Genomic DNA, 50,141 nt, shown 5'->3' with positions numbered 1-50,141 from the left:
GTGCCTCCTCCCCCGACCATCTGCGCCGACTCGCGGATCATGGGCGGGTGGCGGGCTCTGCGGACTCGGGCTCGAGGGCCTCGAGCTCGGCGATCTCGGCCTCGGACTCGGGAGTGCCGGGGATCTCGGTGCCGCGGATCGGCTTCCCGGCGGTCTCGATGACGAAGAAGAGCGCGACGAGGCCGACGAGCGAGCCGGCGATCATGTAGAACGCCGGCATCAGGTTGTTGCCGGTCGCGCCGATGAGCGCGTCGTTGACGTAGAGCGCGGTCCCGCCGAAGAGCGCGGTCGAGATGTTGTAGCCGATCGCCATGCCGCCGTACCTCACCGGCGCGGGGAACATCGCCGGGAACGTCGCACTGATGGTGGCCAGCTGCGCGACGTACACGATCCCCATGACGGCGAAGCCGATGACGGCCGGCCAGAAGCCCTGCGCGATGAGCAGGAACATCGGGACCGCGAGCACCGCCAGCCCGATGAACGACGCGCCCCACATCGGCTTGCGGCCGATGCGGTCGGAGAGCCCGCCGGCGAACGGGATGAAGAGCAGCATGCAGAGCTGGCCGAGGATCACCAGCAGGTCGGCATGGCCCGCGGAGAAGCCGGCCTCGTCGGTGAGGTAGGTCGGCATGTAGGTGAGCAGCGTGTAGTTCGCGATGTTGAGCGCGGCGACGAGGCCCATGAGGAGCAGGATCGGCCTCCAGAAGCTGCCGACCAGGTCCTTGAGCGCGCTGCCCGCACCCTCCTCGACGCTGTCGGCCTCCTCCAGCTCGGTGAAGACCGGGCTCTCCTCGAGCCGGGTGCGGACATACATCCCCACCAGCCCGATCGGACCGCCGATGAGGAACGGCACCCGCCAGCCCCACGACGTCATGCCGTCGTCGCCGATGATCAGCCGGGTCAGCGTGACGACCGCGATCGCTGCCGTGAAGCCGCTGATCGTGCCGAACTCGAGGAAGCTGCCGAAGAACCCGCGCCGCTTGTCGGGGGCGTACTCCGCCATGTAGGTCGCGGCGCCGCCGTACTCCCCGCCGGTCGAGAAGCCCTGGACGACACGCAGGAGGACCAGCAGCACCACCGCCCAGACCCCGATGGTGTCGTACGTCGGCAGGCAGCCGACCAGGAAGGTCGACCCCGCCATCAGCACGATCGTCGTCGCGAGGACGCGCTGGCGACCGACCCGGTCACCCAGCGGGCCCCAGAACATCCCGCCGAGCGGACGGAGCACGAACGAGACGGCGAACACGAGCGCCGTACCGACGAACCCGGCGTGCGGGAAGAAGTTGTCGGTGATCTCGTTGGCCACATAGCCGTAGGCTCCGTAGTCGAACCACTCGGTGGCATTCCCGATCGCGGCGCCCGCGGTCGCGCGCTTGAGCAGCGGCCTCCGCTTCGCCGCTCCCGGGTCCGCTCCGCCACTCGTCGACGTCGGAACAGCAGGGGGCACGTTCTGCATCAGGTCACCTGCTCGAGATCGGTCGTCGGTACGACGACCGGCTCGAGCACCCGATCGACGTCGATCATCCGTCCCGCACCTGGGCGGGAAAACGCGAGCCGGTACCCGATCCGGCGGACCTCATGCGCCTCGCCGTCACTTTCCTCCCACGCCGACCGCGAGGACACTCGTGTCGGGGAGTGCCCTCCGTCACACCCCCTGTCGGCGATGGTTACCGATCAGTAATCTCCCTCACAAGCAACCGCCCGCCCCCTCAGTGACGCAGGAGCAGACGTGCAGCACATCCTCGACGCGATCCTCGCCGGTGACACCAGCACCGAGGACTTCGCGAACCTCGAGATCCCCGACCACTACCGCGCAGCGACCGTCCACAAGGACGAGGTCGACATGTTCGAGGGCATCGCCTCCAAGGAGAAGGACCCGCGCAAGTCCCTCCACGTCGAGGACGTCGCGCTCCCCGAGCTCGGCCCCGGCGAGGCGTACGTCGCCGTGATGGCCTCGGCGATCAACTACAACACGGTGTGGACCTCGATCTTCGAGCCCGTGCCGACCTTCGGCTTCCTGGAGCGATACGGCCGGCTCTCCGAGCTCACCAAGCGCCACGACCTGCCCTACCACGTGGTGGGCTCGGACCTGTCCGGTGTCGTCCTGGCGACCGGGGCGGGCGTGACGAAGTGGAAGGCCGGCGACCGGGTCGTGGCCCACTGCCTCTCGGTGGAGCTGGAGAGCCCCGACGGCCACAACGACACCATGCTCGACCCCGAGCAGCGGATCTGGGGCTTCGAGACCAACTTCGGCGGCCTGGCCGAGATCGCGCTGGTCAAGTCCAACCAGCTCATGCCCAAGCCGGAGCACCTCACCTGGGAGGAGGCGGCCTCGCCCGGACTGGTCAACTGCACCGCCTACCGCCAGCTGGTCTCCAAGAACGGCGGCGCGATGAAGCAGGGCGACAACGTGCTGATCTGGGGCGCCTCGGGCGGTCTGGGCGGCTTCGCGACGCAGTACGCCCTCAACGGTGGGGCCACCCCGGTCTGCGTGGTCTCCAACGAGGAGAAGGCCAACATCGTCCGCTCGATGGGCGCCGAGCTGGTCATCAACCGCTCCGAGGAGGACTACCGGTTCTGGAACGAGGACGGCACCGAGCAGAACCCCAAGGAGTGGCTGCGGTTCGGCAAGAGGATCCGCGAGCTGACCGGCGGCGAGGACATCGACATCGTCTTCGAGCACCCCGGCCGAGAGACCTTCGGCGCCTCGGTCTTCGTCACCCGCAAGGGCGGCACCATCACCACCTGCGCCTCCACCTCGGGCTACATGCATGAGTACGACAACCGCTACCTGTGGATGAACCTCAAGCGGATCATCTCCAGCCACTTCGCCAACTACCGCGAGTCCTGGGAGGCCAACCGCCTCATCGCCAAGGGCAAGATCCACCCCACCCTGTCCAAGACCTACCCCCTCGACGAGGTCGGCCAGGCCGCGCTCGACGTCCACAAGAACCTCCACCAGGGCAAGGTCGGCGTCCTCGCCCTCGCCCCCGAGGAGGGCCTCGGCGTCCTCGACGAGGAGCTGCGGGCCCAGCACCTCGACAAGATCAACCGCTTCCGCGGGGTCTAAGACGGGCGGGGCTGACCGGCACAGCCGGCAGGAGCACCACGACGGGGGTCGGCGCACGGGATACCGTGCACCGGCTCCCGTCGCCGTTGACCCGTCGTCGTTCACCCGTCGCTTCGACCCGGCCGAGTGCCACGCCGTCGCACCGCGGCGCGGGCGGGGAGGCGCCACAGGTCGCGCCCCGACTCCTGCGAGTCCACCCCAGCGGGGGCCTGGGTTGTGACACGCTTGGCCGCAAGGATGGGTGGAGCACGCGCAGCCGGCACGGCTGCCGGCACAGCACGGACCACGAACACGGAAGAGGGAACCGCCGACATGAGCAACCAGGGCCTGTCGATCTTCGACGACGATCCGAAGAAGCCGGCGTCGTCGGCCGACAACGAGCGCACACAGGTCCTCCCCCGCGTCCCGGCGCCGGGCGCGACGCAGTCGCCGCTCCCGATCGTGCGGCGCGGCGGCTACGACACGGCCGCCGTCGACGCACGCATCCAGGAGCTGACCGCGCAGGGCGCGTCGGCCGCGGCCGCGGCGAAGAGCGCCCAGCAACGGGCCAGCGAGCTCGAGAAGCAGGTCGCTGCGCTGCGCTCCGAGCTCGCCGAGAACAAGAACCCGACCTACGCCAGCCTCGGCGGCCGGGCCAGCGCGATGCTCCGCCTGGCTGAGGAGGAGGCGGCGGACGTCAAGGAGGCCGCCGAGAAGGAGGCCGCCGTCATCCGCGAGCAGGCCCAGCGCGAGGCCGCTGCCGCCAAGGCCGCGGCCCAGCGTGAGATCGAGGCGCTGCGCGAGTCCCACTACCGCGAGATGGACGACCACCGCACCACGGTGACCGCCGAGGCCGAGCAGACCCGCTCCCTCGCGCGCAGCGAGGCCGACGACCACGTCGCCTCCGCCAAGCGCGAGGCCGACCAGCTCCGCCTGGCCGCCACCCAGGAGGTCACCGAGCTGCGTACGGCGGCGCAGCGTGACGTCGAGAAGGCGCGCGCCGGCGCCGACCGCGAGGTCCAGGAGGCGCGCCGCATGCTCGCGGTCGAGAAGGAGCGTCTCGCCCGCGAGGCGGCCGACCACCACGAGGCCGCCATGACGGAGACCCGCCGGCTCGTGCAGGAGTCCGAGAGCCGTGCCGCGGCCGCGGAGGAGCGGGCCCGCGTCGCCGCCCAGCAGATCGCCGAGCAGCGTGCGACGGCCGAGCGCGAGGCCGACGGCCTGCTCGCCCGCGCGAAGCGGGACGCCGAGTCGCTGCTCGCCAAGGCCCGCGCGGAGGCCGACCACATCGCGTCCACCGCGACCGTCGAGGCCGAGCGTGCGCGCGCGGTCATCAACGCCGAGGTCCAGCGGCTGACCAAGCGCCGTGACGCCATCGCCGTCCAGCTCTCCTCGCTCACCGACCTGGTGGCAGGGTTCGGCAAGGACGACGACGAGCCGGAGGCCGACGCCGAGGCGCCGGGCGACGACGCGCCGTCGGCGCAGCAGACCGGCCAGCCGACGAAGCCCGAGAAGACGGCGAAGCCGGACAACGCGGAGAACGACGAGTGAGCGACGCGGCCCCGGCCGAGCCGAGCGCCGACGCCGCGACCGGCGAGGAGGGCAACGAGGCCCTCGGCGCCGAGACCGACGAGGAGATGCTCGGCACCCCGGGGCCGCCGATCTCGCGGCGAGCGCCGTACATGATCGGCCTCCTCGGTGGCCTCGGGCTGCTGACCGCCTGGGCGCTGGGCAACATCGTCATGGCGATCAGCGGCGTGATCGTGCAGGTCGTCGTCGCGCTCTTCATCGCCGCGGGCATCAACCCGATGGTGGTGTTCCTCGAACGGCGCGGCATGAAGCGCCCGTACGCCGTCCTCACCGTCATCGTGATCGTCCTGGCCGCGCTCGCGCTCTTCGTGGTCGCCTTGGTGCCGGTGATCAGCGACCAGGTCGGCAAGATCAGCGACAACGTGCCGGAGTGGCTGGACAAGCTCGAGCACAACCGGAGGATCCAGGACCTCGACAACGAGTACCACGTGCTCGACAAGATCAAGGACTTCGTCACGGGCGGCGACTTCGTCAGCTCGCTCTTCGGCGGCGTGCTCGGCGTCGGCCTGGCCGTGCTCGGGCTGCTCGCGAACGCCTTCGTCATCACCGTGCTGACGCTCTACTTCATCGCCTCCTACGAGAAGACCAAGAAGGCGCTCTACAGCCTCGCCCCCGCCTCGCGCCGCGACCGGGTCACCAAGCTCGGCGAGCGCATCTTCGACGGCATCGGCGGCTATGTCTCGGGCGCGTTCATCGTGGCCTGCTGCGCCGGGCTCTCCTCGCTGGTCTTCCTCTTCGTCGTCGGCATGGGGCAGTACGCCGTCGCGCTCGCCTTCGTCGTGATGCTCACCGACGTCATCCCGATGATCGGCGCGACCATCGGGGCCGTCATCGTCTGCGCGATCTGCTTCGCCACCGATGTCAAGACCGGGATCATCGCGATCATCTTCTACATCGCCTACCAGCAGATCGAGAACTACGTGATCTACCCGCGCGTGATGTCGAAGTCGGTCGACGTGCCTGGTGTGGTCACGGTCATCGCGGCCCTCGTCGGGGCGTCGCTGCTCGGCGTCGTCGGCGCGCTGCTCGCGATCCCGACGGCCGCGGCGATCCTCATGCTGATCAGAGAGGTGCTCGTCCGCGCCCAGGACGAACGCTAGCGGCGCCCGAGCGTCGGTCAGGCGTCCCGCTCCCCGAGCTTCACCGTGACCACCCCGGCGAGGACGAGCAGGCCGCCGACGAGCTGGACCGCGTGCGGCAGCTGGTCGAGCAGGAGCCAGGCGAAGAGCACCCCTGCGACGACCTCGACGAGGGCGACGAAGGACGCCAGCCGCGCGCCGAGCAGCCGGCCCGCGACGACGCCGGTCGTGTAGGCGAGCGCCGCCGTGACCACGCCGAGCAGCACCACCGGCACCCACCACGGCGTACGCCCGCCGGCGAGTGCCACCGCTCCCCCACTGGCGTGCAGCGGCATGAGCCCGGCGACCCCGAGGAGGGCGAGGACGACCGCCCCGACGACCAGCCCGAGCCAGGCCAGCGCCAAGGGCGGCAGACCGATGGAGGCGTCGGCGTTGATCAGGAAGTACGACGCCCCGCCGACCATCGCGGCGAGCGCCCACAGGACGCCGACCGCGTCCGGCGACACCCCGCCGACGAGATCGAGCACCAGCAACAGGCCGGCGACCGACAGTGCGGCACCGACCAGCGTCAGGCGTCCCGGGCGGTGGCCGTGGCGCAGCCAGAGCCAGGCGAGGATGAGGAGCGGCGAGGTGTACTCGATGAGCAGGGCCAGCCCCACGTCGAGGCGCTGCACCGCCGAGAAGTAGCAGAACTGGCAGACGGCGACTGCGAGCACGCCGTAGAGCACCACCAGCCGCAGGCTGCGGCGTACGACGCCGGCCCGGCCACGCAGCGAGCGCAGCCCGAGCGGAGTGAGGACCAGCGCGGCGAGACCGACCCGGACCAGCACCAGCGCTCCGGGGCTCCACCCGGTGGCGAGCAGGCCGCTCGCCAGCGGACCGGAGAGCCCGAAGCTGGCGGCGGAGACCAGCGCGACCAGCAGGCCGGAGCCGGCCCGCGTCGCCGGGGTGGCCACGACCAGGCGGTCGTCATTGGTCATTGCGCTCATGGCAAGTGACGCTAGGAAGCCGGACTGTAATGTGTCAACGTGATTTTCGCTCATGACACCGTGCTGTCGCTGCAAGCGGCGGTCGCGCTCGTCAACTCCGCCTCGGCGCCGGAGACGCTGACCACGGTGGCCGAGCTCGACGCGTTCTTCGACCGGTTCGACTACACCGGCCGACACGACCGCACCCGCACGGAGCTCGAGGAGGTGCGCGCGCTCCGCCCGGGGTTGAGGGACCTGATGACGAGCGACCGCGACACGGCGGCGGAGCTGGTCAACGACGTCCTGGCGAAGGCACAGGCGGTCCCGCGGCTGATCCGCCATGCGGCGTACGACTGGCACGTCCACGCCGTCGGCCCCGACGAGCCGCTCGCCACCCGGATCGCCGTCGAGACCGCGATGGCGATGATCGACGTCATCCGCGAGGACGAGATGTCCCGGCTCGGGCTCTGCGCCGACGACGAGTGCGACGGCGTGGTGCTCGACCTGTCCCGCAACCGGTCGAAGCGCTACTGCTCCACCGCCTGCACCAACCGCAACGCGGTGGCGGCCTACCGCGCGCGGCAGTCGCAGGCCTAGGCTCCGTCCGGCCGCGGCCCGCTCAGCGGGTCAGCGCGATCAGCCGACCCGGCAGCGCGACCTGCGGCGGAGCATGCAGCACGGCGTTGACCCCGTCGACCGCCCATGGCAGCACGTCGGCTGTGGTCAGCTCGTGCTGGGTGCCGTCCGGCGCCGCGATGCTCGGACAGCTCAGGTCCACGACGTAGTCACGGAAGGCGGCGTCGGGGGCCCAGCCCTGGGTGAGGTGGAGCAACGCCCACTCCCCTCCGCGTGCGCCGTAGCAGCTGAACTCACCCAGCGGCTTCGCCGCCACGACGGCGTCGGCGAGCTCCTTGGCCGCACCCGCGGGCAGCGACTCCGCGTAGAGGAGGTCGTAGTGCGCCGCGCTCTCGTCCGCGGCGTACGCGCAGACGAGCATGGAGCCGGGGGCGAACGTGCCGTCCTCGGCGCTCCCGCCCGGCGTCGGCGGCGCTGCGAGACGTGTGTCGCACCCCGTGCTCGTGGGATGCGCTGAGCGCAGGATCGCCGCACGCAGGTCGGCGTCGTCGCCGGCGACCGTCACCGTGACGCCCGCGACCATCCGGGTCTCCTGCACCCATCCGCCGCCGAGGTCGACCCGCCCGGGCGCGAGGCTCGCGCCGAGCCAGACGTACGGCGTCGTGGGTGTCGGCTGCGTCCCCTGGCTCCGCTGGGAGCAGTGCCGGACCTGGGCGACGGGTCGGCCGACGTACCCGGGCACGGTCTCGCCGGAGACGAGCCGATGACCGTCCGAGCCGAGGCGAGGGCCGACGCCGCACGCCGGCGGCGCACCGCCCCAGCCCCAGCTCACGGGCACGTAGACCTCGACCGAGTGCCAGCTCTCGAGCCGATAGCCGCCGGGGATCTCCGGCGCCGTGGGCACGTCGGTCGCGGTCGTCGCCGGACCGAGGGGCCTCGACCGGTCGGCGCCGTGGGTGACCGCCAGCGCGGCCACGACGAGTGCCACGACCGCCGCGGTCGCGGCACCGGCGGCGAGGAGCGACCGGCGCCGGCGGCGTACGACGGCGGCGCGGGCGCGCTCGGCGACCGGGACGGTCACGTCCACCTCCGTGGACAGCTGCCGCAGGCCGTCGCGGAGGAACTCGGCGAACCGCTGCTCGTCCTGCTGCTCAGTCATCGCCCAGCTCCTTCCGCATCGCCACGAGGGCGCGGTGGACGTGCGAGCGCACGGTCGCCTCCGCGCAGCCGAGCAGCGCAGCGATCTCGGCGTCGTCACGCTCCTCGTAGAACCGCAGCACCACCGCCGCCCGCTGCGCGCGCGAGAGCCCCGCCAGCGAGCGTCGTACGACGTCGGCCCGGTCGCTCGCCTCCATCGGATCGCTCGCCGCGCCGGTCGGGTCGGCCTCGCTGCCGCGCACCTCCGCCACCGGCACCTCGCGGCGCCGGCCACGACGCCACAGCGACACATGCGCGTTGGCGATCATCCGCCGGACGTAGGCATCGGGGTCCTCGGTCCGCGCCACTCGGTCCCAGCGGACGTAGGCCCGCTCGAGCGCCGCCTGGACCGCATCCTCCGCCTCGGCCCGACTGCCGGTCACCAGCACGGCGAACCGCAGCAGCGCCGGCACGCGCGCCGCCGTCCACGCCTCGAAGGTCGGCACCCCCGACACTCGTTCGCCCACCAGCACCTCCATGCCCTACTCACGCTGGTGGACGCGCGCCTGTTGCAGTCACGCGCGGCCCGTGCGGTCGCGGGTCACGCCAGGAACCGGCGCAGCACCTCCACGAAGATCTGCGGCTGCTCGGAGTGCACCCAGTGTCCGGCGCCCTTGATCGTCACGAGCCGCTTCCGCGGAAACCAGCGCGTCATCGCGGCGTCGTACTCCGGCTTGACGTAGCCGGAGTCCTGCCCGGCGATCCACAGGACCGGCCCGTCGTACGCCGCCACCCCGGTCAGCCGGTCCTCCGGCCAGGAGGCCAGGTCGCCGAGGCTGTCGCCGAGGACGTCGAGGTTCATCTGCCAGCGCCATCCGTTCGCGCCCCCGGAGTCCCGGTCGCGACGGAGGTTCTGCAGCAGGAACCCCCGCACGCCCGGGTCCGGCACCGCCTCGGCGAGCCGGTCGTCGGCCTCCTGACGGCCGGAGAGCGTGCTGAGATCGAGCGACCGCATGGCCGCGACGAACCCCTCGAAGACGTCGGTGCGGTGATAGGTCACCGGTGACATGTCGACGACGCAGAGCCGCTCGACGAGATCGGGCCGACGCAGCGCGAGGAGCATCGCGACCTTGCCGCCCATCGAGTGGCCGACGAGCGCGGCCGGTCCCTCCGCGTCCAGCAGCCCCGCCACCTCGTCGGCCATGGCGACGTAGTCGAACCGCTCGTGCCACGGCGAGCGGCCGTGGTTCGGCAGGTCCACCAGCACCGTGCGGTGCGCGTCAGCCAGCGCCTTGGCGATCTGCGTCCAGTTGCGTCCCTGGCCGAACAGGCCGTGGCAGAAGACGACCCGCGAGCCGGCCTCCCCGTAGCGCGCGACGTGCAGGTCGGTCCCCGTGGTGCTCACGGGGCAACCCTAGGGCGCCACCCCTCCTCTCCCGCGAGCGGCCGCGGTGAGCCGGGCGCCGACCGCCGCGACGCGGTCGCGCAGCTGCGGCGGCGCGAGGACCTCGAAGTCGAGGCCGATCAGGCCGAGGTGGAACGCCAGCCCGTCGAGGTCCGAACCGCCTGTCTCGAGCACGCAGCCCGGCGCATCCTCGGGCCCGTCCGGGGTGACCGCCCCCACCCATGCCGGCACCCGCTCGCGCACGACCGCCGCTGGGGCGTGGAAGCGCACCCGCGCGTCGACGGCGTACGGCGACCGGCTGATCGAGCGCTGGACGTAGTCCGCCGGGTCCGGATGGTCACGCGGACGATAGCGGAACGTGGACGTCCTCAGGTCACGGAGCCGGTCCAGCCGGAAGGTGCGCCAGTCGTCCCGGTCGAGGTCGAACGCCATGAGATACCACCTCCGGCCCGTCGCGACGAGGGCGTAGGGCTCGGCACGCCGCACCGAGGCGACGCCGTCGCGAGCGTCGTAGCCGAACTCGACGCGGAGCCGGTCCCGGCTGGCCCGGGCGAGCTGCAGGAGAGCATCGGCGTCGACCTCGATGCGGGTGCCCTCCAGCGTCGCGATCGCGTCGTGGAGCGCCCGCACCTCGGCCCGCAGCCGGGCCGGCAGCACCTGGTCGAGCTTGGCGAGCGTGCGCACCGCCGCCTCGCTGGCGCCGGCGACCGTGCCACCGGCGGCCAGCCGGAGCGAGACCGCGGTGGCGATCGCCTCCTCGTCGTCGAGCAGCAGCGGCGGCAGCGCCTTGCCGGCACCGAGCTGGTAGCCACCTCCGACGCCCTGCGCGGCGTTGACCGGATAGCCCAACGCGCGCAGCCGACCGACGTCGCGCCGGATGCTCCGCGTCGTCACGCCGAGCCGCTCGGCGAGCTCGGGTCCTGTCCACACCGGCCGCTGCTGGAGCAGCGCGAGCAGTCGCAGGACGCGCTCCGTCGTCGACTCCGGTGGTCGGGCCTGTCCCATGGCACCACTGTGACAGAGGTAGCGGACCGGCGCTGTCCGCTTTCGGGGCGACACTGGTCTCAGCCAGACAACCGGGGTCCACCCCTCACCCACCGAGGAGCACGCAGATGCCCGCTCACGCCCCCGTCGTGCCCGACGAGCGCTCCGCACTCGCCGGCTTCCTGCGCCAGCAGCAGGACGCCTTCCGCAACGCCACCTACGGCCTGACCGACGACCAGGCCGGCACCCGCTCGACCGTCAGCGAGCTGCGCATCGGCACGCTGATCAAGCACGTCACCAGCACTCAGGCCAGCTGGCTCGACAGCGCCCTCGCCGCACCCGGCCGCGTCGACCCGGCAGCCAAGGAGGCCCGCCAGGCCGGCTGGCTGACCGACTTCACCTGGCAGGAGTCCGACACGCTGGCAGCCGTGCTGGCGTCGTACGACGAGGTGTGCGACCGCGTCCTCGACGCGGTCCGCGCCCTCGATCTGGACACGCCGGTGCCGGTCCCCGAGGCGCCGTGGTTCCCGAAGGACGTCGAGGCCTGGTCGGTGCGCTGGGTGTGGTTCCACCTGCTCGAGGAGCTCGCCCGCCACGCCGGCCATGCCGACATCGTCCGCGAGGGCCTCGACGGCGCGACGATGTATGAGCTGCTCGCCGGGCGCGAGGGCTGGCCGGAGACGCCGTGGCTCACGCCCTGGCGCCCGCCCGTCGAGGTCTGAGATCCGGAGCGGGGCCGCGTTGGCCGAGCCCTTAGTCTCGGGCGTTCTCCTCGAGCCAGCGCTCGACCCGCGGGTCGGGCACGAGCCACCACAGCGCGACGACGACGAACGGCACGACCGACCAGCGCGGCGCCACGAACGCGATCGCGATGCCGACGAGATAGAACACCATCGAGCCCCAGCCCTTGAGGTTGCTGCCGAGAGCCTGGGCGAGCTTCTCGCCACCGGGCAGGCGCTTGACCGCCACCTGCATGAGGAAGAAGGCCACCGCTGCGCCGAGCAGATTGGCGCCGTAGAGGATCGCGGGGTCGCGGGCGAGGTGCTGCTCGTCGAGCCAGCTCGTCGAGAGCGGGAAGAGCGAGAGCCAGAACAGCAGGTGCAGGTTGGCCCACAGCACCACGCCGTCGACGTGGTCGACCACCTGGAAGAGATGGTGGTGGTTGTTCCAGTAGATGCCGACGTAGATGAAGCTCAGCGCATAGGTCAGCAGGCTCAGCCCGGTCTCGTGGAAGAGGGCGTCGAACGTCTTCTGCTCCGGCAGGCGAAGCTCGAGCACCATGATCGTGATGATGATGGCGAGCACGCCGTCGCTGAACGCCTCCAGGCGCGATGACGACACGTGGAGCCCTCGGACGCGGCCCGCTCAGCCGGCGCTCGGGACGGTGCCACCGCCCCAGAGCCCGAGCTGACGCTTCGTCTGGAAGTACCAGTTGAAGATCCGGCGGAAGACGTCGGCGTCCTCGCGTTCCCAGTTGCGCATCAGCTCACAGCCGAAGGCGATCGCGGTGACCGGCTGCGCGCCTGCCGCGATCATCCGGTCGAAGGCCCGGTCGTGCGTCACCTTGCTCGTGCCGCCCACCGCGTCGGCCACCGGGTAGACCTCGTAGCCCTCGGCCAGCATGTCGAGGGTCGGGAAGGAGAGGCAGACCTCCGTCCACAGCCCCGCCATGACGACCTTCTTGCGGCCCGTCGCCTCGATCGCGGCCTTGAAGTCGGCGTCCTCCCACGCGTTGACGCCGGTCCGGTCGATCTGTGTCACGCCCGGCAGCTCGTTCATGATCTCCGGCACGGTCGGCTCGTTGACGCCCATGTCGACCGCCACGGTCGAGACGACGATCGGCACGTCATAGGCGACAGCGAGCTTCGCGAGCGTCACCACGCCGAGGTCGATCTCGGCACGCGACGAGGAGGTGACGGTGGCGTACTGCCCCGGCTGGAAGTCGATGAGAGCGATCACGCAGTTCTGCGGCGTGAGGAGGTGGTCGCTCTGCGGATCGCGGATCGGTTCGGGCGCGACTTTCGGCATGGCGCGACTCTACGGCACCCCCGCGCTCCGCGCCCCGGACCGACACGTGGCCGCGGACGCGGGGGATGCGGACGTGCGGGTCCGCTACGCGTGCGCCGGCTGCGGAGCGTCCGAGCCGCTGGCGTCTCCCGGATCGTCACGGTCCTCGGCGGTCAGCGGCTGGGCGATGCTCTCGAGCGAGCGCCCTTCAGCCCGGATGCCGAGGAACGCCTCGGTCACCCCGCCCGCGACCATGAGGGCCGCTCCCACGAAATAGCCGACCGCGATGCCGGTGACGTCCTTGGCCTCCGACGCCTGGTCGATGAGCCAGCCGAAGAAGAGCGGACCCGAGATGCCACCCGCCGCGGTCCCGATCGAGTAGAAGAACGCGATGCACAGCGCCCGGGTCTCCATGGGGAACACCTCGCTCGCGGTCAGGTAGGCCGAGCTCGCGCCCGCCGAGGCGATGAAGAAGACGATCGCGCCCATCAGCGTGAGGGTCACCGCGGACAGCCCGCCGAGGATCAGCCCGGTCACGGCGAGCAGCACGCCGGAGACGACGTACGTCCCCGTGATCATGCGGACCCGCCCGACCCGGTCGAAGAGCGGGCTGAGCAGGAGCGCTCCCGCGAAGTTCGAGGCGGCGAAGACGGCCAGGTACCACCCCGTCTGCTTCACCCCGAAGAAGCTCGAGAGCGTGTCGCCGTAGGTGAAGAAGAATGCGTTGTAGAGGAACGCCTGGCCGACGAAGAGCGCGAAGCAGAGCACCGTCCGCCTCGGGTAGAGCGTGAACACCGTCCGCGCGATGGTCGCGAAGCCGATCGAGCGACGCTGCCGGATGGTGATCTCCTCGTCCTCCCCCGGTTCGGGGAGCCGCTCCCCCGCCTCCTCGCCGACCCGGCGCTCGATGTCGTCGACGATCCGCTCCGCGTCGTGCTCGCGGCCGTGGATGAAGAGCCAGCGGGGTGACTCCGGGACGTTGCGGCGGACGAGCAGGATGCCGAGTGCGAGGACCGCGCCGAGCCCGAAGGCGACCCGCCAGCCCCAGGAGGCGGAGACGACCGAGGGGTTCAGCAGCGGGATCGTGAGCAGCGAGCCGATCGCCGCCCCGACCCAGTACGAGCCGTTGATCGCCACGTCCACCCGGCCACGGTGTGCCTTGGGGATCAGCTCGTCGATCGCCGAGTTGACCGCGGCGTACTCCCCGCCGATGCCGGTCCCGGTGAGGAAGCGAGCGGCGAAATACCACCACGGCGCCATGGAGAACGCCGTCAGCACGGTCGCCACCGTGTAGACGCCGAGCGTGAGCAGGAAGAGTCGCTTGCGGCCGAACCGGTCGGTCAGCTGACCGAACACCAGCGCACCGACACAGCTCCCGGCGACGTACGCCGCCCCGGCGAAGCCGACGTCCCAGCTGCTCATCCCCAGCCCGGTGTCGTGCGGCCGCAGCGCGTCGGACATCGAGCCGACGATCGTGACCTCGAGCCCGTCGAGGATCCACACCGTCCCGAGACCGACGACCACGAGCCAATGCCACCGCGACCACGGCAGCCGGTCGAGCCTCGCCGGGATCCTCGTCGTGATGCGGCCCGTCTCGACGCTGCTCATGGACGAGAGGTACCCGACCGGGCCTCCCGCGGAAACGGCTGTCGACCGGCGGTCGACCCGCGGTCAGCGCGCGCTGTAGTCGCGGAAGCCGCGTCCGGTCTTGCGGCCGAGGTAGCCCGCCGTGACGAGGTGCTCGAGCAGCGGCGCCGGCGCGAATCCCGGCTCGCGGAACTCGTTGTAGAGCTCCCGCTCGATCGCCAGCGACACATCGTTGCCGACCACGTCGAGCAGCTCGAACGGCCCCATCGGCAGGGCGCAGCCCAGCTTCATCGCGGTGTCGATGTCGTCGGCCGTGGCGTAGTGGGCCTGCAGCATCTTCACGGCGTCGTTGAGGTAGGGGAAGAGCAGCGCGTTGACGATGAAGCCGGCCCGGTCGCCACAGGAGACGGCGTGCTTCCCGATCCGCGTGCAGAGCGCGCGGACGGTCTCGGCGACGTCCTCCGAGGTCGACACCGTCGACACGACCTCGACGAGCCTCATCACCGGCGCGGGGTTGAAGAAGTGCATGCCGACGACGTCCTGCGGACGCTTCGTGACCTTGGCGAGGCTGATCACCGGCAGCGACGAGGTGGTGGTGGCCAGGATCGCTCCGACCTTGCAGATCTCGTCGAGGTTCTCGAAGAGCGCGGTCTTCGGGCCGATCTCCTCCGCGATCGCCTCCACGACGAGGTCGACGGACGCGAGGTCGTCCAGCCTGGTCGTGCCGGTGAGGCGAGCGAGGATCGCGGGCTTCTCCGACTCCTCCAGCTTGCCGCGCTGGATCGCCTTGTCGAGCGACTTGGTGACGGTCGCCGTGACCGCGTCGACCTTGGCCTGGGAGCGACCGACGAAGGTGACGGCGTACCCCGCCTTCGCGAAGACCTCGACGATGCCGGTCGCCATCGTGCCGGTGCCCACGACGCCGACGGTCGCGATGTCGCGCCGGAGGCCGGGCGCCGCGTCGGCGCTCGGCGTGAGCGCATCGTCGACGACGACCGGGCTGTCCGGGCCTTCGTAGGTGTAGAACCCGCGTCCGGTCTTCCGGCCGAGCATGCCCGCGGTGACCATCTGCTTCAGGATCGGCGCCGGCGCGTGCAGGCGGTCGCGGCCCTGGCGGTACATCGTGTCGAGGATCTCGTACGCCGTGTCCAGCCCGATCAGGTCGAGGAGCGCCAGCGGACCCATGGGATAGCCGCAGCCCAGGCGCATGGCGGCGTCGATGTCCTCGCGGGTCGCGTAGTGACCCTCGAACATCGCGACGGCGTGGTTGAGGTAGCCGAACAGCAGGGTGTTGGCGATGAAGCCGGCCCGGTCCCCGCAGACGACCGGGCTCTTGCCCAGCTTCTCGACGAGCGCACGGGCGTCGTCGAGCACCTCCGGCTCGGTCACCACCGTGCGCACGACCTCGACGAACGCCTGGACCGGCGCCGGGTTGAAGAAGTGGACGCCGACGACGCGACCCGGGTGCTTGCTGGCCGTGGAGATCTCCGTGACCGACAGCGACGACGTGTTGGTCGCGAGGATGGCGTCGGGCGACACGATGTCGTCGAGCGTCGAGACGATCGACTTCTTGACGTCGAGCGACTCGACCACGGCCTCGACCACGAAGTCGGCGTCCTTGAGTGCGGTCGGGTCGGTCGCGAAGGAGATCCGTCCGAGGAGCGCGTCCTGGTCGTCAGTCGAGAGCTTGCCGCGCTTCACTGCCCGGTCGGTCGAGTGCTGCAGGTGAGCGCGCCCGCGCTCCACCGCCTCGTCGTTCTGCTCGACCCCGACGACGTTGAACCCGTTGCGGGCGAAGACCTCGGCGATACCGGCACCCATGGTGCCCAGGCCCACGACCCCGATGGTGGAGAAGGTGCGCTCACTCATGGAGGGCACTATGCCACCGGCGAAGACCGTCGTGCGCCGCGGCTACCCGGAGGTAGCCGCGGCGCACGACCTCGGGACCGTTCCCTCGGCGGTGGTCCTTGAGGTGTCCTCGATCCGGTCCTTGAGGCAGTGCCGTGTCGGCGTGGGTCAGGCGTAGGTGTGGAAGCCTCGACCCGTCTTGCGACCCAGCTCGCCGGCGGCGACCTTCGCCTCGAGCGTGGCGGCGGGCTTGAAGCCGGGCTCGCCGAACTCACGGTGGAGCTCCTGCTGGATCGCCAGCGAGACGTCGTTGCCGACCACGTCGAGCAGCTCGAACGGCCCCATCGGGAAGCCGGCCCGCTCCTTGATCGCGGCGTCGATCGCGGTCAGGTCCACGCCCGACTCCGCGAGCCTGACGGCATCGTTGAGGTAGGGGAAGAGCAGAGCGTTGACGATGAAGCCCGAGCGGTCACCACAGGAGACCGCGACCTTCCCCGTCTTCGCGCACAGCGCCTTGACGGTCTCGTCGACGTGGTCGGCGGTGTGCTCCGTCGTGACGACCTCGACGAGCTTCATCACCGGCGCGGGGTTGAAGAAGTGCATGCCGATGACGTCCTGGGGACGCCCCGTCACCGTGGCGAGCTCGGTGATCGGCATCGAGCTCGTTGTGGTCGCCAGGATCGCGCCGGGCTTGCAGATCCGGTCCAGGTCGGTGAAGAGCTCGGCCTTGATCGCCAGGTCCTCGGCGATCGCCTCGACGACCAGGTCGGCGGCGGCGAGCGCCTCGCGGCCGGTCGCAGTCGTGATGCGGCCCAGCACGGCCTGCTTCGTCGCCTCGTCCGAGCGGCCCTTCGCGATGGCCCGCTCGAGGCTCCGGGCGATCCCCGTCACCACCGCGTCCAGTTTCTCCTGCGCGCGGCCGACCACCACGACGTCGTACCCGCTCTGGGCGAAGACCTGCACGATGCCGCTGGCCATCGTGCCGGTGCCGACGACACCGACGGTCGCGACCGGACGGCGTACCTGAGGCGCCGCGTGGTCGCCGGCCTCCCCGCCGGCGAGGGTCAGCCCCTCGGCGGCAGCCTTCTCCAGCAGGTCCGCGGGCTGGTGCAGGTGGTCGCCGGTCTCGGCGAACCGCGCAGCCAGCGCGTCGCGGACCGTCGCGGCACCGAGCTCGTCGATGACCATCAGCGGGCCCTTCGGGTAGCCACAGCCGAAGCGCATCGCATGGTCGATGTCGGTGGCGGTCGCATAGCCGGCCTCGAGCATCCGGACGGCGTGGTTGAGGTAGGGGTTGACGAGTGTGGCCGAGATCTGCTCCTCGGCGCCCGTCGCAGTCTGATCGTTCGTGAGAGCGGTCATGACCCCGAAGGCTGCCGCAGGTTGCTACTCGCTGGTAACCCCTGGGGTTGTGAGACTGGTCACCATCAGCACGCGGCGGCCGTGACGCGCCAGCCCGAGGTCTTCCTCGACGCGGATGAGCCGTCGGTGGAACGGCGTCGCGGGCTCCACCTGCACGAAGCCGCACGTCGCGTAGAACGGCGCGTTCCAGGGAACGTCGGCGTACGTCATCAGGCTCATCTGCCCGTGGCCACGGGAGGCCGCCTCGGCCTTCGCCGCCTCCACGAGCGCGCGCCCCTGCCGCTGGGCAGCGGAGGCGACCGAGAGCTGCTCCAGATGAGCCGCGCCGTCGATCTCGAGCACGTGAACGAAGCCGAGCACCGGTCCGTCGTCCGGGGCGGCGACCAGCAGGAAGCCGGGCTCGGCCGCACGACGCTCCCCTGCCGGCGGCGACGGCCAACCCGGGTCAGCGCCGAGGTAGGCGGCGAAGAGCCGGTCGGCGTCGGCCTCGATCCCGCCGAGGTGCCGCAGATCCGCGCGCGTCGCCCGGCGTACGACGCTCACGACCGCTCCTCGATGTGGCGCGCCATGACGTCACTGTAGATTCTGGCCGCGTGAGACTCGTCGTTGCGCGCTGCCAGATCGACTACGCCGGACGCCTCACGGCGCACCTGCCGATGGCGACCCGGGTCCTGATGCTGAAGGCCGACGGGTCGGTGCTCGTGCATTCCGACGGCGGCTCCTACAAGCCGCTCAACTGGATGTCTCCTCCGTGCAACCTCACGGAGGGCACCGCGGAGGACGGACGGGTGGAGTGGAAGGTCACGAGCAGGACCGACGACACCCTGCGCATCCTCATCGAGGAGATCCACCACGACTCCTCCCACGAGCTGGGCATCGACCCCGGCCTCCAGAAGGACGGTGTCGAGAGGCACCTGCAGGAGCTCCTCGCCGAGCATCCCGCGACCCTGGCCCCCGGTCTGACGCTCGTCCGGCGCGAGTTCCCGACCGCCATCGGCCCCGTCGACCTGATGTGCCGCGACGCCGGCGGCGCCTCCGTCGCCGTCGAGATCAAGCGGCGCGGTGAGATCGACGGCGTCGAGCAGCTGACGCGCTACCTCGAGCTGCTCAACCGCGACCCGCTGCTCACCACCAACGGCGCGGTGCGCGGCATCTTCGCGGCCCAGGCGATCAAGCCCCAGGCCCGCGTGCTCGCGGAGGATCGCGGCATCACCTGTGCCGTCGTCGACTATGACGCCCTGCGCGGCCTAGACAATGCCGAGGATCGGCTCTTCTAGACGACTTCTCCACAGATCCGCGCGACCCACTGGCCCGAGGTCGCCCGGTCCGCCTACCCTCGACCTGCCGTCCACGACCCCAGGAGCGCTCATGCCGCTGACGCCGCAGCAGATCGAGCACAAGCTCAGGCAGCACGACAGCGAGATCGTCTCGATCTACGATCTGCTCGCCGAGATCAAGGAGATCGTCGCGGGCCACGACGCCCGCTTCGACGGCCACGACGCGCGTTTCGATGCCCACGACGCCCGCTTCGACGCCCACGACGCCCGCTTCGACGCCCACGACAAGCGTTTCGATGCCCACGACGCCCGCTTCGACGCCCACGACGCCCGCTTCGACGCCCACGACGCCCGCTTCGACGCCCATGACGCCCGCTTCGATCGGATCGACGAGACCCTCACCGAGGTGCTCCGGCGCCTGCCCGAGCCCCGTTGACGAGCCTCCGCCCAGCCACGGTTGAGGGGCGAGGCTCTCCGACACCGCCTCGGCGGCGAGGGAGGGGCCGGAACGCCACCGTGAGGCGCACGTCGTCTCCGCAGGCGGCTCGCGGATGACCTTCTCGACGTCGCACCCTCCTCCAGGAGACGCAGGGCGCAGGACTGTCCGATCACCCCCGCGTTCGGGCGACCGCCCCGCTCAGGCGCCGGCGATCGCGGGGGCGGTCGGGTCGGCGCTCTCCGAGCGGGTCTCGCGGGCGACGTAGACCTCGATCTGCTCCACGTCGTCGTGGTTGCGCGTCACGACGTTGAGCAGATCGCTCATCGTGGCGACCTCCTCGACCTGCTCCCGGATGAACCACGCCATGAACTGCTCGGAGGCGAAGTCGACGTCCTCGCGCGCGATCTTGTAGAGCTCGTTGATCTGATCGGTCACGCGCCTCTCCTGCTCGAGTGCGAGCGCGACCGGCGCGACGACGTCGGCGAAGTCGTTGGCGATGCCCTCGACCGGAGGTATCTCGACCTTGGCGTCGGTGTCGAGGAGGTATTGCACCATCATCAGCGCGTGGTCACGCTCCTCGGCGGCCTGCCGGTAGAAGAAGGCCGCCATCTGGGGCATCGTCAGCGCGTCGTAGTAGACGGCGCAGGCGAGGTACTGGTTGTGCGAGGCGAGCTCGTTCCCGATCTGGGCGTTCAGCTGCTTGACGAACCGGTCGGCGGGCAATGCGGGATCTCCTGGTCGGTCAGGGTCGTTCACGGATGTCTAGGCGGCCTTGGAGAGCCGCTTCTTGGTCACCTTGCGGCCGTCGAGGCTGACGAGCTTGCGCTTCTTGACGGTATACCCGGCCGGCAGCGTGCCTTCCTTCAGCATCCGGATCGGACACCGCTCGCAGCGCTTCTTCGAGACGCAGCACTCCGTCTTCGGCAGCTTCGTCTTCGACCGGCTCTTCTTGCCCACACTCGGGACACTAGCAGGATAGGGCAGCCTTACCTACGTGTCCCGGGTCACGGACGCCGCTCACCACCGACAGGGCCAGCACGACGCCGACCGAGAGCAGGTGCGCGGCAGCGAGGCCGACGGAACCACTCACGTCGAGCTTGCGCGCAGGAGGCCAGCCACGTTCCGGGCCCCAGCCGTAGCCGAGAGGTCCTCCGTCCCACCCGGATGTGACGACCTGCCTGCCGGCATGGCCCGGACGGGTCATGCCGACGGGCAGGATCGCGGTCAGTGCCTCTGGCCGTGCCGGCCGAGCGGGTCGCCGGCCGCGGCGACGACCTTCTTGATCCAGGCCATCGCCTCGGGCACGTCGTAGTTGCCGGCGTGCGGCTGGTTCCACGCCAGCCGGTAGTCGACGTCCTTGACCTGCCGGTCGGCCTCCAGGGCCCGGTCGAGGTTGATCGAGACGATGAACGAGGTGTCCCGGTCACGCGTCCCGGCCCGGACGTACCAGTACGGCGAGGTGTCGGCGCTGGTCCCGATGAAGTCCATCGGGTCGATCAGGTGCACCTGGTCGTCGACGATCGTGCTCCCCCGGCGGACGTACTGCGCCCAGGTCAGGCCGGTGTCGTCGAGACCGGTGCCGTCGCCGGCGACGTCGTTGTGGTCCCAGCTGTACTCGGTGAAGTTCAGGTAGACCTGGTTCGCGGGCCCGAACAGGTTGGTCTCCGGGAAGCCACTGGTCACCCCGTTGACGCCGAGCGCGTCGAAGGCCGGCGTCCCCTTCAGCGCCTGCTGCGTGGCGACGAAGTCCAGATACTTCTTCATGTCCACCGAGCGCACCGTGTCGGTGTCGTTGTCGACGTCGATCCAGTCGTTGACGTACGACGTCGTGGTCGGCGTGGTGCCCGGCGCGCCGCCGCTCTGGATCTCGAAGGTGTCGCCCAGCGGCGGGATGGTGTTGGCCGGGTCGGCGGCCAGGTAGGTCTCCGCCGAGCGGATCACCTCCCGCTTCACCGTCTCGATCATGTTCGCGGCGGTGAGCCGGGAGCCGTCGCGGTTGCGCAGTCCGAGGCTCTTCTCGTACGCCGGGAACTGCGCGGCGATCGCGGCCGCCTCGTCGGGCTCGGCGTTCTGGTCGACGTCGTCCCGGGTGTTCAGGGCGTTGTAGAGCCACTCGTACAAGACGTCGGCGTGGCCCAGGTCGGTGATCGGGCAGTAGGCGTTGACCGCGAAGACGTCATCGCGCAGCGTGCTCGTGCGGCCGTTGCGGCCGATGCCGGCGGCGCCGATCGCGGCCAGATAGGGGTAGTACTGCGGGCTGTTGCCGGAGGCCCCGAGGATCGAGCCGAGCGCGCCGCCGCCGCTGGTGCCGTTGACCACGATCCGCTCGGCGCTGCCGGGCATCACCTTGTCGTTGAGCCGCAGGTACCGGACCGCCGCCTTGGCGTCGACCACCGGCGCCGGCGCCTTGCCGGGGTAGGACCCGTCGGCGCTCACCATCCCGCGGCTGCGGCTGGCGATGTCGGCGTACACGTAGCCGGCCTTGAGCGCGGCGCCGACGTTGCTCGTCGAGGAGTCGAACGACTGCCCGTCGGCCACGCTGGCCCGGATGTAGCTGGCCATCCACCCGGAGTTGTTGACAGCGAAGTAGATCGGCGCACGCTGGTCGTGGACGGCGCTCTCGGGCACGAAGAGGTTCATGCTCTGGTAGCCGCAGGCGGTGTTGGTGATGGTCGTCGTGCCCGTCGCGCCGCTCTGCTCTGCCGCCGCCGCGACCGGCTCGGCGACGTAGCAGACCTCCTGGTACCAGCGCACCGTCATCGGCTGACCGTCCACGGTCACCGTGATGGTGGTGTAGTCGCTCGGGTCGAACGCCAGCGCCCGGTCGGCCGCCGTGCCGCCGCTCGCCTTGCCGTGGTGGGCGGCCTTGCCGTGGTGGGCGGCCTTGCCGTGCGTCGCCTTCTGGTGCCCGGGGCTCGCGTGGCCGGCGGCCGCGGGCAAGAGCGCCATCGCGACGGCGGCGGCGGCCAGGGATCCGGCGACGGCCGCAGCCCCGAGGCCGCGGGCGTGGCGACGTCCTGTCGGGACGTTCGTGAGGTGTGAACGCGCGCGCCGTGACGGCGCAGAGAACCACTGCATTGGGGTCTCCCCTCATCGGATGCGGAACCGCTCGACCGGCACATCCGCTCGTGGCGGCGTGACGCACGTTACAGAATTGTGAACAATCTGCCTAGCAATCCGTCGCGCAAGATTGCAGACCGACGCCTTCGGCCGGGCCCGCGGTCTCGCCCCGGCCGGGGCGGCGGCCAACAGCCGCAGCCCCGGCCGGGATCAGCGGCCGGCGCGGCCGTGACCGGTGACGACGTCGACGAGCTCCCCGAGCTGCTCCGGAAGGGCGGCATCGCGCCACGCGATATGCAGATCGGGCCGTACGAGCACCGGCTCGGCGCCGTGGTCCATGCCCGGATGGCCGGCACACCGCGTCTCCTCAGCCCTGCCGAGACGGAGGCGCTGCGCGACAGCTACGGCCGCAACGGCTTCCGCGCGAGGAAGGTAGGGGACCACTACTGTCGCAAGGGGCGGCTTGCGGGTGTGCTCTAGCGTTCAGTCGAGGCCGTTGGCCCTGCGGATGACCTCGACGATGTCACCCATGATCTGGGTGAGCCCGAAGTCCTTCGGCGTGTAGACCGCGGCCACCCCCAGCTCGCGCAGGCGCCTCCCGTCGGAGTCGGGGATGATCCCGCCCACGATCACCGGGACGTCGCCGTCGCCAGCCCCGATCAGGCCGGCCTCACGCATGCCGTCCAGCACGGCCGGCACGAGCTCCATGTGGGAGCCGGAGAGGATGGACAGACCGACGCAGTGGACGTCCTCGGCGACGGCCGCCGCCACGATCTGCTCCGGAGTGAGCCGGATGCCCTGGTAGATCACCTCGAAGCCGGCGTCGCGCGCTCGGACGGCGACCTGCTCGGCGCCGTTGGAGTGGCCGTCGAGCCCGGGCTTGCCGACGAGCAGCCGGAGCCGCCCGCCGTCATGGCCGGCGAGCTCGGCGCCGGTCTGCCGCACCCGCTCCCGCACGGCAGTCAGCTCCGCGCCGGCCTCGGCGACCCCGACCGCGCCGGCGACGCCGGTCGGTGCACGGAACTCGCCGAAGACCTCGCGCAGGGTCTGCGCCCACTCCCCCGTCGTCGCACCCGCGCGGGCCGCAGCGAGGGTGGCCCGCATGAGGTTCTCGTCGGTCTTCGCCGCGGCCGCCAGCGCCGCGAGCGCCTCGGCGACCTCCTTCTCGTCGCGCTGGGCCTTCCAGGCCCGCACCGACTCCAGGGCGGCCTCCTCCGCCCTCGGGTCCGCCGCCATGATCGCCTCGTCGAGGTTGGCGGTGAGCGGGGACTGCTCGGTGGTCTCGAACCTGTTGACGCCGACGATGACCTCCTCGCCCGCCTCGATGGCGGCCCGGCGGCGGGCGTGGGAGGCGACGAGCTCCTGCTTCATATAGCCGGCGTCGACGGCGGCGATCGCGCCTCCCATCGCCTGGACCCGGTCGATCTCGGCCTTGGCGCCTTCGACCAGCTCGCGCACCTTGGCCTCGACGACGGTCGAACCGTCGAAGAGGTCGTCGTACTCGAGCAGGTCGGACTCGAAGGCGAGCACCTGCTGGAGACGCAGCGACCACTGCTGGTCCCACGGGCGCGGCAGGCCCAGGGCCTCGTTCCACGCCGGGAGCTGGACGGCGCGCGCCCGGGCCTTCTTCGAGAGTGTGACCGCCAGCATCTCGAGCACGATGCGCTGGACGTTGTTCTCCGGCTGCGCCTCGGTCAGACCGAGGCTGTTGACCTGCACGCCGTAGCGGAAGCGGCGCATCTTCTCGTCGGTCACGCCGTAGCGCTCGCGGGTGAGCTCGTCCCAGAGCTCGACGAAGGCGCGCATCTTGCACATCTCCTCGACGAACCGCACCCCGGCGTTGACGAAGAAGGAGATCCGGCCGACGACCTTGCCGAAGTCCTCCTCCGTCACCTGGCCCGACGCCTTCACCTGGTCGAGCACGGCGATCGCCGTACACATGGCGTAGGCGATCTCCTGCACCGGCGTCGCGCCGGCCTCCTGGAGGTGATAGCTGCAGATGTTGATCGGGTTCCACTTGGGGATCTGGTGGACGGTGTAGGCGATCATGTCGCCGATCAGCCGCAGCGAGTGCTCGGGCGGGAAGACGTAGGTCCCGCGGGAGAGGTACTCCTTGATGATGTCGTTCTGGGTGGTGCCGGCCAGCTGGGCGGCGACCTCCTCGGGCGACAGGTCCGGGTTCTGCTCCTCGGCGACCACCTGGTACATCGCCAGCAGCCACATCGCGGTGGCGTTGATCGTCATCGAGGTGTTCATCCCGGTGAGCGGGATGTCCTTGAAGAGCGTGCGCATCTCGCCCAGGTGCGGCACCGGGACGCCGACCTTTCCGACCTCGCCCTTGGCGAGCGGGCTGTCGGGGTCGTAGCCGGTCTGCGTGGGCAGGTCGAAGGCCACCGAGAGGCCGGTCTGCCCCTTCGCGAGGTTGGTGCGATAGAGCGCGTTGGACGCCTCGGCCGTCGAGTGCCCGGCGTAGGTCCGCATGACCCAGGGACGGTCCTTCGCCGGTCGGGGCTGCGCCGGGGACCGGTCCGACGACTCAGAGTGCGCTGTGGCTTCCGTCATAGGGCGAGCGTAGGACGTCGGTTACCAATTGGTAACCGGGTCGTGCTGTGGAATATCCCACTCGCGGCGCTCTGCGCCCGTGCCGCTCGCCGCGACGGCGCACGAGGGGTCAGGCGCTGGCGGGATGCTCCACGTCGAGCACGGCGTAGAGGCGGGAGAGGTGCAGCATCCGGCGTACGGCGGGACAGCATCCGCGCAGCGTCAGGCGCTGTCCCTCGGCGAACGCACGGCGGGTCGCCACCGCCAGCACCTTCAGCGCCGTGACGTCCACCGCCGACACGTCGGTGAGGTCGACGACGACATCCTCGTCGTGGTGCTGCTCCAGATGGTCATAGATCGCGGCCCGGACCTCCCACGTGCTGCGCACGTCGAAGTCGCCAGCCAGCACCAGCGCGGGTCCATCGGTCCAGATGTCCATGCCAAGCCCCCGTTCCCCGAGAAGAGGTCGTCGGTCCTGTACCCGTGAAGACGACGGATATCACCCACTATGACGCGCGGGGACCCTCAGAAGGTTGCGCCACACCAGCCTCAGTTTTCACTGCTGTCACATTCCGGGCCGGTGGGGCGCCGCCGAGCCGCCTCCAGGTGCTGAGGGTGAACGCCCGGTCGAGGGCCGCCAGGGCGGCCGACACGTCGACAAGGGCCGTCAGGTCGCCGGCCGGCACGAGGAGCGGCTCGGTCTCCTCGGCGCGCATCCGCCGTCGTACGCCGCCGACCTGGCGCGCCCACGCGACCACGGTGTCTCGGTGGCCGGCGAGCAGGTCCGGCGTGAGCGCGTCGAGGACGGTGCCCACCTGGTGCAGCAGCGCGACGAGGTCGGCCGGGTGGGCCTCGCCGGCGGGGGCAAGCAGCTGGTGGAGCGTGCGCCGGTGGAGGCGGAACGCGGGCGCGAGCTCCTCGAGCCGGACGAGGGCCTCGTCGAACGCGGCCCGCGCGGTGGCCGCCTCCGCAGGCCGCTCCCGCCACGCCGACAGCAGGTCGCTGAGCGCCGCCAGGGCGTCCACCCACCGCCGCCGGAAGACGGCACTGCTGCGCACCGGCAGCACGAACCACGCGGCGACGACGGCGACCACCGCACCGAGGGTCACGCCGAGCAGCCGTTCGGTCAGCTGACCGACACCGCCGACCCCGAAGAAGGCGTGGAGCAGCGCCAGCATCGCCGTCGCACCGGCCGCCCAGTAGGCATAGCTGGCCTGGCGCAGCCACTGCGCCACGCCCAGCACCACGAAGAGCAGCACGACCGCCACCCGGTCGCCGGCCTGGAGGGCACCCGCGAGCAGGGTCGCCGAGGCCGTGCCCGCGAGCGCACCGACGAGACGCAGGACGCCCTTGTGGAACACGTCGCCACGGCCCCGGTTCCCGCTGGTGACGACGTAGCAGCTGAGCAGGGCCCACGACCAGTGGTCGGGGAAGAGCCAGCGTCCGAGGGCGTACGACGCCGCCAGCCCGGCCAGCAACTGGAGCGCCATCCGGGTGCTGGCCGGGAGCGTCCCGTTCTCACGCCGCTTGGTCCTCGGCGCCGCCGCAGGGACGAAGCCGGTCCGCTCCGCGACGGTCTGCACGAGCGTCACGACCCCGAACGCCAGCAGCGCGAACACCGCCGGCCAGGCCGTCCGCGCGGTCGCTCCCCCGACCGGCACCGGGACGACGAGCAGGGTGATGAAGGGCAGGCTGGCGAGGACGCCGAGCGAGGTCGCCATGGACCCGAACCGGCGCACCCACACCGCGAGGGCGAGCACCACGGCGAAGACCGCTCCCCCGACCACCGCGTGGGTGACGAGGAGGCGACCCACCTCGCTCGCGGCCAGCGCGACCACCGGCACGGCGACGCCGCGGGCGACCAGTCCCCACCCGCGTGCACGTTCGCGGCTTGCCATCCGCGCGAGGGTGAGCGCAAGGACGCTCGCGAGCACGACCACGTCGAGGTGCAGCCCGAGCGCAAGCGAGAGCCGCCAGGCGGCGTACCAGGTCAGCAGGACGGCACCGAGCGTGACGGCCGCCGGGCGCCATGCGGCCGCCGGCGGGCACCGGCTCGCCCGGGACGCGGACACGCGGACGGACATGACCAGATCGTCGCAGGTCGACGCTCAGTACGCTCTCGGCATGGTCAACCTGACGCGCATCTACACCCGCACCGGCGACGCCGGCGAGACCCGGCTCGGCGACATGAGCGTCACCGCCAAGACGGATCCGCGGCTCGAGGCCTACGCGACGACCGACGAGGCCGGCGCCGCCATCGGCGTGGCGCTCGCCCACGCCGCGGCCGACGGCGGGATCGACGACGACGTCGTCGCCGTGCTGACCGTCGTCCAGAACGACCTCTTCGACGTCGGCGCCGACCTGTCCACGCCGGTCGTGCCGGACCCGGCCTATCCCCCGCTGCGCGTCGAGCAGTCCTACGTCGACCGCCTCGAGCAGTGGTGCGACCACTACAACGAGCCGCTCGAGAAGCTGCGCTCGTTCATCCTGTCGGGCGGGACGGTGGCGGCCGCCCATCTGCACGTCGCACGGACGGTGGTGAGACGGGCCGAGCGGGCCGCATGGGCGGCGTACGCCGTGCACGGCGAGACCATGAACCCGCTCGCCCTGACCTACCTCAACCGGCTCTCGGACCTGCTCTTCATCCTCGCTCGCCACGCCAATCGTGAGCATGGCGACGTCCTCTGGGTCCCCGGCGGCGAACGCGAGGCCTGACGGCGCGTCAGCCTCGCGGGTCAGTTGACCCGTGTCAGAGCCAGCCGCGGCGACCGGCCTCGTAGCCCAGCTGCAGCCGGGTGTCGACCTGCGCGCGGTCCATCATCTGGCGGACCCGGCGCTGGACGGTGCGCAGCGACAGGCCGAGCTGGCCTCCGATCGCGGCGTCGGTGAGCCCGGCCAGCAGGAGACCGAGGACCTTGGTGTCGAGGTCGTCGAGACGGTCGCCGGCGGCCTCGACGACACCGTCCGGGCCCGGGACGATCCGCGAGGCGCTTCCCCAGACGAAGTCGAAGAGCGCGAGCAGGGCGTCGAGCAGGCCGCTGGGATGGACCAGCAGTGCGTCCCGGACCGGCTCGTGGTCGTCGCGCGGTGTCATCGGGACGAGCGCGAGCCCGCGGTCGACGACGATGACGCGCAGGGGGACGACAGGGACGACGCGGAGCTCGACCCCGGCGTCCAGCGCCTGCTCGGCGGCGGCATAGAAGCCCGGCTGCTCGAAGGCCGGCCGCTCCAGAACGACCCGGAACCTCACCCCGCGCGCGAGAGCGGCCTGCTCCGCCTCGTCGTTCTCCTCCCGGGTCACGACGGCGGCGTCGCGGCGGACGAGCGTCTCGACGCAGGTGCGGGCGGAGTACTGCAGCTGCGCGAACCGTTGCGCGATCGCGTCCGGGCCGTGCACGACGTCGACCACGTCGGCGACGTCCCGCCGCGCAACGGCCCCGCGATAGAGCCCGGCCAGCTCGGCCATCTCGACCTGGGCCCGGCGCAGCTCCTCCTGACGCTGGACGAGCATCGCGCCCAGGGCCACCGCCGGCGGCGAGGCGACGAATCTCTCCTGGTCGGAGGAGGCCCTCGCGACGAGTCCCTTGCTCTCCAACGCGGCGAGGACCCGCGCCGCGTCCAGCGCGTCCAGCCCGACCGCCTCGGCGAGCTCGGTGGCGCTGCCGGACGGTGCGCCGACGAGGTGACGGTAGGCCAGCTCCTCGTCGTCGTGAAGTCCGAGCACCTTCAGCATCCTGTCGTTCCTCCAACGGCGCGCGCCACGGCGGAGCGCGAGGCTGCGTGGCACAGATGCGACATTGCGTATTTCCGCCATCGTCGCATACGTAACCTGCGGCGTCTTTGCGGCACACTGGTCGCCTGTTGCACCGCTCCGGTTCGAATCCCCCCGCTCGAACCGGAGCGGTGCCTCGTCTTTCGTGGCTGTGGGCGCCGCCCGACCGGTTGTCCACAGTCGGGGCGCCGACGAGTCGAAGATGTCGGACGCGGCTGGGAGAATCCAGGCATGGCCATCCTCGACGAGCTCACCGACGCGGTGCTGCGCGAGTCCTTCGACCCGCTCACGCTCCACCGCGGCCGGGAGTACGCCGCGGACGGCCGCGTCTCCAGCCCCCGGATCACCGGCATGGGCGAGACGTTCGTGACGGCCTCGGCCAACGTCGCGGGCGGTCGCCCGGTCCCCTACCGCGTGCAGCTCACCGCCGACACCGACGAGGGCGGCGTGTGGCTGATGACCTCCTGCAGCTGCCCCGTGCGGCGCGACTGCAAGCACGGCGCCGCGCTGGCCCTCACCCTGGCGCACCCCTTCGACGCGCCCGACGCCGGCCCGGCCTGGGAGGAGCAGCTCCGGGGCCTGCTCGGCCAGCTCGCCGAGGAGGCCAAGCCGGACACCGACGCCACCCCGCTGGCGCTCGAGGTGGCGCTCGAGAGCGGCCGGTCGTCGTACGCCCGACATCAGCCGCCCAGCGTGCGGATCCGTCCGCTCCGACTCGGGGCTCGCGGCCGCTGGGTCAAGACCGGCGCGGACTGGCCCGACCTCACCAAGGCGATCCCCGGCACGGACTTCCCCCGCGCCCAGCTCCACCCGATGCAGGAGCTCGCCCGGGCGATGAAGCAGGAGCAGCTCTACTGGTACGCCGGCTCCGCGGTCCCGCTCGACGACTTCGGCGCCCACGCCGTCGAGCTCATCGGTCAGGCGGCCGCCGGTGGGGTGACCCTGCTGCCCGGCCCCGGTGTCCACGCCGTCGAGGTGCTCGACCAGCCGGTCGCGCTCTCGGCGCAGGTCCGACGTGCGGAGGGTCGCACGGAGCTCCGCTTCGGCCTCGCGTACGCCGACCGCCTGCTCGCCGGCCCCACCGTGCTGCCCCTCGGGCGGCCCGCCCACAGCGTCGCCTTCGCCGATGCGGGCACGCTCCGGCTGGCCCGGCTCTCCCACCGGCTCACCGAGCAGGCCCTGGCGCTCGTCACCGCGGAGGCGCCCCTCAACGTGCCCGAGGCCGACACGGCGCGGCTCCACTCGCTGCTCGGGCCGCTCGCCCGGCTGGTGCCGGTCGCCTCCCCCGACGACTCGGTGACGGTCCCAGAGACGCCACCGCCGACGCTCCAGCTCACGGTCACCTGGCTGACCGCGACTCAGGCGGCGCTGGTGTGGGAATGGGCCTACGGCGAGCGGCGCTACCCGCTCGAGTCGACCGACGACCTGGGGCTGCTGCGCGACCCGGAAGCGGAGTCGCAGATCTCCGCGACCGTTCCGCCCGACGTCCTCTCTCGCACGGAGGCGACCGACGGCGACGCGCTCGTCCTCGCGATCCACGACCTCCCCGCCCTGCGGGAGCTCTCCGAGGTGGTCGTGACCGAGCGGGAGCGGCCCGACTTCCGCGAGTCCGTGGACGGGCCCGAGATCGCGTTCGACCTCGCCGAGCCGGAGGCTGGGTCATCGGTCGGCACCGACTGGCTCGACCTCGAGGTCGTGATCCGGGTGGACGGCGAGCCGATCCCCCTTCCCGACGTCCTTGCGGCGCTGACCCGGGGCGCCGACTTCCTGGTCCTGCCGAGCGGGCTCTACGTCGCCTTGGACCGACCGGAGTTCGCGAAGCTGCGCGACGTCGTCGAGGCAGCGGCGCAGCTCCATGAGCGCGACGGCTCCCGCCTCAGCGTCGGCAAGCAGGACCTCGGCGTGTGGGCCGAGCTCGCTGAGCTCGGTGTCGTCGACAGCCAGGCGGCGGAGTGGGTCGCTCGCGCCCAGGCGCTCCGCGACCTCATCGACCTGCCGCGACCGGAGCCGACCGGCGTCGCGACCCAGCTGCGGACCTATCAGCTCGACGGGTTCTGGTGGCTCGCCTTCCTCCATCAGCATGGCCTCGGCGGGATCCTGGCCGACGACATGGGCCTCGGCAAGACGCTGCAGGTGCTGGCGCTGGTCGCGCACGCGGTCGCCGATGGCGAGGCGCGGCCGTTCCTGGTGGTCGCGCCGACCAGCGTGCTCTCCTCCTGGGAGGGTGAGGCCCGTCGTCACACCCCGGGCCTGCGGGTCGCCACGGTCACGCGCCGCTCCGAGCAGGTCGCCTCGTTAGCCTCCGACGCGGATCTCGTGCTGACGACCTACGCCATGCTGCGGCTCGAGCAGGACCAGTTCGCCGCGCTGCCGTGGGCGGGGCTCGTCCTCGACGAGGCGCAGCAGGTGAAGAACCACCAGAGCAAGACCTATTCGGCGGCCCGCCGGATCGAGGCGCCGTTCCGATTGGCCGTGACCGGCACCCCGTTCGAGAACCGGCTGATGGAGCTCTGGGCGCTGCTCTCGATCGCGGCGCCGGGGCTCTACCCGTTCCCCCGTGCCTTCCGCGACCAGGTCGTCACCCCCGTGGAGAAGCTCGGGGACGACGCGGCGCTGCGACGGTTCCGCAAGCGCGTGCGCCCCTTCCTGCTCCGACGCACCAAGGAGCTCGTGGCCGCCGACCTCCCGCCGAAGCAGGAGCAGGTCGTGGCGGTCGAGCTCTCGCCGCGCCACCGGAAGGTCTACGACGCTCATCTCGCGAAGGAGCGCCAGCGGATCCTCCACCTGCTCGACGAGCCGGGCGGCTTCGACGGCAACCGGGTGGCCATCCTGAGCGCGCTCACCCGCCTGCGCCAGCTCGCCCTCGACCCGGCGCTCGTCGGTGACGACCCCGACCACCAGGCCATCGGCTCGGCGAAGGTGGACCTGCTCGTCGACCAGCTCGCCGAGATCACCCAGGAGGGCCACAAGGCGCTGGTGTTCAGCCAGTTCACCTCCTTCCTGCGACGGGTGCGCGAGCGACTCGGCGAGGCCGGCGTCGCGACGGCCTACCTCGACGGCTCCACCACTGATCGCAGCGCCGTCATCGAGCGGTTCCGCGCCGGCGAGGCGCCGGTCTTCCTGATCTCGCTGAAGGCCGGCGGCGTCGGCCTCACGCTGACCGAGGCCGACTACGTCTACGTGCTCGACCCGTGGTGGAACCCGGCCGCGGAGGCGCAGGCCGTCGACCGCGCACATCGCATCGGCCAGAGCCGCCACGTGATGGTCTACCGCCTGGTCTCGGCCGACACCATCGAGGAGAAGGTGATGGAGCTCAAGGGCCGCAAGGCCGAGCTCTTCGCACGGGTCGTCGACGGCGAGGGCGCAACCGCCGTCGGCATCGAGGCCGAGGACATCAGGCGTCTCTTCGACGACTGACGTCCGAGATGTCGGGACGGTCGCCGAGGCCTCCCCCGCCATACCCATCCGCCCGCCCGTCCGCCCGCCTGCCTGTCCGCCCTTCCGGCCGCCCTTCCGGCCGCCCTTCCGCCTGCCCGCCCGCGTGCGTCCCGGCGGCCGTGCTCGTGGGCCGCATGGCCAGCGGCCGAGCCGCCAGGGCGGCGACCGAGGCCGGCACCATCAGGACGGCGATGACGAGCAGCGAGTCCAGCGTCCCGACGTGGTCGCCCAGCCAGCCGAGCAGCGGCGGGCCGCACAGGAACGCCGTATAGCCGACGGTCGACACAACCGCGACGCGTGCCGGTGCGCGGACCGGGTCGTCGGCCGCCGCGCTCATGCCGACCGGGAAGCCCAACGCCGCGCCGAGGCCCCAGATCGCGATGCCCGCGAGCGCCGGAGCGAGGTGGCCGGCGTACACCGTGACGAGGATCCCGACCACCGCGGCTACCGCGCAGACCCAGAGCATCCGAACCCGGCCGTACCTGTCGAGCGCCCGCGACCCGACCCAGCGCCCCAGCGTCATGCAGACGACGAAGACGGAGTAGCCGGCCACTCCGACCCAGTGCGGGGCGTCATAGCCGTCGATGACCGCCAGGGTGAGCCAGTCGTTGGCGCTCCCCTCGACCGCGCCGAAGGTGAGCACCAGCAGCCCGATCGCCAGCGTGCGCGGCTCCGTCCACGCCGAGCGGGCGGACGCGGCTGAGGTCGGCGCGTCCGGGCCGGCGTACGGCAGGAAGGTGGTGGTTCCACGCAGTGCGAACGCGAGGACGACCGCGGCGACGACGAGCAGATGGACGATCACGGGGACGGACGCGGCCGCCATCGGGATGCCGACGACGCTTCCCGCGATACCGCCCACACTCCACATCGCGTGGAAGCGCGGCATGATCGTGCGGCCGACGCGGCGCTCGACCTCGGCCGCCTCGACGTTCATGGCCACGTCCCACAGGCTGAACCCGATGCCGTAGCCGAAGAGGCCGACCGCAGCGAGCCAGGGCTGGTCGACCACCGTGGCGCCGAAACCCGCGAGGACAAGCGCCACGGTCCCGAGGACCGCGCCCGCGCGCACGGCCCCTGCCGCACCCCACCGTTCGACGACCCGGCCCGCCGCCGGGAGTGCCGCCACCGAGCCGACCGAGCTCGACAGGAGCAGGAGCCCCAGATGGCCGTTGGTGAGATGGAGGGACGCGCGTACGTCGGCGAGCCGGGACACGAAACTGGCGAAGAGGACGCCGCTCACCGTGAACGTGAGCGTCACACCGGTCTGCGCGGAGAGCGGGCGTACGGCGGAGCGGGTCGTCACCCCTCCATCCCACCAGATGCCGCGTCGCTCCCGGTCAGAGCCGACAGGCCGAGCCCCGCGGGGAGGCCCTCAACGACCAGTGGTCCAGTCGGTGCCGGGGTTCCGGGACTCCAGCCAGGCCTGGAAGCCGATCAGCGAGTCCGGCGACATGGCCAGCTCGACGTCTCGGGAGCCCGAACGGCAGACGACCACGACGTGGTCGGGATAGAGCGACATCTGCTCCATCCCCGCCGGCGAACGGCTGGAGACGTAGGTGAGCTCCGCGCGAACCCAGGTCCTCTTGGGCCGCGGCGAGAGCGAGAAGATCCGGAACCACTCCAGCGAGGATCCGGAGTAGCGTCCGAGCCCGAGCAGCCATCCGCGTCCGGGGCGACCGCCCCGGACGCGGTGGCTTAGCTCGAAGGTGCCGCCGTTGCGGCTGAGGAACCGGCGCCGCACCATGAGTGCGACGCCGTAGACGAGGACGAGCGCGAGCAGGACACCAGCCGCTTCAAGAGGCCACTCCCACCACGCCATCCAGGTCCGCCTCGAAGCCTCAGGAGGACTTCTCGACGGCCCGGATGCGCGCCTCGGCCCGCCGGATCCGTCGCTCGGCCTCGTCGGAGGCTGCGGTGGCGCTGATCAGGCTCTGGGCCCTCTCCAACTCCACACGGGCCTCCTCGAGGTTGATCTCCTCGGCGAGCAGCACGTGCTCGGACAGGACGGAGACCCGGTCGTCGGCGACCGAGAGGAACCCGCCGTCGACCGTGGCGACGACGACGGGGCCCTCCTCCGGGCTGATCTCGACGACCGCGTCGGTGAGCAGCGAGAGCACCGGCGCGTGACCGCGCAGGATGCCCACGTCGCCCTCGACCGTCCGGGCGATCACCATGGTGGCCTCGCCCGACCAGACCACGCGGTCGGCCGAGACGAGCTCCACCTGCAGGTAGTCAGCCATGGCTCAGAGGCTCTTCTGGATCTCGGCCCACTTCGCCTCGACGTCGTCGAGACCGCCGCACATGAAGAACGCCTGCTCGGCCACGTGGTCGTACTCACCGTCGGCGATCTTGTTGAACGCCTCGATGGTGTCCTTGACTGGGACGGTGGAGCCCTCGATGCCCGTGAACTGCTTGGCCACGTAGGTGTTCTGCGACAGGAACCGCTGGATCCGGCGAGCACGGGAGACGATGATCTTGTCCTCCTCGGACAGCTCGTCGACACCCAGGATCGCGATGATGTCCTGCAGCTCCTTGTTGCGCTGCAGGATCTGCTTGACCCGGATCGCGCAGTCATAGTGCGCCTGACCGATGTACTGCGGGTCGAGGATGCGCGAGGTCGAGGTCAGCGGGTCCACGGCCGGGTAGATACCGAGTGAGGCGATGTCACGCGAGAGCTCGGTGGTCGCGTCCAGGTGCGCGAACGTCGTCGCCGGGGCCGGGTCGGTGTAGTCGTCGGCCGGCACGTAGATCGCCTGCATCGAGGTGATCGAGTGACCACGCGTCGAGGTGATCCGCTCCTGCAGCACGCCCATCTCGTCGGCGAGGTTGGGCTGGTAGCCCACCGCCGACGGCATCCGACCCAGCAGCGTCGAGACCTCCGAGCCGGCCTGGGTGAAGCGGAAGATGTTGTCGATGAAGAGCAGCACGTCCTGGTTCTGCACGTCGCGGAAGTACTCCGCCATCGTCAGCGCCGAGAGGGCCACTCGCAGACGCGTGCCCGGCGGCTCGTCCATCTGGCCGAAGACGAGGGCGGTCTGGCCGATGACGCCGGCCTCGCCCATCTCGACGATGAGGTCGTTGCCCTCACGGGTCCGCTCGCCGACACCGGCGAACACCGACACACCACCGTGGTTGCGGGCCACACGGGCGATCATCTCCTGGATGAGCACCGTCTTGCCGACGCCCGCACCACCGAAGAGGCCGATCTTGCCGCCCAGAACGTACGGCGTCAGCAGGTCGATGACCTTGATGCCGGTCTCGAACATCTGGGTCTTCGACTCAAGCTGGTCGAAGGCGGGCGCCTTGCGGTGGATGCCCCAACGCTCGGTGACCTGGAGCTCGCTCGCCGGCACGTCGAGGACGTCACCGGTGGCGTTGAAGACGTGGCCGAGGGTCGCGTCGCCGACCGGGACCGTGATCGGGCCACCGGTGTCGGTCACCTGGGCGCCACGGACGAGGCCGTCGGTGGGCTTCAGCGAGATCGCGCGGACCATGCCGTCGCCGATGTGCTGGGCCACCTCGAGCGGGAGGACGGAGTTCTCGCCGCCGAGGGTGACCTCGACCTCGAGCTTGTTGTAGATGTCCGGCATCGCGTCGACGGGGAACTCCACGTCGACGACCGGCCCGATGACCCGGGCGATGCGACCGGTGCCGGCAGCTCCGGAGCCCTTGGTCTCTTCAACCGTTGCAGTCATGTCACTCACTCTTCTTGGGGTTGGTCAGTCGTTCGCGGAGGTCGCGTCGGCGAGGGCGTTGACGCCGCCCACGATCTCGCTGATCTCCTGGGTGATGCCGGCCTGGCGGGCCTGGTTGGCGATCCGGGTGAACTTCTTGATGAGCTCGTCGGCGTTGTCCGTCGCCGACTTCATCGCCTTCTGTCGCGCGGCCAGCTCGGAGGCCGCGGACTGGAGCAGGGAGTACCAGATCCGGCTGATGACGTACTGCGGCAGCAGCTTGTCCAGCACCTCCGACGGCGAGGGCTCGAACTCGTAGAGCGGCAGCACCTCGCCCTCGGCAGGGGCCTCCGTACCCTCGACGACCTCGAGCGGCAGCAGGCGTACGGCGGTCGGCCTCTGCACCAGCATCGACTGGAACCGGGTGTAGACGACGTGGACCTCGTCGACGCCGGGCGCCACGGTCGAACCGGACTCCGCCGCGCCGTGGAGGAAGACGTCGATCAGCGTCGCGCCGATCTCCTGGGCGACCTCGTAGCTCGGCTGGTCGCTGTGCCCCGTCCACGACTTCGCGAGGGAGCGCCCACGGAAGCGGTAGAACGCCTCCCCCTTGCGCCCGGAGACGTAGAGGTCGACCTCCTTGCCCTCGGCGCGCAGCTTCTCGACAAGGCCCTCGGCCTCCCGCAGGACGCTCGAGGAGTAGGCGCCGGCCAAGCCGCGGTCGCTCGTGATGACGAGCACCGCAGCACGGTCGGGCGTCGTGGGCTCGGTGGTCAGCGCGTGGTCGACGTTGGAGTACGTCGCCACCGCCGAGACCGCCCGGGTCAGCTCGCGGGCGTACGGCGCGGCCGCGTTCGCCCGCTGCTGCGCCTTGATGATGCGGGACGCAGCAATGAGCTCCATGGCGCGCGTGATCTTCTTCATCGACTCCGTCGACTTGATCCGCGCGCGGTACTCACGCAATGAGACTGCCATGCGACTAGTCCTCAGGCCCGCTTCTGCTTGACGATCTGCTCCTGCTCGACGTCAGCGTCATCGAGCGCCTCCACCTTCTCGGTGCCCACGTGGATGGACTTGCCGGCGGAGGTCTCGAACTGACCGAGGAAGGAGTCGTACGCCGACGCCAGCTCGGACTCGGTGGAGTCCTCGAACTTCAGCGACTCGCGGATGCCGGACAGGATGCCGGCGTGCGAGAGGCGGAGGAAGTCCAGGAACTCCTGCTCGAACTTCAGCACGTCCTCGACCGGGATCACGTCGAGGCGGCCGGTGGTGCCGAGCCACAGCGAGACGGTCATCTCCTCGACCGGGTACGGCGAGTACGCGGGCTGCTTGAGGAGGGCCATCAGGCGCTGACCGCGGTCGAGCTGCTGGCGGGACGCCGCGTCGAGGTCGGAGGCGAACATCGCGAAGGCCTCCATCGCGCGGTACTGCGCGAGGTCGACCTTGAGCGAGCCGGTGACGGCCTTGAGCGCCTTCGTCATGGCCGCACCACCCACGCGCGAGACCGAGACACCCACGTCGATCGCCGGGCGCTGGTTGGCCGCGAACAGGTCCGACTGCAGGAAGATCTGGCCGTCGGTGATGGAGATGACGTTGGTCGGGATGAACGCCGAGACGTCGTTGGCCTTGGTCTCGATGATCGGGAGACCGGTCATCGAGCCGTGACCCATGTCGTCGGAGAGCTTCGCGCAGCGCTCGAGCAGGCGGCTGTGCAGGTAGAACACGTCGCCCGGGTAGGCCTCACGGCCCGGCGGACGGCGCAGCAGCAGCGACACGGCGCGGTAGGCCTCGGCCTGCTTGGTGAGGTCGTCGAAGACGATGAGCACGTGCTTGCCGTCGTACATCCAGTGCTGGCCGATGGCCGAGCCGGTGTAGGGCGCGAGGTACTTGAAGCCCGCGGAGTCGGACGCCGGCGCGGCGACGATCGTGGTGTACTCCAGCGCGCCGGCCGCCTCGAGGGCACCGCGCACGGAGGCGATCGTGGAACCCTTCTGGCCGATGGCGACGTAGATGCAGCGGACCTGCTTGTCCGGGTCACCGGACTCCCAGTTCTGCTTCTGGTTGATGATCGTGTCGATCGCGATGGTGGTCTTGCCCGTGGCACGGTCACCGATGATCAGCTGACGCTGACCACGACCGATCGGGGTCATCGCGTCGATCGCCTTGATGCCGGTGGCGAGCGGCTCGTGGACCGACTTTCGCTGCATGACGCCCGGCGCCTGCAGCTCGAGCGCGCGGCGGCCGACGGTCGCGACCTCGCCGAGGCCGTCGATCGGGTTGCCGAGCGGGTCCACGACGCGACCGAGGTAACCGTCGCCGACCGGGACCGAGAGGATCTCGCCCGTACGACGGACGGTCTGACCCTCCTCGATCTTGTCGAAGTCACCGAGGATGACGACACCGATCTCACGGGTGTCGAGGTTCAGGGCGATGCCCAGCGTGCCGTCCTCGAACTCGAGCAGCTCGTTGGCCATGGCCGAGGGCAGCCCGGAGACCCGCGCGATGCCGTCGGCGGTCTGGGCAACGGTGCCGACCTCCTCGGTCTTCGCGGCCTCGGGCTTGTACTCGGCGACGTACTTCTGAAGCGCGTCGCGGATCTCCTCCGGACGGATGGTGAGCTCCGTCATCTCAGGTGCCTTCTCTCTCGTGTCTTTCTCAAAAAGTCTGCGTTGCCGGTGGTCGGGCGGGGAGCCCGGTCAGCCGGCCAGGGCGCGGCGGGCCTCGTCGAGGCGGCTGGCGACGGTGCCGTCGATGACGTCGTCACCGATCTCCACCTTGATGCCGCCGATCACCGCCGGGTCGACGACCAGGTTGACGTGGACGGGGCGGCCGTACTGACGCGACAGGGCGGCGCCCAGGCGGTCCACGTCGGCCTGCGCGAGCGGAGCAGCCACGCGGACCGTGGCCACCCCCTCGCCGTGGACCGACGCCGCGACCTTCTGGTACTCCCCCAGCGCCGCCGAGACGGTGCGGTAGGTGCCGGCCAGCGCCTGCTTGGCGAGGGTGACCGTCGCCGGCAGCGCCTTGCCGGCCAGGAGGCCGTCGAGGAGCGCCGCCTTGTCGGCGGCCGTCCGGGCGGGGTCGGAGAGCGCGTCGCGCAGCCCCGCGTTGGTCTGGATGGCCTGGCCGACGGTGAAGAGCTCGTCCGCGAGCCGACCGGACTCCTCCCCGGCCGACCGCACGGCGGCGATCTCGCTGAGGTGTTCGAGAGCGTCGGCGAGATCGAGCGCGCGCGTCCACTTGCGGGTCACGGCGGAGGTGAGCAGGCCGAGCGTGACCGCGTCGACCTTCCCACCGAAGACCTCGGTGGCGAGACCGCTCTTCGCCTCGGCCGCCACGGACGCGTCCGTGGCGAAGCGACGCAGGGCCGCCTCGCTCCGGATCGTCTGCGACAGCTCGAAGAGGGAGTCGGCCACCGTCGCCGCCGTCTGGGGCGAGCTGGAGACCGCGGTCCGCAGCTCGTCGGAGAGGGCGGCCACGGACTCGGCCGACGCACCACGGAAGTCCATCAGTGGGCACCACCCTGGCTGGTCTCGAGCTCCGCGAGGAAGCGCTCGACGACACGGCTCTGCCGCACGTCGTCCTCGAGGCTCTCACCGACGATGCGGCCGGCGAGACCGGTGGCGAGCGAGCCCACCTCGGTCCGCAGCGAGGAGACCGCCTGCTGGCGCTCCGCCTCGATCTGGGCCTTGCCGTGCTCGACGATGCGGGCAGCCTCGGTCTGGGCCTGCTCGCGCATCTCGGTGACGATCTGGGCACCCTGCTCGCGAGCCTCCTCGCGGATGCGGGCGGCCTCGTGCCGAGCGTCGGCGAGCTGCTTCTCGAGCTCGGCGAGCTTGGCGTCGGCCTCGGCCTGCTTCGTCTCCGCCGCGGCCAGACCACCCTCGATGGCCTTCGTGCGCTCGGCGTACGTCGCCTCGAAGTTCGGGACGACGAACTTCTTCACAAGGAAGAAGAGGATGGCGAAGACCACGATCGAGAGCACGATCTCGACCGGGTGCGGCACGAGGGGGTTCGGAGCCTCCTCAGCCGCCCTCACCACGAGGGGGGCGACAACCTGCATGGCAGATCCTTCCGGGTCCTACTCAGGGATTCGGCAGCAGCGCTGCGTCAGAGGACGAACGCGAGGGCGATACCGATGATCGCGAGCGCCTCGGCGAGCGCGAAGCCCAGGATGGCGATCGACTGGAGTCGCGCCTGCGCCTCGGGCTGGCGGGCCACACCGGAGATGTAGGCGGCGAAGATGAGACCGATGCCGATACCCGGACCAACAGCGGCCAGGCCGTAACCGATCATGTTGAGGTTGCCGTCCACGGCGATTTCCTTTCGGTTGTTACTACTTCAGGTGGAGTGGGTCAGGCTCTCAGTGCTCGTCCGCGACGGCACCGGAGATGTACATGGCGTTCAGCAGCACGAAGACGTAGGCCTGCAGGAACTGGATCAGGACCTCGAGGATCGCGACGCCGATGAAGAGCACCCAGGCGAGGACGCCGACCGGCGCGTAGGCCATCGACTTCTCGACGAGGTAGAGACCACCGGTCGCGAACAGGATCAGGAGCAGGTGGCCGGCGAACATGTTGCAGAACAGACGGAGGGCCAGCGTGATCGGGCGGACGATGAAGTTCGACAGCGCCTCGAGCGGGCAGAGCAGCAGCAGGATCGGCCCGCGGACGCCACCGGGCACGGTCATCAGCTTGATGTAGCCACCGAGGCCGTGCTTCTTGATGCCGGCGTAGTTGTAGATGCACCAGCTCATGATCGCCAGCGGGTAGACCATGCCGGCGCGACCGAAGGTCGGGAACTCGAAGAACGGGATGCTGCCCAGGAAGTTGTTGAGCAGGATGAAGGCGAACAACGCGAAGAGGTACGGCGTGAACCGGGCCGCATCGTGGCTGCCGATGATGTCGCGCGAGAGCGAGTTGCGGACGAAGCCGTACATCGACTCGCCGGCGAACTGCAGCCGACCCGGGACCATCGCACGCTTGCGGGACGCGGCGGCGAAGAGCACGAAGATGACGATCGCCACGATGACGATGTCGATCATCGGCTTGGTGACGCCGGCGGCCATGTGCTGACCGAGGAAGTCGAAGGTCTTCCCTCCGGACCCGATGCCCGGAAGGTCGAACTCACCGGGACCGGGCGGAGTGTAGGACTCCGCGTGGACCATGCTGATGGCGCTCACCTGTTCGTCTCCTGTACCGATCTCACTGCTTGTCTGCGCTGCTCGGGTCGTCCGGGTCGCTGCCCGGACCGCTCTTGCCGCTCACGCCGGGCTTGCCGCCCTCGTCAATCGGGATCCGGAATCTCGACCACGTGGCGTAGATCCCGAGTCCGGCACCGAAGAGGATCCCCACGACCACCAGGAACCTTGTGCCCAGCCAGTGGTCGAGGAGCAAGCCGATCCCGCCGTACAGCAGGACGCCCGCCACCAGGTAGCCGAAAGCGTGCCACGGATCGCCTTGTGGCGAGCCGCCGCTGGCGGAACCGGAGGGAGAGACGTCGCGCTGGTCGGGCGGAGGATTCTCCTGAGCCATCGCGAGGCGGACACTATCAGTCGCGGTCATCGAACGCTCACCCGCACGTCGGCAGAGCGGGCCTCGCCCGGCAGAGCGACGTCGTACGCCGGGATCCGGCGGCGCGACGCGAGCACCAGCTGGCTCAGCGTCCACACGAGTACGACGGCGACGACCGCCGCCACGAGCCAGCCCGCGCGGCCGTGGCCGGCGAGGGCGTCGACATCGCTGGCAGCCGTCAGCAGGACCGTCATGAGCACGAGCTGGAGCGCGTAGGTCAGCAGCGCCACCAGGAGCGAGGCCGCCGGCATCACGGTGGCGACCAGATCGACCGCGAACGCGCCGAACGCCATCACCACCAGCGCGAGGGCCGCGCCCGCGAGCGCCGCACCTGCCGCTCCCCCGCCGGCGACGGCGAGCGCGAGCACGGCAACGAGCGCTCCGGCTCCGACGGCGGAACAGGTCGCGCCGAGGAGCGTCGCGACACCGCCGGAGCGGTGGGGCTGCAACTCGGTCGTCATCGTCGGCGGCCGTCCTGTGTGGGGTCGTTCGGGCGTTACCTGAGCGTATCCATAACGCTCGTGAAAACTATCACAAGCGTCTGGCGGCGTCGAAATGGAACGATCCACAGGCCCTCCACGCCGGCGGTCTACAGCGTCGAGACCGGCTCCTCGGGCGGTTCGAGCAGCGCGTCCGTCTTCGTCCCGCGGACCTTCGGCAGCAGGAAGGTGAGCACGAGCGTCACCGCCACGGCAGCGCCGAGACCGCTCCACATCACCGGTCCGGTGTAGAGGCTCGCGAAGACAGAGCCGAAACCGATGAGTGCCGCCCACAGCCACATGATGAGGACCGCGCGACGTTGGGAGTGGCCGATTTCCAGCAGGCGGTGGTGAAGATGCTGTTTGTCGGGAGCGAACGGCGAGCGGCCCGCCCGGGTCCGTCGTACGACCGCCAGGACGAGGTCTACCAGCGGGACGACCAGGATCGTCACCGGCAGCAGGACGGGGAGCAGGGTCGGGAGCAGGCTCGCCTGCGAGCCGTGCGCACCCTGGCTGATGTCGGCAGGCGTGAACTGACCGGAGAGAGACACCGCGCTCCCCGAGAGGACGAGTCCGATCAGCATCGACCCGCTGTCCCCCATGAACAGCCGCGCCGGGTGCCAGTTGTGCACCAAGAAGCCGATGCACGCGCCGGCGAGCGCACAGCTCAGCAGCGCCGCGGTCGTGGCCCGGGTGACCTCGTTGATCCGGGTGAGCTCATAACAGAACAGGAAGAACGCGATGGCGCCGATGCCGACGACGCCCGCGGCCAGGCCGTCGAGACCGTCGATGAAGTTGACCGCGTTGACGGTGGCCACGACGACCAGGCCGGTGAGCAGCGCGCCTTGGGCCGGATCGATCGAGAACTGGCTGCCGTCGGTCTTGGTGATGAAGTTGTACTGCAGGTTGAACGCGATGAGGACCGCCGTCGCCAGGACCTGCCCGCCGAGTTTCGTGAGCGCGTCGAGCTCGATGATGTCGTCGATGATCCCGACGAGGCAGATCACGCCCCCGGCGACGAGGACCACGCCGGCGTCGTGGAGCACGAAGGCGGGGCTGTCGGCCAGGAACGGCAGCTTGCGCGCGACGAGGTAGGCCGCCACCAGGCCGCCCAGCATCGCCAGCCCGCCCATGTAGGGGATGGGCTCGGCGTGCACGTCCCGGTCCCTGACCTTCGCCACCGCACCGGTGCGGACCGCGATCTCCCGTGCCACCACCGTCAGCAGGTAGGTCACCGCCGCGGCGACGAGGAAGACCAGGAGGTAGGCACGCATCAGGCCTCGCCGCCCTCCGGCTTCGTCAGATCGACCTGGCCCTCGACGGGCAGCTGGACGTCGTGCTTGGCGAGCAGGGCGTTGATCCGTTCGACGGGGATCGCGCCGAGCCGAAGCAGCCTCGGCGTCTCCCCCGTGGCGTCGATGATCGTGGAGGGCTCTCCCCCGGGCGCCGTACCTGCGTCGAGCACGAGGGCGACGTCGTCCGCGAGCATCGACTCGGCCCGGTCGGCGTCCGTGGCGGGGGGCATCCCGGTCTTGTTGGCCGAGCTCACGGCGAGCGGTCCGACCCGGTCGATCACCTCGCGGGTGAGCGCGAGGTCCGGCATGCGTACGGCGACGGTGCTGCGCGTCTCGCCGAGGTCCCACTGCAGCGACGGCTGCTGGTGGAAGACGAGCGTGAGCGCACCGGGCCACAGTTCGTCCACGAGGGTGCGGGCCCAGTCGGGCACCCGGGTCGCGAGCGCGTCGAGCGTCGCGGCGTTCGCGACCAGGACGGGCGGCGGCTTCTCGCGGCCGCGCCCCTTGGCGTCCAGCAGGGCCTGCACGGCGCCTTTGTCGAAGGCGTCGGCCGCAACGCCGTAGACCGTGTCGGTCGGCAGCACCACGACGTCACCGCGCTGGAGCGCCTTCGCGGCCGCGTCGATGGCCTCCGCACGCTCCTCGTCGGTGGCAGTGGGGTAGCGAGTGCTCACGCGTCTCCTTTCCTCGGGCTCATCGTGCCAGTCGCGCCGTGGTGAAGCGCGGACGCCCTGCCAGGTCGCGGTGGTCGCGGACGTCGGCCCAGCGGCCGGTGGCGCTGAACACCGCCGGTGCCGCCTCGCCCTGGACGTCGGCGTGCTCGAAGCCCACCACTCCCCCGGCGCGCAGTAGCTGCGCCGCACGGCGCTCGAGCACGCGGATGGCGTCCAGGCCGTCCTGGCCGGAGAAGAGCGCCTCGTGAGGGTCGTGGTCGCGCGCCTCCTGCGCCACCGACTCCCAGGCCTCGAGCGGGATATAAGGCGGGTTGCAGACCACCACGTCGACGGTGCCGAGCAGGTCGTCGAAGGCGGTGGCGAAGTCCCCCTGGCGCAGGTCGACACCCATCCCGGCCAGGTTGCGCTCCGCGAAGGCGTACGCCGCCGGCGACAGCTCCACCGCGTGGACCCGCGCGCCGGGGACCTCGTCGGCCAGGCTCTTGGCGATCGCGCCCGAGCCCGTGCAGAGGTCGACGGCCACCGGCGCTGCGCGAGCGTCGCGATGGGCCTCGTCCGCTCCCCGCACCTGCCCCTGACGGAGGGCGTCGATCGCCCACCCTGCGAGCACCTCGGTCTCCGGACGCGGCACGAACACACCGGGCCCCACGGCCAGCTCGACGTGGCGGAAGTGGGCGACGCCGGTGAGATGCTGCAGCGGCTCGCGTGCGGCCCGCCGCTCGACCAGGGCGTCGAACGCCGCGAGGCGCGGGGTCGGCACGTCGTCGACGAGCACCAGACCGCCCCGGGTCGTGCCGAGCACATGCGCCAGCAGCTCGCCGGCGTCGTACGCGGGACTCTCGACGCCCGCGGTGGCGAGCCGCTCGGCTGCGGCCCGCACGACCGCACGCGCCGGGCGGCGTGCGGGCGCGTCGTGCGCCTTGGTCATGACTCGAGCGCCGCCAGCCGCGCGGCGAGGTCGGCCTCGACGGCCGTCTCCAGGACCGGACCGAGGTCGCCGTCGAGCACGTGGTCGAGGTTGTAGGCCTTGTAGCCCGTGCGGTGGTCGGAGATGCGGTTCTCCGGGAAGTTGTAGGTCCGGATCCGCTCGGAGCGATCGACGGTGCGGACCTGGCTGCGCCGGGCTTCACCGGCGGCGGCGTCTGCTTCTTCCTGTGCGGCCTGGAGGAGGCGGGCGCGCAGGATGCGGAGGGCCTGCTCCTTGTTCTGCAGCTGGGACTTCTCGTTCTGGCAACTCACCACGATGCCGGTCGGCAGGTGGGTGATGCGGACTGCGGAGTCCGTCGTGTTGACGCTCTGGCCACCAGGCCCGGAGCTGCGGAAGACGTCGATGCGCAGGTCGTTGTCGTTGATCTCGACATCGACCTGCTCGGCCTCGGGCATCACCAGCACGCCCGCAGCGGAGGTGTGGACCCGACCCTGGGACTCGGTCACCGGGACCCGCTGGACGCGGTGGACCCCGCCCTCGAACTTCAGCAGCGCGTACGGCGCGTGGCCCGGCTCGGGCGTGCCCTTGGCCTTCACCGCGACGGTGACCGACTTGTAGCCGCCGAGGTCGGACTCGGTGGCGTCGAGGATCTCGGTCTTCCAGCCCTGCCGCTCGGCATAGCGGGTGTACATCCGCAGCAGGTCCCCCGCGAAGAGCGCCGACTCCTCGCCGCCCTCCCCCGACTTCACCTCGAGGATCGCGTCCTTGTCGTCGGCCGGGTCGCGCGGCACGAGCAGCCGCCGCAGCCGCTCCTCGGCGTCCTCGCGGCGGGCGGCCAGCGTCTCGGCCTCCTCGGCGAACGCAGCGTCCTCCGAGGCGAGCTCGCGGGCCGCCTCGATGTCGTCACCGAGCTGCTGCCAGTGGCGATAGGCCCCGAGGATCGAGCTGAGCTCGGCGTACCGCTGGTTGAGCTTCTTCGCCAGCCGCGCATCGGCGTGCGTCTCGGGCTCCGCCAGGCGCTTCTCCAGCGCGGCGTGCTCCTCGACGAGCCCCTCGACTGCCTCGAACACCATCTCTCCTTCGGAATGGAGAACGCCGGCCCCGTGGGGCCGGCGTTCGGTCCGGACGCCGAGCGGCGTCCGGTGCGTGCGATGGCAAGGCGGCGACGCGAAGGCGACCTTGGAGCGAAGCGGGTCGTCGAGCGCCGCCAACGCAGCCAGCGTGCGTGCCGGGCGTCGCTCGGACTACTTCTTGCCGTAGCGGGCCTCAAAGCGGGCAACGCGGCCGCCGGTGTCGAGGATCTTCTGCTTGCCGGTGTAGAAGGGGTGGCACTGGGAGCACACGTCGGCGCGGATGACGCCGTCCGTCTTGGTGCTGCGCGTGGTGAACGTGTTGCCACAGGTGCAGGTCACCTGGGTCTCGACGTAGGTCGGGTGGATGTCGGCCTTCATGGGATTCCTCTCGAAAGGGGGCGCCGGGTCGCCGCCGCGGGGCTGCGGGACGTGAACCGGAACCAAGGAGTCAGTGTACGAGAACGGCGGTGGAGGCAGAAATCTTCCCGCCTCCACCGCGGACCGTCAGATCCCGTCGTGGGTGGTCTTCTGCACCTGCATGAGGAACTCGATGTTGGACTGCGACTTCCGCAGCCGCTCGAGGAGCAACTCGACCGCCTGCTGGCCGTCGAGACCCGCGAGCACCCGGCGGAGCTTCCACACGATCTGGAGTTCCTCCTTGCTCATCAGCATCTCCTCGCGACGGGTGCCGGAGGCGACGACGTCGATGGCCGGGAAGATCCGCTTCTCGGCGAACTCTCGCCGCAGCCGGATCTCCATGTTGCCGGTCCCCTTGAACTCCTCGAAGATCACCTCGTCCATCTTCGAGCCGGACTCCACGAGCGCCGTGGCCAGGATGGTCAGCGAACCACCGTTCTCGATGTTGCGCGCCGCGCCGAAGAACTTCTTGGGCGGGTAGAGCGCGGCCGAGTCGACCCCGCCCGACAGGATCCGGCCCGAGGCCGGCGCCGCGAGGTTGTAGGCGCGACCGAGCCGGGTGATGCCGTCGAGGAGTACGACGACGTCATGCCCGAGCTCGACGAGCCGCTTCGCCCGCTCGATGGCGAGTTCCGCCACGACGGTGTGGTCCGCCGGCGGACGGTCGAAGGTCGAGGAGATGACCTCGCCCTTCACCGAGCGCTCGAAGTCGGTGACCTCCTCGGGCCGCTCGTCGACCAGGACGACCATGAGATGGCACTCCGGGTTGTTCGTCGTGATCGAGTTGGCGATCTGCTGCAGGACCATCGTCTTGCCGGCCTTGGCGGGCGAGACGATGAGGCCGCGCTGACCCTTGCCGATCGGGGCCGCGATGTCGATGACCCGCCCGATCATGTTGTCCGGGCCGGTCTCGAGGCGCAGCCGCTCGGTCGGGTAGAGCGGCGTCAGCTTGCTGAAGTCCACCCGGTGCTTCGCCGTCTCCGGGTCGGCACCGTTGACGCTGTCGATGCGCACCATCGGGTTGAACTTCTCCTTGCGCTCGCCCTCACGGGGCTGGCGCACCTGACCCACGATCGCGTCGCCGCGGCGCAGGCCGAGGCGCTTGACCAGGGAGAGGGAGACATAGACGTCGTCGACGCCCGGGAGATAGCCGCTCGTCCGCACGAACGCGTAGTTGTCGAGCACGTCGAGGATGCCGGCCGCCGGCACCAGCACGTCGTCCTCGAGGATCGTCGTGTCCGGCTCGGTGCGCTGGCCGCGTCCCCGCTCGCGGTCGCGGCCGCGGCGACGCCGGTTGCGGCGGCTGCCGCCCTCCCCGTCCTGGTCATCGTCCGTCTGCTGGCCCTGCTGATCACGCTGACCCTGCTGACCCTGCTGATCACGCTGGCTCTGCTGATCACGCTGACCCTGCTGATCACGCTGAGGCTGCTGACCCTGGCCCTGGTCGGCGGCGGCACGCTCCTGACGCTGACGACGCTCGCGCTGCGGCCGCTCCTGGGCGGCCGCAGCCGCCGTCTCTGCGGGCGCCTGTCCCTCGTTCGGCTGCTCGGTCGGCTGCTCGGTTTGCGCCGCAGACTTCCGGCTCCTCCGAGCGGGCTTCTGCGGCGCCGGCTGGCCGGCCTGCTCAGCCGCCTGCGGCGCAGCGCTCGGGACCGTCGCCTCCGGCGCCGGCGGCTCTGCCGACTCAGCCGTCGCTGCCTGCGCGCGCGGCTTGCGCTCGCGACGCGGCTTGCTCTCGCCCTCGGGAGCAGCAGCGGGCGCGGCGGCGCGACTGCTCTGGGCGGCCTTGATCGCCTCGATCAGCTGCGCCTTCTTCATCGAGCCGGCGCCGGCGATCCCCATGCCACCCGCCATCGCCTTGAGGTCGGCGAGCAGCATCGCATTGAGTCCGCCGCGCTTCTTCGGAGCGTTCCCGGCGGATTCGTTGGTTTCCGTCACGTGAGGTCCTTCCCACGTATCCAGCCGCGACCGGCGTACGACGTCGGGCGGCTCACTTGTCAGAACTTCCCTCGCACGGGCAGCCACGAGCGCGATGCGCCGGGCGCGCGGTCGACAGGAAGGAGAGAAGCATCGGGTGGAGCCCGATGCTCCGCGGGATGCTACGCCGAGATCAACGGCGCGCGCCCAATGTAACATCCGGCACGGGCGATCGCTCGTGTGGTGAGGGCACGTCACGGGCCGAGCCGTCGAGCAACGAACACGAGCTCCTGACAAGGACGGTCCGGCGCGTCGCGGACATCGATGACCTCGAGGCCGTGCTCGTCGAGGTCTCGCTCCACGTCACGGCGTCGACGGAAGCGCAAGGTCGAGACCGAGCGCAGCTCCTCACCGTCGAGGGTGATCGTCGACTCGAACGTCACCAGCGGAAGCGCCACCTCGGTCACCGTCCTGGAGAGGACCGCGGGGACCCCGCCGGGAAGTGACAGCTCCGTCGCATCGACCGGCCACCTCTCCCAGGCACGGACCTCGGGCCTCCTGGTCTCGAACGCGAACCATCCGCCCGGGCGGAGACAGGCGCGGACCGCGCCGAGCGTGAGATGCCAGTCGGCGTCGGAGACGAATACCTGCGCGACGTTGCCGGTCATCACGACCAGGTCGGCGACCGGATCGAGACGTGCCGCAGCCGTCGCATCGCCCACGACCCACGTCACCCTCGCAGCGCCCGGCTTCCGACGGGCGACATCCAACGACGCCTGGGCCGGATCGACCCCGAACACCGCAAGTCCTCGGTCCGCCAGTCGGAGCGCGAGCGACCCGGTGCCGCACCCGATGTCGACCACCCGTCGCGCGCCCACTTCCTGAGCGATCGCGGCATAGGTGTCGAGGTCCGATCTATCGCCCTCGATGAAGTCGTAAAGAGCAGCGAGCCGTGGATCCGCGAAGGCAGCGTCGGGTTCACGCATGACCGTGAGGCTACGGAACCCGACGCGCGCAGGTCACGACAATTGCCGTCCGCTGACATCGGCGACAGCCGTGCCGCTGGACGATATCGGGTGACCGAGAATGGTTGCCCGCGGACCACGAAGCGTCTACCGGTCAGCCGGGATCGGTGAACGAGATCGGCTTGCCGGTGGCGCGGGCGTAGGCGATCTCCCTGCTCGTGGACTCGCCGATATACCCGCCTGGGTTGACGACCAGCACCCGGTCAGCCAGGTCGATCTTGCGCAGGTGAAGGGCATCCAGCGCGGTCTTCTGCTCCTTGGTGATCAACTCGTCTGCTTCGCCTGGCGCGACGACGATGACACCCGCGAAAGTCAGATCACGGTTCGCCGCACGCATCTCGTTCACGAACCGGGTAGAGCCGCAGATGCAGACGATCTCAGGTCGGGTGGGCACGGCTCAATCAATCCTTCGGTCCAACGGGAAACCGTCCGCGCTCGCGTTGACATCACGGGGAGGCAGACGAGGCAACACCTTACGCAGCGAGATGGACGTCGCGGCCGCACCGTTGCAGGCGGGCGACAAGGCCCGCATGGAGAATGCCGCTGCGCGACGGCGAAGTCTGGCGCGCACCCAGCTCGCCAACTTCCTTGAGCAGCACGGCCTAGGTGCGTCGGTGGAATCGGTAGTCGCCGTTGGGAAGCCGGGTCATGTCGTAGGCCGGGTCGTGGGCGCGGTGGTGGTGGTGGCCGCAGAGGAGGACCCCGTCGGCCAGGTCGGTCCGTCCGCCTTTCGACCACGGTTGGAGGTGGTGGGCGTCGGTCCACGCGGCGGGGACGGTGCAACCCTCGGCGCGGCAGGTCTTGTCCCGTAGCCGCAGTGCCTTGCGCTGGGCGGGGCTGAACAGTCGCCGTGCCCGGCCCAGGTCCAACGGCTCCGACTTCCCGCCGAAGACCGCGGGCAGGATCTTGGCGGTGCACGCCAGCCGGCGGGCCTCGGCCGCGGACAGCGGCACCCCGCCGCCCAGCT

The 50,141-nt window shown here is 70.7% G+C and carries 50 protein-coding genes; 9 read left to right on the top strand and 41 right to left on the bottom strand.

The window, feature by feature from the left end; genetic code table 11:
* Positions 1-37: 37 nt before the first annotated feature.
* Positions 38-1,456 carry an MFS transporter gene (locus AB3X52_RS15375; protein WP_367994977.1) on the bottom strand — a complete coding sequence of 473 codons (1,419 nt, stop codon included), beginning with the start codon at positions 1,454-1,456 and terminating at the stop codon, positions 38-40.
* Between the two features lie 273 nt (positions 1,457-1,729).
* Between AB3X52_RS15375 and ccrA the strand changes: the two genes are divergently transcribed.
* From ccrA to AB3X52_RS15360, 3 genes are all read left to right on the top strand, one after another.
* Entirely contained in the window at positions 1,730-3,070 is a 1,341-nt protein-coding gene (ccrA, locus tag AB3X52_RS15370; protein WP_367994976.1) for a crotonyl-CoA carboxylase/reductase, read from the top strand.
* Positions 3,071-3,382: 312 nt separating this feature from the next.
* Entirely contained in the window at positions 3,383-4,600 is a 1,218-nt protein-coding gene (locus tag AB3X52_RS15365; RefSeq protein WP_367994975.1) for a coiled-coil domain-containing protein, read from the top strand.
* Complete coding sequence (locus AB3X52_RS15360) at positions 4,597-5,739, top strand: AI-2E family transporter (RefSeq protein ID WP_367994974.1); 1,143 nt, start codon at positions 4,597-4,599, stop codon at positions 5,737-5,739. Before AB3X52_RS15365 ends, AB3X52_RS15360 begins: the two co-directional genes overlap by 4 nt.
* Before the next feature lie 17 nt (positions 5,740-5,756).
* Here AB3X52_RS15360 and AB3X52_RS15355 read toward each other — a convergent pair whose 3' ends face one another.
* Entirely contained in the window at positions 5,757-6,707 is a 951-nt protein-coding gene (locus tag AB3X52_RS15355) for an EamA family transporter (protein WP_367994973.1), read from the bottom strand.
* Positions 6,708-6,746: 39 nt separating this feature from the next.
* On the opposite strand from AB3X52_RS15355, the gene AB3X52_RS15350 reads away from it, so the two are divergent.
* On the top strand, positions 6,747-7,283 hold the full coding sequence (locus AB3X52_RS15350; RefSeq protein WP_367994972.1) for a CGNR zinc finger domain-containing protein: 537 nt from the start codon (positions 6,747-6,749) through the stop codon (positions 7,281-7,283).
* Between the two features lie 22 nt (positions 7,284-7,305).
* Here the strand turns inward: AB3X52_RS15350 and AB3X52_RS15345 are convergent, their stop codons facing one another.
* The 4 genes from AB3X52_RS15345 to AB3X52_RS15330 all read right to left on the bottom strand — a co-directional run bounded on the left by AB3X52_RS15345 (position 7,306) and on the right by AB3X52_RS15330 (position 10,809).
* Positions 7,306-8,421, bottom strand: a complete 1,116-nt coding sequence (locus tag AB3X52_RS15345) for a hypothetical protein (protein ID WP_367994971.1) — start codon at positions 8,419-8,421, stop codon at positions 7,306-7,308.
* Entirely contained in the window at positions 8,414-8,926 is a 513-nt protein-coding gene (locus AB3X52_RS15340) for a SigE family RNA polymerase sigma factor (protein ID WP_367994970.1), read from the bottom strand. The genes AB3X52_RS15345 and AB3X52_RS15340 overlap by 8 nt, the downstream gene beginning before the upstream one ends.
* A gap of 74 nt (positions 8,927-9,000) precedes the next feature.
* A complete protein-coding gene (locus tag AB3X52_RS15335) occupies positions 9,001-9,804 on the bottom strand; it encodes an alpha/beta fold hydrolase (RefSeq protein ID WP_367994969.1) in 804 nt (267 codons plus the stop codon).
* A gap of 9 nt (positions 9,805-9,813) precedes the next feature.
* A complete protein-coding gene (locus tag AB3X52_RS15330; protein WP_367994968.1) occupies positions 9,814-10,809 on the bottom strand; it encodes a helix-turn-helix transcriptional regulator in 996 nt (331 codons plus the stop codon).
* 107 nt (positions 10,810-10,916) lie between these two features.
* On the opposite strand from AB3X52_RS15330, the gene AB3X52_RS15325 reads away from it, so the two are divergent.
* Positions 10,917-11,510: a DinB family protein gene (locus AB3X52_RS15325; RefSeq protein WP_367994967.1), complete on the top strand. Its 594-nt coding sequence runs from the start codon at positions 10,917-10,919 to the stop codon at positions 11,508-11,510.
* A gap of 31 nt (positions 11,511-11,541) precedes the next feature.
* Here the strand turns inward: AB3X52_RS15325 and AB3X52_RS15320 are convergent, their stop codons facing one another.
* The 6 genes from AB3X52_RS15320 to AB3X52_RS15295 form a co-directional block, all read right to left on the bottom strand.
* Entirely contained in the window at positions 11,542-12,129 is a 588-nt protein-coding gene (locus AB3X52_RS15320; protein ID WP_367994966.1) for a TMEM175 family protein, read from the bottom strand.
* Positions 12,130-12,153: 24 nt separating this feature from the next.
* A complete protein-coding gene (locus AB3X52_RS15315; protein WP_367994965.1) occupies positions 12,154-12,816 on the bottom strand; it encodes a hydrolase in 663 nt (220 codons plus the stop codon).
* An 84-nt stretch (positions 12,817-12,900) separates the two neighbouring features.
* On the bottom strand, positions 12,901-14,403 hold the full coding sequence (locus AB3X52_RS15310) for an MFS transporter (RefSeq protein WP_367994964.1): 1,503 nt from the start codon (positions 14,401-14,403) through the stop codon (positions 12,901-12,903).
* A 63-nt stretch (positions 14,404-14,466) separates the two neighbouring features.
* Entirely contained in the window at positions 14,467-16,251 is a 1,785-nt protein-coding gene (locus tag AB3X52_RS15305) for a 3-hydroxyacyl-CoA dehydrogenase family protein (protein WP_367994963.1), read from the bottom strand.
* Positions 16,252-16,398: 147 nt separating this feature from the next.
* Positions 16,399-17,592 carry a 3-hydroxyacyl-CoA dehydrogenase NAD-binding domain-containing protein gene (locus tag AB3X52_RS15300; RefSeq protein WP_367994962.1) on the bottom strand — a complete coding sequence of 398 codons (1,194 nt, stop codon included), beginning with the start codon at positions 17,590-17,592 and terminating at the stop codon, positions 16,399-16,401.
* 24 nt (positions 17,593-17,616) lie between these two features.
* Positions 17,617-18,135, bottom strand: coding sequence for a GNAT family N-acetyltransferase (locus AB3X52_RS15295; protein WP_367994961.1), 519 nt, complete (start codon positions 18,133-18,135; stop codon positions 17,617-17,619).
* Positions 18,136-18,185: 50 nt separating this feature from the next.
* Between AB3X52_RS15295 and nucS the strand changes: the two genes are divergently transcribed.
* Positions 18,186-18,869 carry an endonuclease NucS gene (nucS, locus tag AB3X52_RS15290; protein ID WP_367994960.1) on the top strand — a complete coding sequence of 228 codons (684 nt, stop codon included), beginning with the start codon at positions 18,186-18,188 and terminating at the stop codon, positions 18,867-18,869.
* A gap of 91 nt (positions 18,870-18,960) precedes the next feature.
* Positions 18,961-19,305: a hypothetical protein gene (locus tag AB3X52_RS15285; RefSeq protein WP_367994959.1), complete on the top strand. Its 345-nt coding sequence runs from the start codon at positions 18,961-18,963 to the stop codon at positions 19,303-19,305.
* A 201-nt stretch (positions 19,306-19,506) separates the two neighbouring features.
* Here the strand turns inward: AB3X52_RS15285 and AB3X52_RS15280 are convergent, their stop codons facing one another.
* From AB3X52_RS15280 to AB3X52_RS15250, 7 genes are all read right to left on the bottom strand, one after another.
* A complete protein-coding gene (locus tag AB3X52_RS15280) occupies positions 19,507-20,031 on the bottom strand; it encodes a ferritin (RefSeq protein ID WP_367994958.1) in 525 nt (174 codons plus the stop codon).
* Between the two features lie 39 nt (positions 20,032-20,070).
* Positions 20,071-20,265, bottom strand: coding sequence for a hypothetical protein (locus tag AB3X52_RS15275; RefSeq protein ID WP_367994957.1), 195 nt, complete (start codon positions 20,263-20,265; stop codon positions 20,071-20,073).
* Positions 20,266-20,532: 267 nt separating this feature from the next.
* The gene (locus AB3X52_RS15270) at positions 20,533-22,386 is read right to left on the bottom strand and encodes a subtype B tannase (RefSeq protein ID WP_367994956.1); all 1,854 of its coding nucleotides are present in this window, start codon (positions 22,384-22,386) and stop codon (positions 20,533-20,535) included.
* 192 nt (positions 22,387-22,578) lie between these two features.
* Positions 22,579-22,812 (bottom strand): aromatic-ring hydroxylase C-terminal domain-containing protein, encoded by a 234-nt coding sequence (locus AB3X52_RS15265; protein WP_367994955.1) that lies wholly within the window; start codon positions 22,810-22,812, stop codon positions 22,579-22,581.
* Positions 22,813-22,851: 39 nt separating this feature from the next.
* Positions 22,852-24,930, bottom strand: coding sequence for a protein meaA (locus AB3X52_RS15260; RefSeq protein ID WP_367994954.1), 2,079 nt, complete (start codon positions 24,928-24,930; stop codon positions 22,852-22,854).
* A 109-nt stretch (positions 24,931-25,039) separates the two neighbouring features.
* Positions 25,040-25,348 carry an STAS domain-containing protein gene (locus AB3X52_RS15255; protein WP_367994953.1) on the bottom strand — a complete coding sequence of 103 codons (309 nt, stop codon included), beginning with the start codon at positions 25,346-25,348 and terminating at the stop codon, positions 25,040-25,042.
* Positions 25,349-25,415: 67 nt separating this feature from the next.
* Positions 25,416-26,993 (bottom strand): FUSC family protein, encoded by a 1,578-nt coding sequence (locus AB3X52_RS15250; RefSeq protein WP_367994952.1) that lies wholly within the window; start codon positions 26,991-26,993, stop codon positions 25,416-25,418.
* Positions 26,994-27,033: 40 nt separating this feature from the next.
* Between AB3X52_RS15250 and AB3X52_RS15245 the strand changes: the two genes are divergently transcribed.
* Positions 27,034-27,624 (top strand): cob(I)yrinic acid a,c-diamide adenosyltransferase, encoded by a 591-nt coding sequence (locus tag AB3X52_RS15245; protein WP_367994951.1) that lies wholly within the window; start codon positions 27,034-27,036, stop codon positions 27,622-27,624.
* Positions 27,625-27,658: 34 nt separating this feature from the next.
* Here the strand turns inward: AB3X52_RS15245 and AB3X52_RS15240 are convergent, their stop codons facing one another.
* The gene (locus AB3X52_RS15240; RefSeq protein WP_367994950.1) at positions 27,659-28,642 is read right to left on the bottom strand and encodes a helix-turn-helix transcriptional regulator; all 984 of its coding nucleotides are present in this window, start codon (positions 28,640-28,642) and stop codon (positions 27,659-27,661) included.
* 270 nt (positions 28,643-28,912) lie between these two features.
* Between AB3X52_RS15240 and AB3X52_RS15235 the strand changes: the two genes are divergently transcribed.
* Positions 28,913-32,098: a DEAD/DEAH box helicase gene (locus AB3X52_RS15235; RefSeq protein ID WP_367994949.1), complete on the top strand. Its 3,186-nt coding sequence runs from the start codon at positions 28,913-28,915 to the stop codon at positions 32,096-32,098.
* Here AB3X52_RS15235 and AB3X52_RS15230 read toward each other — a convergent pair.
* The 21 genes from AB3X52_RS15230 to AB3X52_RS15130 form a co-directional block, all read right to left on the bottom strand.
* Positions 32,076-33,422 (bottom strand): MFS transporter, encoded by a 1,347-nt coding sequence (locus AB3X52_RS15230; protein WP_367994948.1) that lies wholly within the window; start codon positions 33,420-33,422, stop codon positions 32,076-32,078. The genes AB3X52_RS15235 and AB3X52_RS15230 overlap by 23 nt on opposite strands.
* A 69-nt stretch (positions 33,423-33,491) precedes the next feature.
* Positions 33,492-33,938 (bottom strand): DUF2550 domain-containing protein, encoded by a 447-nt coding sequence (locus AB3X52_RS15225; RefSeq protein WP_367994947.1) that lies wholly within the window; start codon positions 33,936-33,938, stop codon positions 33,492-33,494.
* A gap of 19 nt (positions 33,939-33,957) precedes the next feature.
* Positions 33,958-34,359 carry a F0F1 ATP synthase subunit epsilon gene (locus tag AB3X52_RS15220; RefSeq protein WP_367994946.1) on the bottom strand — a complete coding sequence of 134 codons (402 nt, stop codon included), beginning with the start codon at positions 34,357-34,359 and terminating at the stop codon, positions 33,958-33,960.
* 3 nt (positions 34,360-34,362) lie between these two features.
* A complete protein-coding gene (gene atpD, locus AB3X52_RS15215; protein WP_367994945.1) occupies positions 34,363-35,814 on the bottom strand; it encodes a F0F1 ATP synthase subunit beta in 1,452 nt (483 codons plus the stop codon).
* 24 nt (positions 35,815-35,838) lie between these two features.
* Positions 35,839-36,768 carry a F0F1 ATP synthase subunit gamma gene (locus tag AB3X52_RS15210; RefSeq protein ID WP_367994944.1) on the bottom strand — a complete coding sequence of 310 codons (930 nt, stop codon included), beginning with the start codon at positions 36,766-36,768 and terminating at the stop codon, positions 35,839-35,841.
* A gap of 11 nt (positions 36,769-36,779) precedes the next feature.
* Positions 36,780-38,420, bottom strand: coding sequence for a F0F1 ATP synthase subunit alpha (gene atpA, locus AB3X52_RS15205; protein WP_367994943.1), 1,641 nt, complete (start codon positions 38,418-38,420; stop codon positions 36,780-36,782).
* A 69-nt stretch (positions 38,421-38,489) separates the two neighbouring features.
* Entirely contained in the window at positions 38,490-39,302 is an 813-nt protein-coding gene (locus AB3X52_RS15200; protein ID WP_367994942.1) for a F0F1 ATP synthase subunit delta, read from the bottom strand.
* Positions 39,302-39,856 (bottom strand): F0F1 ATP synthase subunit B, encoded by a 555-nt coding sequence (locus AB3X52_RS15195; RefSeq protein WP_367994941.1) that lies wholly within the window; start codon positions 39,854-39,856, stop codon positions 39,302-39,304. The genes AB3X52_RS15200 and AB3X52_RS15195 overlap by 1 nt, the downstream gene beginning before the upstream one ends.
* 47 nt (positions 39,857-39,903) lie before the next feature.
* Complete coding sequence (gene atpE, locus AB3X52_RS15190; RefSeq protein WP_367994940.1) at positions 39,904-40,107, bottom strand: ATP synthase F0 subunit C; 204 nt, start codon at positions 40,105-40,107, stop codon at positions 39,904-39,906.
* Between the two features lie 49 nt (positions 40,108-40,156).
* Positions 40,157-40,975, bottom strand: a complete 819-nt coding sequence (gene atpB / locus AB3X52_RS15185; RefSeq protein ID WP_367994939.1) for a F0F1 ATP synthase subunit A — start codon at positions 40,973-40,975, stop codon at positions 40,157-40,159.
* A gap of 22 nt (positions 40,976-40,997) precedes the next feature.
* Positions 40,998-41,357: a hypothetical protein gene (locus AB3X52_RS15180; RefSeq protein WP_367994938.1), complete on the bottom strand. Its 360-nt coding sequence runs from the start codon at positions 41,355-41,357 to the stop codon at positions 40,998-41,000.
* Complete coding sequence (locus tag AB3X52_RS15175) at positions 41,354-41,827, bottom strand: hypothetical protein (protein ID WP_367994937.1); 474 nt, start codon at positions 41,825-41,827, stop codon at positions 41,354-41,356. The genes AB3X52_RS15180 and AB3X52_RS15175 overlap by 4 nt, the downstream gene beginning before the upstream one ends.
* A 128-nt stretch (positions 41,828-41,955) precedes the next feature.
* Positions 41,956-43,119, bottom strand: a complete 1,164-nt coding sequence (locus AB3X52_RS15170; protein ID WP_367994936.1) for a glycosyltransferase family 4 protein — start codon at positions 43,117-43,119, stop codon at positions 41,956-41,958.
* Positions 43,119-43,814: an L-threonylcarbamoyladenylate synthase gene (locus AB3X52_RS15165; protein ID WP_367994935.1), complete on the bottom strand. Its 696-nt coding sequence runs from the start codon at positions 43,812-43,814 to the stop codon at positions 43,119-43,121. The genes AB3X52_RS15170 and AB3X52_RS15165 overlap by 1 nt, the downstream gene beginning before the upstream one ends.
* Before the next feature lie 19 nt (positions 43,815-43,833).
* A complete protein-coding gene (prmC, locus tag AB3X52_RS15160) occupies positions 43,834-44,742 on the bottom strand; it encodes a peptide chain release factor N(5)-glutamine methyltransferase (protein ID WP_367994934.1) in 909 nt (302 codons plus the stop codon).
* Entirely contained in the window at positions 44,739-45,812 is a 1,074-nt protein-coding gene (gene prfA, locus AB3X52_RS15155; protein WP_437440563.1) for a peptide chain release factor 1, read from the bottom strand. The genes prmC and prfA overlap by 4 nt, the downstream gene beginning before the upstream one ends.
* Positions 45,813-45,986: 174 nt before the next feature.
* Positions 45,987-46,193 (bottom strand): 50S ribosomal protein L31, encoded by a 207-nt coding sequence (gene rpmE / locus AB3X52_RS15150; RefSeq protein ID WP_367994932.1) that lies wholly within the window; start codon positions 46,191-46,193, stop codon positions 45,987-45,989.
* 126 nt (positions 46,194-46,319) lie between these two features.
* Positions 46,320-48,170, bottom strand: a complete 1,851-nt coding sequence (rho, locus tag AB3X52_RS15145; protein ID WP_367994931.1) for a transcription termination factor Rho — start codon at positions 48,168-48,170, stop codon at positions 46,320-46,322.
* 233 nt (positions 48,171-48,403) lie between these two features.
* Positions 48,404-49,135 carry a class I SAM-dependent DNA methyltransferase gene (locus AB3X52_RS15140; protein WP_367994930.1) on the bottom strand — a complete coding sequence of 244 codons (732 nt, stop codon included), beginning with the start codon at positions 49,133-49,135 and terminating at the stop codon, positions 48,404-48,406.
* A gap of 133 nt (positions 49,136-49,268) precedes the next feature.
* A complete protein-coding gene (locus AB3X52_RS15135; RefSeq protein WP_367994929.1) occupies positions 49,269-49,568 on the bottom strand; it encodes a hypothetical protein in 300 nt (99 codons plus the stop codon).
* Between the two features lie 208 nt (positions 49,569-49,776).
* Positions 49,777-50,141: HNH endonuclease signature motif containing protein (locus AB3X52_RS15130; protein ID WP_367994928.1), on the bottom strand; the 365-nt coding region annotated here is incomplete at its 5' end.

The organism is Nocardioides eburneus, from assembly GCF_040838215.1.
GTDB lineage: Bacteria > Actinomycetota > Actinomycetes > Propionibacteriales > Nocardioidaceae > Nocardioides > Nocardioides eburneus.
Note: the sequence above shows the minus strand (reverse complement) of the source record. Positions and strands in the feature narration are given on the sequence as shown.

Bases quoted from the DNA above. Each gene is read 5' to 3' on its own strand.
- AB3X52_RS15375 (WP_367994977.1), bottom strand. From the start codon at position 1,456: ATGCAGAACGTGCCCCCTGCTGTTCCGACGTCGACGAGTGGCGGAGCG.
- AB3X52_RS15365 (WP_367994975.1), top strand. From the start codon at position 3,383: ATGAGCAACCAGGGCCTGTCGATCTTCGACGACGATCCGAAGAAGCCG.
- AB3X52_RS15355 (WP_367994973.1), bottom strand. From the start codon at position 6,707: ATGAGCGCAATGACCAATGACGACCGCCTGGTCGTGGCCACCCCGGCG.
- AB3X52_RS15345 (WP_367994971.1), bottom strand. From the start codon at position 8,421: ATGACTGAGCAGCAGGACGAGCAGCGGTTCGCCGAGTTCCTCCGCGAC.
- AB3X52_RS15330 (WP_367994968.1), bottom strand. From the start codon at position 10,809: ATGGGACAGGCCCGACCACCGGAGTCGACGACGGAGCGCGTCCTGCGA.
- AB3X52_RS15325 (WP_367994967.1), top strand. From the start codon at position 10,917: ATGCCCGCTCACGCCCCCGTCGTGCCCGACGAGCGCTCCGCACTCGCC.
- AB3X52_RS15315 (WP_367994965.1), bottom strand. From the start codon at position 12,816: ATGCCGAAAGTCGCGCCCGAACCGATCCGCGATCCGCAGAGCGACCAC.
- AB3X52_RS15310 (WP_367994964.1), bottom strand. From the start codon at position 14,403: ATGAGCAGCGTCGAGACGGGCCGCATCACGACGAGGATCCCGGCGAGG.
- AB3X52_RS15305 (WP_367994963.1), bottom strand. From the start codon at position 16,251: ATGAGTGAGCGCACCTTCTCCACCATCGGGGTCGTGGGCCTGGGCACC.
- AB3X52_RS15300 (WP_367994962.1), bottom strand. From the start codon at position 17,592: ATGACCGCTCTCACGAACGATCAGACTGCGACGGGCGCCGAGGAGCAG.
- AB3X52_RS15285 (WP_367994959.1), top strand. From the start codon at position 18,961: ATGCCGCTGACGCCGCAGCAGATCGAGCACAAGCTCAGGCAGCACGAC.
- AB3X52_RS15270 (WP_367994956.1), bottom strand. From the start codon at position 22,386: ATGCAGTGGTTCTCTGCGCCGTCACGGCGCGCGCGTTCACACCTCACG.
- AB3X52_RS15260 (WP_367994954.1), bottom strand. From the start codon at position 24,930: ATGACGGAAGCCACAGCGCACTCTGAGTCGTCGGACCGGTCCCCGGCG.
- AB3X52_RS15255 (WP_367994953.1), bottom strand. From the start codon at position 25,348: ATGGACATCTGGACCGATGGACCCGCGCTGGTGCTGGCTGGCGACTTC.
- AB3X52_RS15250 (WP_367994952.1), bottom strand. From the start codon at position 26,993: ATGTCCGTCCGCGTGTCCGCGTCCCGGGCGAGCCGGTGCCCGCCGGCG.
- AB3X52_RS15245 (WP_367994951.1), top strand. From the start codon at position 27,034: ATGGTCAACCTGACGCGCATCTACACCCGCACCGGCGACGCCGGCGAG.
- AB3X52_RS15240 (WP_367994950.1), bottom strand. From the start codon at position 28,642: ATGCTGAAGGTGCTCGGACTTCACGACGACGAGGAGCTGGCCTACCGT.
- AB3X52_RS15235 (WP_367994949.1), top strand. From the start codon at position 28,913: ATGGCCATCCTCGACGAGCTCACCGACGCGGTGCTGCGCGAGTCCTTC.
- AB3X52_RS15225 (WP_367994947.1), bottom strand. From the start codon at position 33,938: ATGGCGTGGTGGGAGTGGCCTCTTGAAGCGGCTGGTGTCCTGCTCGCG.
- AB3X52_RS15220 (WP_367994946.1), bottom strand. From the start codon at position 34,359: ATGGCTGACTACCTGCAGGTGGAGCTCGTCTCGGCCGACCGCGTGGTC.
- atpD (WP_367994945.1), bottom strand. From the start codon at position 35,814: ATGACTGCAACGGTTGAAGAGACCAAGGGCTCCGGAGCTGCCGGCACC.
- AB3X52_RS15210 (WP_367994944.1), bottom strand. From the start codon at position 36,768: ATGGCAGTCTCATTGCGTGAGTACCGCGCGCGGATCAAGTCGACGGAG.
- atpA (WP_367994943.1), bottom strand. From the start codon at position 38,420: ATGACGGAGCTCACCATCCGTCCGGAGGAGATCCGCGACGCGCTTCAG.
- AB3X52_RS15200 (WP_367994942.1), bottom strand. From the start codon at position 39,302: ATGGACTTCCGTGGTGCGTCGGCCGAGTCCGTGGCCGCCCTCTCCGAC.
- AB3X52_RS15195 (WP_367994941.1), bottom strand. From the start codon at position 39,856: ATGCAGGTTGTCGCCCCCCTCGTGGTGAGGGCGGCTGAGGAGGCTCCG.
- AB3X52_RS15180 (WP_367994938.1), bottom strand. From the start codon at position 41,357: ATGACCGCGACTGATAGTGTCCGCCTCGCGATGGCTCAGGAGAATCCT.
- AB3X52_RS15175 (WP_367994937.1), bottom strand. From the start codon at position 41,827: ATGACGACCGAGTTGCAGCCCCACCGCTCCGGCGGTGTCGCGACGCTC.
- AB3X52_RS15170 (WP_367994936.1), bottom strand. From the start codon at position 43,119: ATGCGTGCCTACCTCCTGGTCTTCCTCGTCGCCGCGGCGGTGACCTAC.
- prmC (WP_367994934.1), bottom strand. From the start codon at position 44,742: ATGACCAAGGCGCACGACGCGCCCGCACGCCGCCCGGCGCGTGCGGTC.
- rpmE (WP_367994932.1), bottom strand. From the start codon at position 46,193: ATGAAGGCCGACATCCACCCGACCTACGTCGAGACCCAGGTGACCTGC.
- AB3X52_RS15140 (WP_367994930.1), bottom strand. From the start codon at position 49,135: ATGCGTGAACCCGACGCTGCCTTCGCGGATCCACGGCTCGCTGCTCTT.